Origin of the sequence: Actinomadura flavalba DSM 45200, from assembly GCF_000374305.1 — a bacterium.
GTDB classification, from domain to species: Bacteria; Actinomycetota; Actinomycetes; order Streptosporangiales; family Streptosporangiaceae; genus Spirillospora; species Spirillospora flavalba.
This window is the reverse complement of record NZ_KB894094.1, coordinates 479,077-534,524: the sequence shown is the minus strand read 5'-3', so window position 1 is coordinate 534,524 and position 55,448 is coordinate 479,077. Positions and strand designations below refer to the sequence as shown.

The window sequence follows — 55,448 nt, the reverse complement described above, 5'->3', positions numbered from 1 at the left end:
CGCTGTTCCGGCACGTCACCTGGCCGCTGATGCGGCCCCTGACCACCGTCGTCGTCGGGCTCGCGCTCGTCGCCAGCCTCAAGACGTTCGACATCGTCTGGGTCATGACCCAGGGCGGACCGGGCCGCAACTCCGAGACGCTCGCCGTCACCATGTACCGCGACGTGTTCAACGCCGACCAGTACGGCTACGGCTCGGCCGTCGCGGTCCTGCTGACGACGATCACCGGGCTCGCCTCCTACGCCTATCTGCGCCACCAGGCGAGGAAGGAGACGCACTGATGCGCGCCCGGAACCTGTCGGCGACGCTGCGGCGCGCCGTGCTGGCCGTGCTCGGCCTGCTGTGGCTGGTGCCGACGTACCTGATCCTCGTCAACGCCTTCCGCCCGGCCGAGGACTACCGGCCCGGCGAGGCGCTGAAACCCTCCGGTGAGCTGGGCCTGTTCGCCAACGTCCGCGAGGTGTTCGAGCGGACCGACCTGGCCGCCGGGCTCGCCAACTCGCTGCTGTACAGCCTCGTCTCCCCGCTGCTCGCGGTGCTCGTCGGGGCGCTCGCCGCCTACGCGATCGTCGTGCTGCGCATCAGGTACGGGTTCGCCTGGTTCATGCTGATCTTCGGCGGCACCGTGTTCCCGTTGCAGATGCTGCTGGTGCCGCTGTTCCTCGGCTACAGCCGCATGTCGCTGTACGACGGGCGGCTCGGCATGGTCCTCGTCTACGCGGCGATCAACGTGCCGCTCGCGGCGCTCGTCCTGCGCAACTACTTCGGCGGCATCGCGATCTCGATCTTCGAGGCGGCGCGGATGGACGGCGCGTCCACGTTCCGGATCTTCTGGCGCATCCACCTGCCGCTGTCGTGGACCGCGCTCGCCGCCGTGTTCATCCTTGAGTTCACGTTCGTCTGGAACGACCTGCTGTTCGGCCTCACGCTGACCCAGTCCGAGACCGTCCGGCCCGCGATGACCGAACTGGCGGCGCTCACCACCGACGTCTACGCCGGCACGCCCGTCCCGATCGCGCTCGCCGCCGGGCTCGTCGTGTCGCTCCCCACGGTCGCGCTGTTCCTGCTCACCCAGCGGCTGTTCACGCGCGGCCTCTCGCTGACCCAGATCTGACCCCCTCCCTCCGGAAGGTGTGACCGCGACGATGACCAGTCGCCTGCTCCAGGAAAGCCTCGGTTCCCCCGACTACGACCGCATCCGCGCCGCGTTGCGGGAGGACACCTCCGCCGAGGTCCTCGCCGTGCGCGGGCTCGCCGTCCGCGCCGCCGTGCTGCCGCTGTTCCGCCGCGACGACGCCGGGACGCTGCGCCAGGCCGTGCGGATCACGGTGACCGGCGGCCCCGCGGCGGGCCTGCGGCTGACCCTGCGCGAACCCGGCGGACCGCCGGTGGACGCCGCGAACCCGGACGGCTCGGGCACCGCGACGCTCCTCGTCCCCGAGGTGGACGCGACGCGGCGGCTCACGCTGGAGGTCCACGACGACGCCGGGCTCGTCGGCGCGGCGCCCGTCGACGTCACCCCGCAGCGCAAGTGGACGGTGTTCGTCGTTCACCACTCGCACCTCGACATCGGCTACACCGACCCGCAGGCCACCGTCCTGCGCCACCACCTCGACTACCTCGACGCCGCCGTCCGGCTCAGCCGCGAGACCGCCGACTGGCCCGACGACGCCCGGTTCCGCTGGTCGGTGGAGTCGTCGCTGCCCGCGCTGCGCTGGCTGGCGACCCGCCCGGCCGACGCCGTCGCGGAGTTCGCCGCGTCCGCCCGCGCCGGGCAGATCGAGGTCACCGCGTTCCCGATGCAGCTCCACACCGAGGCGTGCTCGGACGAGGAGCTGTACCGGCAGCTCCGGCACGTCGCCGGGCTGCGGGAGCGGCACGGCATCGACGTCCGCTCCGCGATGCACACCGACATCCCGGGCGCCGTCGTCGGCGTCGTGGACGCGCTCAGCGCCGCCGGGGTCCGGTACCTGTCGGCCGCGCACAATTGGGCGGGCCGCTCGGTGCCGTACGTGACGGGCGGCGACCGGCTCGCCCGGCCGTTCCGGTGGCGGGCGCCGTCCGGCCGGGAACTGCTCGTCTGGTTCACCGACACCCCGCACGGCATGGCGTACATGGAGGGCAACACGGTCGGGCTCGTGGACGGCTACGACCTCACCGAGGACCTGCTGCCCCGCTACCTGCGCGCCCTCTCCGACAGCCCCTACCCCTACGGCCCCGGCACGTTCGGCTGGTACGCCGCGCCCGGCCAGGTCGGCGCGGCCAAGGCGCCCGACGCGCTGGACGCCGTCCACCTGCGGGTGCAGGGCGCGCACGCCGACAACGCCGGGCCGTCGCTGCTGCCCGCGTCGATCGCGCGCCGCTGGAACGAGACGTGGGCGTACCCGCGCGTCCGCACCGCGACGAACTCCGACTTCTTCGAGCACGTCGAGCGCGAGCACGGCGACCGGCTCGACACCCACGAGGGCGACTGGACCGACTGGTGGGCCGACGGGCTCGGCTCGGGCGCGCGCCCGCTCGGCTACGTCCGGCGGGCGCAGAGCCTGCTGCGCACCGCCGAGACGCTGCACGCGTTCGCCGACGCGCGCAGCGGCGAGACCACCGGCGCCGCCGACGCGATCGACGCCGCCTACGACGACGCCGCGATGTTCGACGAGCACACCTGGGGCGCCGCGAACCCGTGGGAGGACGCCGAGGAGGCGGGCGACTCGGGCGGGCTCCAGTGGGGCCACAAGTCCGCCTTCGCCTACCGCGCGCACGACGCCGCGCACGAGCTGGTCAACACCGCCGCGTACCGGTTCGGGGCCACGTTCGCGGCGGGGGAGGGCGCGCCGGCGTCGTTCGTCGTCGTCAACCCCGGGACCGCCGCGCGGACCGACGTCGTGCGGGCGTTCCTGCCGCGCGACGTCGTCGCGGTGGACGTCCCGGTCAGGCTCGTCGACGCGCGGACCGGCGAGGACATCGCGCACCACGAGGTCGAGGTCGACCCCGCCGAGTGGCCGACGCGGCCGATCGGACGGCACCTGTCGGCCGTGCTGGCCGACGTCCCCGGCCACGGGCACGTCCGGGTGGACGTCGTGCGCGCCGACGCGCCCGCGCCGGTCCCGGCCGAGCTGGACGGCACCGTCGTCGAGAACGAGTTCTACCGCGTCGAGTACGACACGCGGCGCGGGCACATCGCGTCGGTGTTCGACAAGCGCGCCGGGCGCGAGCTGGTCGCGGCCGACGCGGCGGGCGGTTTCGGGCAGTACGTCTACGACCGGTACGCCACCGCGCCGCACTTCAACCACCTGTCCGGGCACGTCCTCGTGCACGACACGGCCCTGCTCGGCGACCGCGCCATCGGCGGCGCCGCCACCGTCGTGACGGCCGAGCGGACGCCGGTCGGGGAACGGCTCGTCGTCGAGCAGCACGCCAAGGGCGTCGACTGGATCCGCACGACGATCGAGCTGTACGCGGGCGTCCCGCGCCTCGACCTCACGCACCGGATCGCCAAGCAGCCCACGCCCGCCAAGGAGGCGGTGTTCTTCGCGTTCCCGTTCGCGGTGCCGGACGCCCCCGCCGCCTGGGAGCTGACCGGCGGCGTCGGCGGCACGGCCGTGCCCAGCGTGCCGGGGTCGGCCGAGCACATGCGGCCGATCCGGCACTGGGTCGCGTTCGAGGACCCCGCGCTGACCGTCGCGTGGGCGACGCTGGAGGCGCCGCTCGTCCAGTTCGGGTCGATCCACATGCCGTACGCGCCGTTCCCGCCGACGCTCGGCGAGGAGCCCGGAACGCTGTACTCGTGGGCGCTGAACAACATCTGGGACACCAACTTCCCGTCCCAGCAGCAGGGCGAGACGACGTTCCGGTACGCGGTGGCGTCGGCGGCCCCGCAGGACGCGGGGTCCGGGCGGCGGCTCGGCGCGGTGACGGCGGCCGGGCTCACCGACGCGTTCGTCGCGACGCTCGCGACCGGGCCGGGCACGGCCGAGGCGGACGGCGTCCTGGTGACGGCGGACGACCCGGACGTGCTCGTCACGTCCGTCGGCCGCTCACGGCACGGCCACGACCTGCTGGTCCGGCTGCGGTCGCTGGCGTCCGGGCCGGTGGAGACGACGCTGACCGTCCCCGGCGCCCGCCGCGCGTGGGCCAGTGCGGGCCTGGAGCATGATCCGGACGAGCTGCCGGTCCGCGACGGCGCGGTGACCGTGCGCCTGCCCGGCTGCGGCATCGCCGTGGTCGCCGTCGCCCTGGACGGTGCCGCGTGAGGATCACCGACATCCGCGCCACCACCGTCGCCGTCCCCCTGGAAGCGCCGCTGCTGCACAGCAACGGCGCGCACTGGGGCCGCTTCGTCCGCACCCTCGTGGAAGTCGAGACCGACACCGGCCTGGTCGGTCTCGGTGAGCTGGGCGGCGGCGGTGAGAGCGCCGAGCAGGCCGTCCGGGGACTGCTGCCCTACCTGCGCGGCCACGACCCGTTCGAGCTGGAGAACCTCCGCTTCAAGATCGCCAACCCGACCGCGTCGCTGTACAACAACCGCACGCAGCTCCTGGCGGCCATCGAGTTCGCCTGTATCGACCTCGTCGGCCAGCACCTGGGTGTCCCCGCGCACGACCTGCTGGGCGGACGCGTCCGCGACGAGGTGCCGTTCGCGTCGTACCTGTTCTTCCGGTACGCGTCCGGCGCGCACGGCGAGATCCGCACCCCGGACCAGCTCGTGGAGCACGCCCGCGTGCTCCGGGACCGGCACGGCTTCACCGTCCACAAGCTCAAGGGCGGCGTGTTCCCGCCGTCCCACGAGCTGGACTGCTACCGCGCCCTGGCGGACGCCTTCCCGGGCGACCGCCTGCGCTACGACCCCAACTCGGTGCTGAGCATGGCCGAGGCCGTCCGTTTCGGGAAGGCCATCGAGGATCTGGACAACGACTACTTCGAGGACCCCACCTGGGGGCTGGAGGGCCTGCGCCAGATCCGCGAACGCGTGGCGGTCCCCGTGGCCACCAACACGGTCGTGGTCAACTTCGAGCAGTTGGCGGCGAACGTCCTGCGGCGGGGCGTGGACGTCGTGCTCCTGGACACGACGTTCTGGGGCGGCATCCGCTCCTGTATCAAGGCTGCCGGGGTCTGCGAGACGTTCCAGGTGGACGTCTCGGTCCACTCGTCAGGCGAACTGGGGATCCAGCTCGCCACCATGCTCCACCTGGGCGCGGTGCTGCCCAACCTCACCTACGCCGCCGACGCCCACTACCACCATCTCACCGACGACGTCATCGAGGGCGGCCCCCTGCCCTACCGCGACGGCCGCATCCGCGTGCCGTCCGGCCCGGGCCTCGGCGTCCGCCTCGACCCCGCCAAGGTCGCCCGGTACGCCGACCTCTACCGCGAACTGGGCGACTACCCCTACGACCGCGACCCCGGCCGCGAAGGCTGGTACCCCACCGTCCCCAACACCCGCTGGGCCGACCCCACCGCCCCCCTCTCCGCCCGCGAGTGACCCGCGCTCAGGGGCGGAGCAGGCCGTGCGCGAGCGCCAGCCGGAGCGCCGCGCGGGAGGCGGGCGCCAGCAGGCGGGCGTCCTCGGGCGGGACGTAGCGGAGTTCGGTGATCTCCGCCTGCGGCCGGAGGACGCCCCGGTGCCGGGCCGTCAGGCAGGCCATGCGGACGTGGGAGAACGCGGGCTGGTCGTGGGCCGGTTCGCGGACGGTGCCGAGGAGCCGGATCGTGGACCGGTCGAGCGAGACGTCCAGTTCCTCCCGGACCTCGCGGCTGACGGCGGCGGCGTCGTCCTCGCCCGGTTCGCGTTTGCCGCCGGGCAGGTAGAGCAGGTCGCGGGCGCCGGACCGGACGGCCAGGAGGCGTCCGGCGTCCACGTGGATCCAGGCGACGACGTCGAGGTCAGGCACGGTCGCCAGTATCGTGCACGATCCGCAGCTCGACCCCCGCCACCAGCCCGTACCGCTCCGCCGCCGACCCCTGGTTGACGGCGAGCCCGAGCCGCCCGGACGAGTCCGGCCAGAGCACCGGCACACCCACCGGAACGGCACCGTAGGTCTCGGCGTAGACGAGGTCGAGCGTGCCGCCGCCCCACGACACGGTGACCGGAGTGCCGAAGGGGACGGGAAGGTCGTCCGGCGTCGCGGTGAGGACGGCACTGCCGTAGCGATCGAGGTACAGCACGGACGCGACGAGGGCGCCGTCCGCTCGACGCACCGGCGCGACGTCCAGCGGTAGCGGCGTGATCGCGGGACCGAAGTCGGCCAGCTCGGCGCCGTTCACGAGGTGCGCGGCGGCCGGAGCGAAGATGTCGCGCCCGTGGAACGACGACGAGACGGCGGCCAGGCGGTAAGCGGGCTCGGCCAGTTCGTGCGCGCGGACGGCACCCCCGAGAGCATCGGCGGCGAGCGTCAGCAGCCCGTTGTCGGGCCCGACGAGAACATCACCGCGCGCCGTGGCGATCCCGATCGGCCGCCGCGAGGTCCCCACCCCGGGGTCCACGACGGCGACATGCACCCCTTCCGGCAGATACGGAAGCGCCTGCTCCAGAAGGCAGGCACCTTCCACGACCTGATACGGCGCCACCTCGTCCGACACCACGAGCACCCGCGCCCGAGAAGCGATCCGCAAGATCACCCCCTGGCAGACACCGGTATAACCGGCCCCGAAATCCGTCGTCAAACTGACGAAGCCCATCCCCCCATCCAACCCGAGGTCAGCCTAGGCCGAGGACTATGCCTGTGGTGGCCAGGGTCAGGGTGGCGGCTGTGGTGAGGAGGATGGAGGTCGGGTTGGCTACTCGGGTGTTGGTGGGGAGGGTGCGGACGCGGTGGTGGTGCTGGTGGCGGGTGCGGTGGAACTGGAGAGTTGCGGCGCCGCAGACGGCCAGGGCCGCGAGGGTGGCTTGGAGGGGGGTCGTTGCCAGGCGGACGCAGAGGAGGCCCGCCGCGATCAGGGCGAGGGTTGTGCGGGACCAGGCGAGGGTGGTGCGTTCGGGCTGGGCGCCCGGGTCCCAGAGGGTCACGACGTCGCCAGCAGGGCGGCGAGCAGGACGACGGCGAGGACGGCCAGGCCGTAGGCCATGATCGGCGCGAGGCGGGGGAGCGGCAGCGTCTCGGCGCGGCGCAGGGCCCGTTCGGTCCGGAGCCAGCGCCGGAACGCCAGCGCGGCGGCCAGCGCGCCGCTCGCCGACAGCGCCACGGCGAGGACGACGCGCAGCGGGTCGGCCATGAGGTGCCGCCCGCCGACGGTGACGCCGACGCCGCAGGCGATGAGCGCCAGCGCGGTGCGAATCCACGCCAGGAACGTCCGCTCGTTCGCGAGCGTGAAACGCGGGTCCGGGTCGTCCCCCTCGGCCAGCAGACGGTCGGCCCAGCGGGCACCGCGACGTTCGGGGGAGTCCATGGCGCACATGATAAACGCCCTGGTTAACCCACCTTTGTAGCCGGAATTGTGCGATGGGCGAAAGGTCAGCCGGTGGTCAGGCGGAGGTCGGTGAGGGACGAACCGGCGGCGTACGCGGCGGCGGGACGGTCGAGCGGGACGCGCAGGGTGGTGGAGCGGCCGGGCGCGAGGTTGGCGTACCCCCAGCCCGCGAGGGAGACGTTCGGAGTGCCGGGATCGGCGTAGATCTGGACGATCTCCTTCCCGGGACGGGCACCGGTGTTGCGCAGGGTGACGGTGGCGGTGCCGTCCACGACGTCGAAGTGCTCGTACTCCCAGGTGGTGTAGCCGAGGCCGTGGCCGAACGGGTAGGCGACGTCGGCCGGGGCGTAGTGGCGGTAGCCGATGTTCATGCCCTCGGCGTAGTCGAGGACGCCGCCGGACGGGACGGGGGACAGGGCGGCCCCCTCGCGGGCCGGGAAGGTGGTCGGGAGCCGCCCGCCGGGTTCGACGGCGCCCGTGAGGACGTCCGCGATGGCATCGCCGCCCTCCTGCCCGGGCAGCCACGCCCACAGCACGGCCGCGACCTCGTCGCGCCACGGCAGCAGCACGGGCGCGCCCGCGTTCACCACCACGACCGTGCGGGGATTGACGGCGGCGACCGCGTGCACGAGTTCGTCCTGGCGGCCGGGGAGCGCGAGCGTCGTGCGGTCGAACCCCTCGGACTCCACGTCGTCGTTGGTGCCCACGACGACCACGGCGACGTCGGCGGCGCGCGCCGCCGCGACGGCCGCCGCGAACTCCTCCTCGTCGGGCAGGTGCGGAGGCCGGTAGCCGAGCGCGAGCCGGGGGCCGAGCCGGGACGGGAACCGCAGCAGCCGCAGCTCGACGGCGATCCGCTGCCCGGCGTCGGCCGTGATCTCGACGCGGTGTTCCGGCGGGCGCATGAGCGCGTCGACCGGGTCGCTGTGCGGCGGGACGTCGAGCGTCACCGCGTGGACGGTGCCGTCGACGACCAGCTCGAACGTGCCGACGCCCGCCACCGACAGCGAGTGCGCGCCCGCCTCGGCCACCGTGAGCACGGTGCGGGCGGTGAGCGCGGTGACGCCGGGCGGCAGGCCGAAGAACGTGAAGTCGGACGCCGCGCGGAGTTCGCTCGTCACCACGTCGCCGGAGCCGAGATGGTCGAGGCGCAGGCCCGGCGCGCCGGTCTCCGGGTCGGTCATGAGGCCGAGCGGGACGGGCGCGAGCCGGGCGTGCGCCCGCACGCCGTCCAGGACGGTGATCTCCGCGTCCGGCAGGGCCCGCTCCAGGCCCTCGGCGGGGGTGACGACGTGCGCGGGCGTCACGTGGGCGCTGCCGCCGCCCTGCGCGCTGAACCGGCGCGCGTTCGGGCCGAGCAGGGCGATCCGGCGCGGGGCGGCGAGCGGGAGCGTGCCGTCGTTGGCGAGCAGCACCATGCCGTTCGCGGCGAACATGCGCAGCTTGGCGCGGACGTTGCCGGGGATCTCCTCGCGGCGCGGCGCGGGCAGGCCGTCGAGCGCGCCGACGCGGGCGGCGAGCCGCAGCACGCGCAGCACCTTGTCGTCGATGTCGGCCGCGTCGACGCGCCCCGCCTCGACGGCGTCGCGGAGCGCGTCGCGCCAGCGGGCGTGCGGTGAGCCGGGCATCTCGACGTCGACGCCGGCCGCCGCCGCGTCCACCGACCGCACGGCGAACCAGTCGGACACGACGACGCCGTCGAACTCCCAGGCGTCCTTGAGCAGGCCGGTCAGCAGCGCCCGGTTCTCGGTCATGCGGGAGCCGTTGACGCCGTTGTAGGCGGCCATGACGGCCCACGCGCCGTTCCGCACGGCTTCGCGGAACGGCCGCAGGTACAGGGCGCTGAGCACGTCGGGGGAGACGCGGGCGTCGTAGGAGAGCCGCTGGGTCTCCGAGTCGTTGCCGACGAAGTGCTTGACCGTGGCGGCCACGCCGGTGGACTGGAGGCCGACGACGAACGCGGCGGCCGTGCGGGCGGCCAGCAGCGGGTCTTCGGAGTAGTTCTCGAAGTGCCGCCCGCCGAACGGCGTGCGGTGCAGGTTGACGGCCGGGGCCAGCAGCACGTGCACGCCCTTGGCCTGCGCCTGCACGCCGTTGAGGAACCCGGCGCCGACCGCGACGCCGCGCGACCAGGACGCCGCCAGCGCCGACGGGCACGGGAACAGCAGGCCCGGGTCGCGTTCGTCCCAGGCGCGCCCGCGCACGCCGCTCGGCCCGTCGGACATGACGACCGGGCGCAGCCCGATGCCGGGCAGGGCGGGCAGCGACCACATGTCGGCGCCGGTGAGCAGCGTCACCTTCTCGTGCAGGGTGAGCCGCGCGAGCCGCCGCCGCAGCTCCTCCTCGTCGATCGTCGTCATGCTCGGCAACGTACCCCGGCGGCCACCGTCCCGCGACGTCACCCCGCAGCCTGTGGATAACCGTCCGGCGCGGGGGTTGACGCGAGGTGCAGTAACGTTGTTTCCTGACAATAACGGCGTTACTGGAGGTTCCGGTGTCCACCGCGTACGAACTGGCCGTCCGGCAGGGAGACGACGTGCTCCGCACGACCCTGCTGGACGCGGCGAGCCGGCTGCTCGCCGCCGAGGGGCCGCACGCCCTGACGATGCGGCGGATCTCGCACGAGGTGGGATGCTCCACCACGGTCCTGTACCGGATGTTCGGCGGCAAGGACGGCCTCGCCGAGGCCCTCTACGTCGAGGGGTTCGCGCGGTTCCGCGCGCGGCTCGTCGCCGTGCCCGCCGACCAGGACCCGCGGCTCCGGCTCGCTGCCATGGGCCGGGCCTACCTCGCGAACGCCCGCTCGGAAAGCAACTACTACGGCCTGATGTTCGGCCGTCCCCTCCCCGGTTTCGAGCCCGGACCCGACGCGACCGCGCACGCCCTGGAGACGTTCGACGTCCTGCGGGGCGCCGTGGCCGACTGCGGCGCGGCCGGGCACCTCCCCGAGGACGCCGATCCCGTCCAGGTCGCCGAACTGCTGTGGGCGACCATGCACGGCATCGTCGGACTCGACCTCGCCGGCCTCATCGACGACGCCGGCGGCGTCCTGGAGACGGCGATCGCCGCCCTGGGCCGGGGCCTGCTGTTCACTCCCCTCACGGAATGAGACACCGCGCATGAGCAACATGTTCCTCGAAGGACTGTTCGCCCCCGTCACCGAAGAGATCACCGCGCACGACCTGCCCGTCACCGGGACGATCCCGCCGGAGCTGTCCGGACGGTACCTGCGCATCGGCCCCAACCCGCTCGGCTCCGAGGACGCGAGCACCTACCACTGGTTCGGCGGCGAGGGCATGGTGCACGGCGTCCGGATTCGCGACGGCCGCGCCGAGTGGTACCGCAACCGCTGGGTCCGCTCGCGGGACGTCGCCGCGAAGCTCGGTGAGGAGTGGCCCGGCGGCCCGGCCGTCGAGAACTTCGACCTCGCCCCGAACACCCACGTCCGAGGGCACGCCGGACGCACGTTCGCGCTCGTCGAGGGCGGGTTCCGCCCCTACGAGCTGACCTACGACCTCGACACCGTCGGCGCCTGCGACTTCGACGGCACGCTGCCGGGCGGCTACTCCGCGCACAGCATGCGCGACCCGGCCACCGGCGACCTGCACGCCATCGCCTACTTCTTCGGCTGGGAGTACGTGCAGCACATCGTGCTGAACGCCGCCGGGCGCGTCACGCGCACGGTGAACATCCCGGTCGAGGACGGCCCGATGATCCACGACCTGGCGCTCACCGAGCGGTACGTCGTCATCTACGACCTCCCCGTCACGTTCAGCATGGAGCGGGCCGAGGCCGGGGTGAGCGTCCCCTACGCGTGGAACGACGCCCATCCCGCCCGCGTCGGCCTGCTGCCCCGCAACGGCACCGCCGAGCAGGTGCGCTGGTTCGAGATCGACCCGTGCTGGGTGTTCCACACGCTCAACGCGCACGAGGACGGCGACCGCGTCGTCATCGACCTGGTGAAGTACCCGAAGCTGATGGTCGGCGGCCATCTCGCGGGGCCCACCCCGGTGCTCGACCGGTGGACGCTCGACACCACGTCCGGCAAGGTCCTCCAGGAGACGCTGGACGACACCCCGCAGGAGTTCCCCCGCATCGACGAACGGCTGACCGGGCAGCGGCACCGCTACGGGTACACGGTCACCTCGTCGGACTTCTTCGGCTCCGGCCGCGCCGGGGAGGCCCTGGAGAAGCACGACTACCTCACCGGCCGCCGCGAGCGCCACGACCTGCCCGGCGGCTGCGGCGTCGGCGAGGCCGTGTTCATCCCGACCGCGCCCGACGCCGCCGAGGACGACGGCTACCTCATGGCCTTCGCCCACGACCCCGGCCGGTCGGCCACCGACCTCGTCATCCTGTCCGCCCAGGACTTCACGGCCCGCCCCCTGGCGACCGTGCACCTGCCCGTCCGCGTCCCCATCGGCTTCCACGGAAGCTGGGTGCCCGACACCGTCTGACGCCCGCGCTCAGGTGGCCGTGCGGCGCATCCCCTCGGAGATCTTGTCGGCGGCGGCGACGACGGGACCGGCGTGGATGCGGCCGGGAGAGCGGGTGAGGCGTTCGAGGGGTCCGGAGACCGAGACGGCGGCGATGACGCGGCCGTTGGCCCCCCGGATCGGCGACGAGACCGAGCCGACGCCCTGCTCGCGCTCCCCGACGCTCTGCGCCCAGCCCCGGCGGCGCACCGACGCCAGCGTCGTCGCCTCGAACTTGGCGCCGCGCAGGCCCCGGTGCATCCGGTCCGGCTCCTCCCAGGCCAGCAGGATCTGCGCGGCGGAACCGGCCGTCATCGGCAGGGCGGCGCCGACCGGAATGGTGTCGCGCAGGCCGCTGGTGCGCTCGGCGGACGCGACGCACACCCGCACGTCGCCCTGCCGCCGGAACAGCGACGCGCTCTCGCCGGTCAGGTCGCGGAGCTGGGCGAGGATCGGCTGCGCGATGGCGAGCAGCCGGTCCTCCCCGGCGGCGACGGCGAGTTCGGCCAGCCGCGGGCCGAGGATGAAGCGGCCCTGCGTGTCGCGGTGCACGAGCCGGTGGTGCTCCAGCGCGACGGCGAGGCGGTGCGCCGTCGGACGGGCCAGTCCGGTGGTCGAGACGAGCTGGGCGAGGGACGCCGGACCGGCCTCCAGGGCGTTCAAGACGAGAACCGCTTTGTCAAGTACGCCGACTCCGCTAGAGTTGTCCATGCCTTGATATTGCCGTCTCGTCATATGAGATGCAAGTCGGGGTGACGGAAACCCCCGGCGCACCGGCGCGCCGGGACACGACATCAGGTGAGGTGGAGCGATGGGCCGCACATTGGCCGAGAAGGTGTACGACGCGCACGTCGTGCGACGTGCCGAAGGCGAACCGGATCTGCTCTACATCGACCTGCACCTCGTCCACGAGGTGACGAGCCCCCAGGCGTTCGACGGGCTGCGGCTGAACGACCGGCCCGTCCGCCGCCCCGACCTCACGATCGCCACCGAGGACCACAACGTCCCCACCACCGACCTGCTCAAGCCCATCGCCGACCCCGTGTCGCGCACCCAGGTCGAGACGCTGCGCAAGAACTGCGCCGAGTTCGGCGTCCGGCTGCACCCGATGGGCGACGACGGCCAGGGCATCGTGCACGTCATCGGCCCGCAGCTCGGCCTGACCCAGCCCGGCATGACGGTCGTCTGCGGCGATTCCCACACCTCCACGCACGGCGCGTTCGGCGCCCTCGCGCACGGCATCGGCACCAGCGAGGTCGAGCACGTCCTGGCCACGCAGACGCTGCCGCAGGTCAAGCCGAAGATGATGGCGGTCACCGTCGAGGGCGCGCTGCCGCCCGGCGTCACCGCCAAGGACCTCATCCTCGCCATCATCGCCCGCATCGGCACCGGCGGCGGGCAGGGCCACATCATCGAGTACCGCGGCGAGGCGATCCGCGCGCTGTCGATGGAAGGCCGCATGACGGTCTGCAACATGTCCATCGAGGCCGGTGCCCGCGCCGGGATGATCGCCCCGGACGAGACCACGTTCGCCTACCTCAAGGGCCGCCCCAACGCGCCGCAGGGAGCCGACTGGGACACCGCCGTCGCGTACTGGAAGTCGCTGGTCACCGACGACGACGCCGTCTTCGACAAGGAGGTCGTCATCGACGCGGCCGCCCTGACGCCGTTCGTCACCTGGGGCACCAACCCCGGCCAGGGCCTCCCGCTCGGCGACGCCGTGCCCGACCCCGCGTCCTACGCCGACCCCGACGCCCGGCAGGCCGCCGAACGCGCCCTGGAGTACATGGGGCTCACCGCCGGGACGCCGCTGCGCGAGATCGCCGTGGACACCGTGTTCGTCGGGTCCTGCACCAACGGCCGCATCGAGGACCTGCGCGCCGTCGCCGACGTCCTCTCCGGCCGCCGGGTCGCCGACGGCGTCCGGATGCTGGTCGTGCCCGGCTCGATGAAGGTCAAGCAGCAGGCCGAGCGGGAGGGCCTGCACGAGGTCATCTCCGCCTCCGGCGCCGAGTGGCGCGAGGCCGGCTGCTCGATGTGCCTGGCGATGAACCCCGACAAGCTGACGCCCGGCGAGCGCAGCGCGTCCACGTCGAACCGCAACTTCGAGGGACGGCAGGGCCCCGGCGGCCGCACGCACCTCGTGTCGCCCGCCGTCGCCGCCGCCACCGCCGTCACGGGCCGCCTGTCGGCCCCCGCCGACCTGTAAGGAGACCCGCCATGGAAGCGTTCACCACCTACACCGGGCGGGGCGTCCCGCTGCGCCGCAGCAACGTCGACACCGACCAGATCATCCCGGCGGTGTGGCTCAAGCAGGTCAGCCGCACCGGCTTCGAGAAGGGCCTGTTCTCCGCCTGGCGCGAGGACCCGGAGTTCGTCCTGAACAAGCCCGAGTACGCGGGCGCGGGCGTGCTGCTGGCCGGGCCCGACTTCGGCACCGGATCGTCGCGCGAGCACGCCGTGTGGGCGTTGCAGCAGTACGGGTTCCGCGTCGTCGTCGCGCCCCGGTTCGGCGACATCTTCCGCAACAACGCGACGAAGATGGGGCTGCTGCCGGTCGTCCTGCCCGCCGAGACCGTCGAGGCGCTCCAGACGCGCGCCGAGCGCGACCCGGCGGCGGAGATCACCGTCGACCTGGAGCGCCGCGAGGTCCGCGCGGGCGATCTCACCGTCGCCTTCGACATCGACGACTACACCCGCTGGCGGCTGCTGGAGGGCCTGGACGACATCGGCCTCACGCTGCGCCACGCCGACGACATCGCGGCGTTCGAGCAGGACCGCGCGGGGTGGCTGCCCACCACCGTCTGAGCACCGCCCGGCGCGGAAACCACCCCCGCCCCCGCATGTCTTCCGCTCCACGGGACACAATCGTCGGTGGGAAGGAAGACAGGCAGGGGTGGGGAGTGGCACACGTGAGCACGGTTCCCTGGTCCGGACCGGGCTGGGACGACCCGGAGCTGACCCGCCTCGCGCACCGGCTGCGCGAGGCGCACCGGCTCGTCGCGCCGCTGGCCGCGGCGGACCGGCGCAGGCACATCCGGCACCTGCTGGCGATCACCGACCTGGCCAAACGCGACACCGCGCTGGCCGGTCGGCGCCTGGACGCCTTCCTGGCCGAGTTTCACAGGACGCCCGGTGCCCGATAGCGTGCCGGGTGGCCGGATTCGGTCCGGCGCCCGGGCGAGACGGGGGCGAGGCCGACAAAAACGCCTGCGACACGGAAGGTTCTCGGTGCAGGTGATTGTGTCGCCGCCAAGGCTCCCTTAGTTTCGTTCGGGCAAGGGGGGAACTAGAGGAGTAACCCATGAACAAGCGTGAGCTGGTCGACGCGATCTCTGACCGGCTGGGCAGCAAGAAGGCCGCAGCCGAGGCCGTAGACGCGATCCTGGAGACCATCCAGGCCACCGTCGCCAAGGGCGACAAGGTCGCGATCACGGGGTTCGGTTCGTTCGAGAAGGCCGACCGGCCTGCCCGTACGGCCCGGAACCCCGCAACGGGCAAGACGATCGACGTTCCCGCGACGTCGGTGCCGAAGTTCAAGGCCGGCGCCGACTTCAAGAACCTGGTCGCCGGGAAGAAGTAGGTCATTCCATCAGCGCCCGGTGCCGTCTCACGGCACCGGGCGCTGATGCGTTCCGGCGCGTCGTGCGTCAGGAAGGCAGCGGGAAGGTCCCCAGGGTGACGACCGTGACGGCGCCGGAGGCGTCCACGGCCAGGTTGACGCGCTGGCCCAGGCGCAGGAGGCGCAGGCCGCCCGCGTCGAACGCCGGGGCGGCGAAGGGGAGTTCGGTGCCGTCGTCGAGGAGGACGCTGCCCGAGCGGGTGGCGGGATCGTAGTGACGCACCGTTGCCTGCATGGCGCCGACCTTATCGGGCGGGATCGGGCAGCAGCGCGGCGACGGCCGCCGTGCGGGGGCCGAGGCCGAGGGCGCGCAGGGCGGCCAGGTCGCCGGGGGTGTCCAGGTCGCGGCGGACACTGTCCAGCCCCGGCAGCGTCAGCTCGCGGACGCCGCGCGCGCGGTGCGCCGCGCGGGACGCGCCGCCGAACGCGGGGGAGAACGGCACGCCGGGGCCCGCCGTGTAGAGCGTCGTGCCGATGCCGGGCGCGTCCGCGACGAACGCCTCGGGCACCGTCGCGGCGGCGTCCAGGGCGCGGGCGAGTTCGGCGGGCCGCAGCGCGGGCAGGTCGGCCGACAGGGCGCCGACCGGCGCGTCCGGGGCGGACTCGCGGGCGCGGCGGGCGCCGTGCACGAGGGCCGGGTTCAGCCCGGCGTCCGGTTCGTCCGGGACGATCCGGGCGCCCAGCGCGGCCAGCTCGGCGGCCGGGCGCGGATCGTCGGTGACGACCACGACGGCGCCGACGCGCGGGCAGCGCAGCGCCGCCGCGACGGTGTCGGCCGCGACGGCGAGGGCCAGTTCCTGCCGGTGCGGACCGGCGAGGGCGGACATACGGGTCTTGGCGCGGGCCAGTACCTTGACCGGCACCACGAGCGACCAGGGAGGAGAAGGCGCGCCGCGCTCTGCTGTAGACATGTCAACTCGACACTATGCGCACGTAACCGCGACACTTGGGGGCACCCGCGCCGCCACGCGGGGCCAGCGAGGAGGGACGGGCATGACCGACGGTTATTCGCCGGCCTGGCGAAGGTTCACGATCGTCATCCTGCGCCCGCTGCTCTATGGAGCGCTCAAGCGCGACTGGCGCGGACGCGGCAACGTCCCGCGCGAGGGCGGCCTGATCATCGCGGCCAACCACATCTCCGAGACCGACCCGCTGGCCCTGGCCCACTTCGTCTACGAGGCCGGGCGCTACCCGGTGTACCTGGCCAAGGCGTCGCTGTTCGGCATCCCGGTCCTGCGCCCGATCCTGCGCGGAACGGGGCAGATCCCCGTCTACCGCGACACCAAGGACGCCTCGCTGGCGCTGCGCGACGCCGCCGACGCGCTGCGGCGCGGCGAGTGCCTGATGTTCTATCCGGAGGGGAGCTGCACCCGCGACCCGGAGATGTGGCCGATGACCGGCCAGACCGGCGCGGCGCGCATGGCGCTCACGACGGGCGCCGCCGTGATCCCGGTCGCGTCCTGGGGCGCGCACGAGCTGCTGCCCTACGCCAAGCGTCCCAAGACGGGCCTGGCGGGTTCGCTGAAGAAGGGCTTCCACCCCTTCCCCCGCAAGACGATGCGCGTCGCGGCGGGCCCCCCGGTCGACCTGTCGAAGTACGCCGGCGAGCCGCTCACCCGCGACGTCCTGCGCGCCGCCACCGACGACATCATGCGCGAGATCGCCCGCCTCACTGGCGAGCTGCGCGGCGAGACGCCGCCCGCCGAGCTGTACGACCACCATCGGGTCGTGCGGGAGCGCCGCCGCGAGGCGGGCCTGACCGAGCCCGCCCCGGCCGAGGCCGAGGGCGGCGACGACGAGCGGAAGGGGACACGGTGACGTTCCGGTCGGCCGTCATGGGGAGCGGGTCCTGGGGCACGGTGATCGCCAAGCTGCTCTGCGACGCGGGCGGCGAGGTGACGCTGTGGGCGCGGCGCCCCGAGGTCGTCGAGGCGGTCAACGAGCGGCACGAGAACCCCGACTACCTGCCCGGCATCGGGCTGCCGGCCGGTCTGCGCGCCACGCTCGACCCGGCCGAGGCGATGGCCGGGGCCGACTTCGTCGCGATCGCCGTCCCCGCGCAGACGCTCCGCGCGAACCTCACCGCCTGGGCGCCGCACCTGCCCGCCGACGCGGTGCTCGTCAGCCTGATGAAGGGCGTCGAGCTGGGCACGACGCGCCGCATGTCGGAGGTGATCCAGGAGGTCGCCGACGTCCCCGAGGACCGCATCGCCGTGCTGTGCGGCCCGAACCTGGCCCGGGAGATCGCCTCCGGGCAGCCGGGCGCAGCCGTCGCGGCGTGCGCCGACGAGGACGTCGCGCAGCGGCTCCAGGCCGCGACGATGACGGCGTACTTCCGCGTCTACACCACCACCGACGTCGTCGGCTGCGAGCTGGGCGGCGCCGTCAAGAACATCGTCGCGCTGTGCGTCGGGATGGCGGTCGGGCTCGGGTTCGGGGACAGCACGCAGGCGCTGCTGATGACGCGCGGACTCGCCGAGATCACCCGGCTCGGCATCGCGCTCGGCGCGGACGAGCACACGTTCGCGGGCCTGGCCGGGATGGGCGACCTCATCGGCACGTGCTCGTCGCCGCTGTCGCGGAACCGGACGTTCGGTGAGAACCTGGGCCGGGGCATGACGCTGGACGAGGTCATCGCCGTCACCAAGCAGACCGCCGAGGGCGTCAAGTCGTCGGAGGCGGTGCTGGAGCTGGCCCGCAAGCACAGCGTGGAGATGCCGATCGCGGAGGCCGTCGCGGCCGTGCTGTACCACGGCATGCCGATCAAGGAGGCGGCCGTGTCGCTCATCTCCCGGTCGCCCAAGGCGGAGCGGTACGGCATCTGAGCGGCGCGTCCACCTGCGCGCGGACCGTCGCCGGGGCGGACGATCCCCGGTAGGGTCGGGGATCATGTCCGAGGTATCTCCTAAGATCCGCGTGGCCGTGGTGTTCGGCGGGCGCAGCTCCGAGCACGGCATCTCGTGCGTCACGGCGGGCGCGGTGATGGCCGCGATGGACCGCGACCGCTACGACGTGGTGCCGATCGGCATCGCGCGCGACGGCCGCTGGGTCCTGGTGGAGTCCGCGGCGAGCCTCGCCATCGAGGACGGGCGCCTGCCCGAGGTCGACGGCGCCGGCGCTCCGCTGGCGCTGCCGATGGACGGCGCGAACCGGGGCATGGTCGTGCTGGAGCCGCGCGAGGTGCCGCGCGCGCTGGGCGAGGTTGACGTCGTCGTGCCGCTGCTGCACGGCCCCTACGGCGAGGACGGCACGATCCAGGGCCTGCTGGAGATGGCCGGGGTGCGCTACACCGGCGCGGGGGTGCTGGCCAGCGCCGTCGGCATGGACAAGGGCTTCATGAAGCTCGTGTGGGGCGCGCGGGGCCTGCCCGTCGGGCCGTACGTGCTCGTCGGCGACCGCGAGTGGCGCCGCGAGCGCAAGCGCAAGCTCGACGAGATCAAGGAGCTGGGCCTGCCGGTGTTCGTCAAGCCGGCCCGCGCCGGGTCGAGCATGGGCATCACCCGGGTGACCGCCGAGGCGGAGCTGGAGGCGGCCGTCGAGCACGCCCGCGAGCACGACCCGAAGGTCATCGTGGAGGCGGCCGTGACGGGCCGCGAGATCGAGTGCGGCGTCCTCCAGGGCCTCGCCGACGGACCGGCCGAGGCGAGCCTGCCCGCCGAGGTGCTCGTCGGCGGCGACCACGCCTTCTACGACTTCGAGACCAAGTACCTCGACGGCACGACGACGATGGCGATCCCGCCCGAGCTGCCGCCCGGCGCCGTGGAGGAGATGCAGGCCCTCGCCGTCCGCGCCTTCGACGCCCTCGACTGCGAGGGGCTGGCCCGCGTCGACTTCTTCTACACCGACGACGGCCGCTGGCTGCTCAACGAGATCAACACGATGCCCGGCTGCACGCCGACGTCGGCGTTCCCGCAGATGTGGGCGGCGTCCGGCCTCGACTACCCGTCGCTGGTCGACCGTCTCGTCCAGACGGCGCTGCGGCGCCCGGTCGGGCTGCGGTAGCGCTCCTTACGCAACTTTCAGCTCGGCGAAACAGCTCGGAAACAGGTCTCCCGGCAAGATCGTCCTGACAGCGGAACCCGCCGGAAGGACGCCCTCGTTGCTCTCCTCGCCGACCCTGTACCGTCCGCGCGCCGCCGAGGCGCGCGCCGTCCCCGGGCATGACCGGTGGCATCCCGACATCCCGGGCGCCGCCGAGGTGATCACGGGCGGTTCGGTGCGGCTGGACTGCCAGGGGCGCGAGCCGTGCGCCGACGCGGTGCTGTGCGGGCCGCTCGTGGTCGTGGGCGCCGAGCCGGGCGACGTGATCGTCGTGGACGTCGTCGGGATCGGCCGCGCCGACGGGCGCCCGGTGCGGTCCGGGCATCCGGGCGTGATCGGCTGCGCGCCGGACGCGGCGGCGCTGCACGCCACCGCCCGGACGGACGAACCGGACGCCGCCGCGCCGCTGCTCGGCGGCCTGGCGCCCGGCCTGCCCGGCTACGCGGGCGCGGCGGCGGGCGCCGTCCGCAGCGCGGCGCGCGGCCGGACGATCGGCGGCTGCGTCATCGCGCCGCTGACCCCCGGCTCCCGCATCCTGCTGCCGGTGCAGGTGCCGGGCGCGAAGCTGTCCGTCGGCGATCTGCACTTCCCCGAGCGCGCCGAGCCCGACTGCGCCGTGCCGGGGCTGCCCGGCTGGATCGACCTGCGCGTCAACCTGACCCGTCGCGGGGTCGAGCGCTTCCGCGTCACCGGCCCGATGCTGATGCCGAACCCGGCGCCCACGCTGTAGCGGGCCGCCGCTCTCCACCGCGCCGACGCGGGTGACCAGGCTCACCAGGGGGCCCGGTTGCCGGGTGACGTCCTCGGAGATACGTTCTGGACGCGCCGTCAATAGTCGGTATGCCCTGTTCAATGGGGGAGAGCCATGACCACCCCGAGGCTCCACGAGCCGGACAACCTCGTCCTCCAGGCCCGCGACGTCCACTTCGACTGGTCCGCAGTGCCGCTGCACTGGATTCCCGGCGATCCGGTGGCCACCCACCTCGTCAACGTCCTGCACCTGCTGCTTCCGGCCGGTGAGGAGTGGTTCGTCCGCGTCTTCACCGAGGCGCTGCCGCTCGTGCGCGACGAGCGCCTGCGCGAGGACGTCCTCGGCTTCATCGGCCAGGAGGCGGTACACGCCTCCTCCCACGACGGCGTCCTCGACCACTTCGCCGCGCAGGGCCTGGACGTGCGGCCGTTCGTCCGCCAGGTCGAGTTCATGTTCGAGAGCCTGCTCGGTGACCGAGGCGTGACCGGCGAACGCGGCCGGGCGTGGCTGTACGAGCGGATCTCCCTCATCGCCGCGATCGAGCACTTCACCGGCGTCCTCGGCGACTGGATCCTCAACGCCGAGGCGCTGGACCGGGCCGGGGCCGACCCGACCATGCTCGACCTGCTGCGCTGGCACGGCGCCGAGGAGGTCGAGCACCGGCACGTCGCGCACGACCTCTACATGCATCTTGACGGCCGCTACGTGCCCCGCGTGCGCGCGATGGGCGAGACGGTCACGATGCTGCTGGCGCTGTGGCAGCGCGGGCACCGCTACCTGATGTGGGCCGACCCGCAGGTCGGCGGACGCGTCAAGGGCGGGCTGCACCACTTCCGGCGCACCGGGCCCGCCGGGCTGACGCCGTCGGGGCGGCTGCTGCTGCCGTCCATCCGCCGCTACCTGCGCCGCGACTACAGCCCGCTCGGGGAGGGCTCGACCGAGCAGGCGCTGGCGTACCTGGCGTCGTCCCCGGCGGCGCAGGCGGCGCTGCGGTGACGGCGCCGATCCCGCCGTCGCTCAACGGGCGGCGCGACCGCGACCCGTTCTGGGTCGCGGTGAGCGCCGTGTTCGGCGGCATCCACCGGGTGCGGCGGCTGCGGCAGCCGGTGCTGCCGCCGGTGCGGCCGGTCGAACGCGACCTGGCGATGGTCGTGCGCGAAGTGCGGCGCGAGGCGGCGGACGTCGTCAGCCTGCGCCTGGCCGCCGCCGACGGCCGCGTGCTGCCCGCCTGGCAGCCCGGCTGCCACCTGGACGTGCTGCTGCCGTCCGGGCGGCGCCGTCAGTACTCGCTGTGCGGCGACCCCGCCGACCGCCGCACCTACCGGATCGCGGTGCGCGCGCTGCCCGCCGGGGCGGGCGGCTCGGTGGAGGCGCACGGGCTCGCGGAGGGCGACGCGCTACGGGTCCGGGGACCGCGCAACGCGTTCCCGTTCCTGGCGGGGGAGCGGTACCTGTTCCTGGCGGGCGGCATCGGGATCACCGCGATCCTGCCGATGGTGCACGCCGCCGCACGCGCGGGCGCGGACTGGCGGCTCGTCTACACGGGCCGGTCCCGGACGACGCTGCCGTTCCTGGACGAACTGCCCGCCGAACGCGTCACCGTCCGCACCGACGACGTCGACGGCGTGCCTGACTGCGCCGAGCTGCTGAGCCTCGCCGCGCCCGGCACGGCCGTCTACTGCTGCGGCCCCGCCGCCATGATCGACGGCGTGCGCGCCGCGTTCCCCGCCGGAACGGGCTCCACGCTGCACTTCGAGCGCTTCGCCCCGGCGCCGATCGTGGACGGCAAGCCGTTCGAGATCGAGCTGCGCGGCAGCGGCGTCGTGCTGCCCGTCCCGGCGGACCGCTCCGCGCTGGACGTGCTGCGCGAGGCCGTCCCCGGCGTCGCCTACTCGTGCCGGCAGGGGTTCTGCGGCACGTGCCGCGTCGGCCTGGTCGCCGGGCACGCCGACGAGCGCGCCGTCTCCGACGCCGACGAGTCCGGCCTGCTGGTCTGCGTCTCACGCGCCTCGGGAGGACGCCTGACGCTCGACCTCTAGCGCCCGGCCGCCTCAGTCGTCGCCGTGCTCGTCCGGCTTGAGGGGGTCGTGGCCGAGGTCCATGAGGGAGTGGCGCCACTTCTCGTTGGAGGCGCCGGTGCCGGGCGGGTGGGCCAGCAGGTCGTTGACGCGGTCGACGACCTGGCGCATGGCGTCCAGGTCGTCCTCGGTGAGGTCGACCTTGCGCTTGCGCAGGATGCGGACGACGTGGCGGCCCATCTCGGGGACGCCGAGGTCGGGCTCGGCGGGCATCCCGTCGGTGCCCGACGCGTCGGTCAGCAGCCAGGGCCGCAGTTCCTCCGAGCTCATGTTGACGGCGCGGTGGAACTCGTCCCACAGTTCCTCGGTCTCCGGCGCGACACGGTGGTTCACAGCGGCCTCCCTCTCGGCTTTCCCTTACCCCCTTCCCCGCCGCCGCCCGGTCCACCTCCCGGCGCGTGCCAAGGACTCTTGGTCTCGCGCCGACCCCGGCGCTACGCGGACGGGCGCAGCGCGGCGACGGTCGGCGCGAGGGATGGGTCGGCGGCGGCGTCGTCCAGCGCCTCGGCCAGCGTGGCGCCGTAGGTGGCGCCGGCCGCGGCGTGCCGCTCGCGTCCCGCGTCGGTGAGGACGGCGTAGACGCCGCGCCGGTCGTCGGGGCAGTCGTCGCGGACGGCCAGCCCGGCCGCGACGAGGCGTCCGGCCAGGCGCGTCACCGAACTCTGGTTCAGGCCGATCTTCGCGGCGAGTTCCTGCATCCGCAGCTCGCTGCGTTCCGCCACGGCCAGGTGGCCGAGCGCGCGGTACTCCGACAGGCCGAGGCCGTGGCCGCGCTGGAGCGCCGCCGCGAGCCGCTGTTCGACGTGGGCGTGCAGGGCCACGACGCCGTCCCAGACGGCGGTGTCCGGCGTGCTGTTCATCTCCCGGCCTTTCGCTCGATCCGACTTGACACCAAGGTACATGTACATGCAATGATTTCACCACGCAGTTGCACGTACATGCAAATAAGGAGTGCGGACCCATGGCCTGGATCTACCTGCTCATCGCCGCCGTCTTCGAGGTCGTCTTCGCCCTCGCGACCAACGCCAGCGACGGCTTCACCCAGCTCTGGCCGTCCCTGCTGACGGCGGGCGCCGCCGGGCTCGGGATCTTCTTCCTCAGCCTCGCGCTCAAGACCCTCGACGTCGGCGTCGGCTACACCGTCTGGGTCGGCATCGGCTCGGTCGGCACCGTCGTCTTCGGCACGCTGATCTTCGACGAGCCGATGACGCTCGCCAAGGCGGCCTCGTTCGTCCTCATCATCGGCGGCGTGCTCGGCCTCAAGCTGAGCGACCGCGCCGCCGAGCCCGTGCCGGACGAGCGTCCGCTGCCCGAGCCCGTCTCCGCCTGACCCCCGCCCCACCTCGCGCAAGGAGCCCCACCATGGAATGGATCTTCCTCGGCATCGCCGTCGTCTTCGAGATCGCCTTCGCCCTCGGCACCAACAGCACCCGCGGCTTCACCCGGCTCTGGCCCTCGGTGTTCACGCTGCTCGCGGCGGCCGGCGGCATCTTCACCCTCAGCCTGGCCCTGCGCGAACTCGACGTCGCCGTCGGCTACACGATCTGGACGGGCCTCGGCGCGATCGGCACGGTCGTCTTCGGCGCCGTGCTGTTCAAGGAGCGCATCACCACGTCGAAGCTGCTGTCATTCGCGGCGATCCTCGGCGGAGTGCTCGCGCTCAAGCTGGCCGCGGGCTGAGTGCGGTCACAGCTCGCCCTCGGGACGGGGAGGAACGGTGGAGGTGATGGCGTCGCCGAGCTCGATGAGCACGTCGCCGGGCGGTGCGTACCGCGCGGGGACCGTCACCTCCACATACGCCTGGCGCCCGACGGCCGTCCACGTGACGGGACGGTCGGCGGGCAGCCCGAACCAGTCGAGCCCGTTGATCGTCTGGAGCTGCGACTCCGGCCGCAGCGCCGCCGGGCGCGGCACCCCGCAGCGCAGCGCGATCGCGGGCTTCCCCCACGCGGCGGTCAGCGCCGAATCCGGGTCGGTGTCGCGGCGCTTCTGGCCCGCGACCGACTCGGGCAGCCGCAGCCCCTCGCACAGCCGGGCCGCCGCAGCGTCGGCGGCGGGCGCCGGAACCCGGACGGCGCCCTCGGCGCAGCCCGCGAGCAGGCCGGCGGCCACCAGCACGGCGGCGGACGGCCGCAGCGTTCCCCCGAACATGAAACGGTCCTCAGATGCGCACGATCGGGCAGGTCAGCGTCCGCGTGATGCCCTCGACGGTCTGGATGCGCGCGACCACGAGACGCCCGAGCTCGTCCACGTCGCGCGCCTCGGCGCGGACGATCACGTCGTACGGGCCGGTCACGTCCTCGGCCTTCAGCACGCCCTCGACCGCGGCGATGGTGGCGGCGACGTCGGCGGCCTTGCCGACTTCGGTCTGGATGAGGATGTAGGCGTGCACCATCACGTCCTCCCCGGGCGGAGACTTGGGTCAACAACCGGCCACCGTATCGTGTCACCCGCCACACGGGGTGGCCGGGGTCGCGACGCGGGGCCCCGCGAACGGACGGGCGGGATCGTGCAGAACGTCGGTGACCTGGGGGAGTTCGGGCTGATCGAGCGGCTGACCGCGCGGTTGCCGCGCGGGGAGCACGTCCCGCTCGGCCCCGGCGACGACGCCGCCGTCGTCGCCGCGCCGGACGGCCGCGTCACCGCCACGACCGACCTGCTCGTCGAGGGCCGTCACTTCCGCACCGACTGGTCCGCGCCCGAGGACATCGGGCACAAGGCCGCCGCGCAGAACCTCGCCGACGTCGTCGCGATGGGCGCCCGCCCGACCGCGCTGCTCGTCGGCCTCGCGGTGCCCCCGGAGACGTCCGTGGAGTGGCTGGAGCGGCTGTACGACGGGCTGGCCGACGAGTGCATGGCGGCGGGCGCGGGCGTCGCGGGCGGGGACGTCGTCGGCGCCCCGGCGCTCATGCTGGCGGTCACGGCGCTCGGCGACCTCGGCGGCGGCGCGCCGCTCACCCGGTCGGGAGCGCGCCCCGGCGACGTTGTCGCGGTGCGCGGGCGGCTCGGCCACGCGGCGGCGGGCCTGGACCTGCTGGAGCGCGGCGCCGACGGCCCCGCCGCGTTCCTGGACGCCCACCGCCGCCCCCGGCCGCCGTACGCGGCGGGCGCGGAGGCGCGCGCGGCGGGCGCGACCGCGATGATCGACGTGAGCGACGGGCTCGTCCAGGACCTCGGGCACGTCGCGGCGGCGTCGGGCGTGCGGATCGAGATCGACGCCGCCGCGCTGGAGATTCCCGGCGTACCGGGCGGGGACGGCCTGCGCTTCGCACTGACCGGCGGTGAGGACCACGCGTTCGCCGCCGCGTTCCCCTCCGGTGCCGTACCGTCGTCGTGGCGCGCGATCGGCCGCGTGGCCCGGGGCGACGGCGTCGTCGTGGACGGGCGCGCCGTGACGTCGGGTGGCTGGGATCACTTCCGGCGTTAAGCGCAGGTAAAACGCCCCCTACCGTACGGTTTGGCTTTGCTCATCCGGTAGGCAGTTTTGAGGCCCGTTTGGTATACATCCTCTGATCGAAGAGGAATGGGATGGGACGACACACCAGAACTCCAGAGCCCGGCCACGAGGCCGCGCCGGACGCCGAACCGGCCTCCGGCGACCGCCCGAACCGGCCGCGCATTCCCGTCCCCCTGCTCCCCATCTTCGCGCTCGTGGTCGCGGGCGGCGTCGTCTCCTACGCCTTCAGCACCCAGCAGATCTCGCTCAATTTCGCGGCGCCCGCGCACGAGCCGCTGACCGACACCGCGCAGGGCGGCCGGCTCGCCGAGCGCGACCAGGGGGAACGCGCCAGCCGCGACGCGGGCCGGGGCAGCGGGCTCGTCGTCGCCTTCCGGCTCGCCGAGCGCGGCGCGACCGGGTTCACCGGCACCGCGACGATCACCAACCGGGGCAGCGCGCCGGTGGCGCGCTGGTCGCTCGCGTTCGCCCTCCCGGACGCGACCGTGCGCTCCGCGCAGGGCGGCGAGGTCGTGGAGACCGGACGCCGCGGCTGGGTCCGCAGCCCCGCCGGGGCGCCCGCGCTGGAGCCGGGCCAGTCGGTGAAGATCGTCTTCCGGGCCGCCGGGACGGCGGGCGGACCGCGGACCTGCGTGCTCAACCGCGAGGAGTGCACCCGCGTCTGAGCGGGTCAGACCCCCGTAAACTAGGCGGCATGCCGCAGACCTCCGGGGGCCAGGCCCCGCCGCTCGTGCTCACGATCGCCGGGTCCGACTCCGGCGGAGGCGCCGGAATCCAGGCCGACCTGAAGACCATGCTCGCCCTCGGCACGCACGGGATGAGCGTCGTCGCGGCCGTCACCGCGCAGAACTCGCTGGGCGTCCAGGGCTACTGGGAACTGCCGCCCGAGGCCGTCCGCGCCCAGCTCGACTCGGTCCTGTCCGACATCGGCGCCGACGCGATCAAGACCGGCATGCTCGCCTCCACCGCGCTCGTCGAGACCGTCGCCGAGGCGCTCGCGGACGTCTCCGCGCCCGTCGTCGTCGACCCGGTCGGCGTCTCCAAGCACGGCGACACGCTGCTGGCGCCCGACGCCGTGGACGCCGTCCGCTCCGCCCTGCTGCCCGTCGCGACGCTCGTCACCCCCAACCTGTGGGAGGTCGAGCTGCTGACCGGCGTCAAGGTCGTGGACGAGCGCGGCCTGCGCGGCGCCGCCGAGGCCGTCAAGGCGCTCGGCCCCCGCTGGGTCCTCATCAAGGGCGGCCACCTCCCCGGCGAGCCCGCCGACCTGCTCTTCGACGGCGAGACCGAGCACCGCTTCACCGCGCCCCGCCACGACAACCGCCACACCCACGGCACCGGCTGCACCCTCGCCTCGGCCATCGCGTCCCACCTCGCGCTCGGCGCCGACCTGCCCGCCGCCGTGGCCGCCGCCAAGGACTACGTCACCGGCGCCATCGCCGCGGGCTTCCCCCTCGGCACCGGCATAGGCCCCGTCGACCACGCCTGGCACCTCCGCCCACCCCACTGACCACCACGCCCCACGCTGCCCGCGCTCGGCATTCCGCCGGGTGCCCACCGTGTGGCGGTTGCGGCCGGGTGGCCGCGGCGCCTTCCGGTGGGGGTGCGCCGGGGTCTGCGGGCGGTGCGTTGTCGGGGGCTCACCTGGGTGAGTCGCGGGGGGTGGGAAGGCTGCGTTCGGTGACAAGGATCGTTCCCGGCGCCGTGCGATGATCGGCCACGCCAGGGGAGTCGCCCCTGCGAAAGGGGCGGGCGTGCAGGACATGCTTGCGGTGGTGGACGCCGCCGAGGGCGGTGAGGTCGCCGAGGAGTCGGCGCTGCGCGGTGGCGTGCTGCTCGTCGTCCTGCTGGTCGCCTGTGCGGTGGCGTTCGCCGTGCTCGCGCGCGACGCGGGCGTCGGACGCCCGGACGGCCCCACGCCCGCGCAGGTCACGCCCGGCCCGGCCGACCCGGGGCCCGAGGCGCGGTTCGCCGCCCGCACGGACTGAGCGGACCCCCGGAAACGACAGAACCGGCCCACCGGTGAACCGATGGGCCGGGAAGGTCGCGGGGCGTCAGACGGTCGGCTTGACGATCTTGCCGGCCTTGAGGCACGAGGTGCACACGTTGACGCGCTTGGTGGCACCGTTCACGACGGCGCGCACGCGCTGGATGTTGGGGTTCCAGCGGCGCGGGGTGCGGCGGTGCGAGTGGGAGACGCGCATGCCGAAACCGGGTCCCTTGCCGCAGACGTCGCAGACGGAAGCCACGGGAAACTCCAAGTGGGTGTCGATGCTGTGAGCCGGAGCGCTCCGGTGAGCCGGGCCCGAGGGACGGGGCGGCCGGTGCGCTCGCAGAAGACGCCTCGGGACGAGGCGCAGGGATCAGAGTAGCCGATGGCTCGTCACCGGCGCGAATCGGCGCCGGGCCGTTCCCAAGAGGCCACCGCGCACGGTACAGAGGGATACGCCGGGGTAAGCGGAGGCGGACGGGAAGGGGACACCAGCGTGGCGGAAGTGCTCGACGTCCTGGACGGCCCGGCGGTACGGCGGTGGAGCAGGCTCGCCGCGGACGCGCTCGGCGCCGTCCGCGCCGAGATCGACGCCCTCAACGTCTTCCCCGTGCCCGACGGCGACACCGGGACGAACCTGCACCTCACGCTGCTGACCGCCGCCGACGCCGTCGCCGAGCTGCCGGACGGCGCGGGCGCGTCCCAGGCGTGGCGGGCGTTCGCGCGCGGCGCGCTGCTCGGCGCGCGCGGCAACTCCGGCGTCATCCTCAGCGAGGTGCTGCGCGGCCTCGCCGACCGGCTCGGCCCCGACGGCCCCCCGGCGGGCGGCGACCGGTTCGGCGCCGCGCTGCGCTACGCGTCCGGGCTGGCCCGCCGCTCGGTGGAGCATCCCGTCGAGGGCACGATCCTCAGCGTCCTCCAGGCGGCGGCCGGGTCCGTGCCGGACGGCGCGCCGCTGGCGGACGTGGTGCGGACGGCGGCGGCCGGGGCGCGCGCGGCGCTGCGCGGCACGCCCGGCCAGCTCGGCGTGCTGGCCGAGGCGGGCGTGGTCGACGCGGGCGGCGCGGGGCTGTGCGTCGTGCTGGACGCGCTCGTCGCCGTCGTCACCGACGAGTACCCCGAGCGGTACGTGATCCCGGCCCGCACCGAGGGCTTCGCCCCCGTCCAGCCCCGCGAGGCCGACGGGCCGGGCCCCGGCTACGAGGTGATGTACCTGCTCGACGCCGACGACGCGGCGGTCGCGGGACTGCGCGAACGGCTGGACGCGCTCGGCGACTCGCTCGTGGTCGTCGGCGGCGACGGGCTGTGGAACGTGCACGTGCATGTGGACGACGCGGGCGCCGCGATCGAGGCGGGCCTGTCGGCCGGGCACGCCCACCGCATCCGGGTGACGTACCTGCACGCGCCGTCCGCGCCGGACCAGGCCGCTCCGCACGACGGCCGCGCGGTCGTGGCCGTCACGGCCGCCGAGGGGCTGGCGGCGCTGTTCGAGGGCGTCGGCGCGCGGGTGGTGCGGCGCGAGCCGGGGGCGGTGCCGCCGCTGGCGGTGCTGGCCGAGGCGATCCTGGCGGCGGGGGAGGAGGTCGTGGTGCTGCCGAACGAGCCGGAGGTGCTGGCGCTGGCCGAGGCCGCCGCCGAGCGGGCCCGCGAGACGGGCAGCCGGATCGCGGTCGTTCCGACGAAGGCGTCGGTGCAGGGGCTGGCGGCGCTGGCCGTGCACGACCCGATGCGGCGGTTCGCCGAGGACGTCATCGCGATGACGCGGGCGGCGGGCGCGACCCGGTTCGGGCAGCTCGAAGTGGCCGCGCAGGAGGCCGTCACCTCGGCCGGGATCTGCGCGCCGGGCGACGTCCTCGGCCTCATCGAGGGCGACGTGGCGCTCATCGAGGGCGACCAGATCACGGCGGCGCGCCGCGTCCTGGACCGGATGCTGTCGGGCGGCGGCGAGCTGGTGACGCTCGTCGCGGGTGCGCACGCCGAACCGGGCCTGGCCGGGGCGCTGGAGGAGCACCTGCGCGCCGGGCACCCCGACGTGGAGGTCGGCGTGTACGACGGCGGCCAGGTCCTCTACCCCCTGCTGTTCGGAGTGGAGTGAGGTGTCACCCCGATGGGCTTGAATGGGGTCCGTGGTGAATCTCGCTGAACCGTTGTCCAAGCCGCTGGGCGACAAGACCGCGAAGGTGCTGGCCAAGGGCCTCGACCTGCACACGGTCGGAGACCTGCTGCACCACTATCCGCGCCGCTACGCCCATCGCGGCGAGCTGACGCCGCTGAGCGGGCTGGAGGACGGCGAGCACGTCACCGTCATGGCCGAGGTCGTGAAGGTGCAGGGCCGCACGCTGTCGCGCAGCCCCGGCTACGTCCTGGAGATCACCGTCACCGACGGCACCGGCGAGCTGAAGCTGAGCTTCTTCGGGCGGCGCGGCTCGTACGTGGCCGAGAAGGACCTGTCGCCCGGCACGCGCGGCCTGTTCGCGGGGAAGATCAGCACGTACCGGCCGCGCAGCGGGCGCCCGCAGCGGCAGCTCACCCACCCGCAGTACAAGGTCGTGCCCGACCGGGCGGGCGAGGCGACGGCGGCGGAGTGGGCCAACGAGATCATCCCGATCTATCCGTCCACCAAGGGCCTCGACATCGAGGCGATCACCAAGTCCGTGCAGACCGTCCTGGATCAGGTGGAGTTCGGCGCCGAGCCGCTGCCCGCCGACCTGCTGGCCGCGCGCGGGCTCGTCGGGCAGCGCGAGGCGTACGACGGCATCCACCGGCCGCGCGACTGGGACGAGCTTGACCGCGCGAAGAAGCGCCTGCGGTGGGACGAGGCGTTCGTCGTGCAGATCGCGCTGGCGCAGCGCCGCCGCGCCGCGCGCGCATTGCCCGCCCAGCCGCGCCCGGTGCGCAAGGACGGCCTGCTCGACGCGTTCGACGCCCGGCTCCCGTTCACCCTCACCGACGGCCAGCGCCAGGTGGGGGAGGAGATCGCCGCCGACCTGGCCGCTGAGCATCCGATGCACCGCCTCCTCCAGGGCGACGTCGGCGCGGGCAAGACGGTCGTCGCGCTGCGCGCGATGCTCCAGGTCGTCGACGGGGGAGGGCAGGCGGCGCTGCTCGCCCCCACCGAGGTGCTGGCGCAGCAGCACTACCGCTCGATCGTCGCGCTGCTCGGTGATCTGGCGCAGGCCGGGCAGATCGGCGGCGCCGAGCACGCGACCCGCGTCGCGCTGCTCACCGGCTCGCTCGGCGCCAAGGCGCGCAAGGCGGCGCTGCTGGAGGCCGCGTCCGGCGACGCCGGGATCGTCGTCGGCACGCACGCGCTCCTGCAAGATCGCGTGCAGTTCGCTGAACTCGGCCTGGTCGTGGTGGACGAGCAGCACCGGTTCGGCGTCGAGCAGCGCGACGCGCTGCGCGAGAAGGTCGGCGGCGGGCGCCCGCACGTGCTCGTCATGACGGCGACGCCCATCCCGCGCACGGTCGCGATGACGGTCTTCGGCGACCTGGAGACGTCGGTGCTCGGGCAGCTTCCGGCGGGCCGGGCGGGCATCCAGACGGTCGTCGTCCCGCCGGAGAGGCCCGCGTTCCTGGCCCGCACCTGGGAGCGCATCGGTGAGGAGGCGCGGGCGGGCCGGCAGATCTACATCGTGTGCCCGCGCATCGGGGAGGCCGAGGGCGACGAGGGCGACGTCCCGGTGGACGAGGGCGCCCGCCGCTCGCCGCTCGGCATCGTGGAGCTGCGCCCGCAGCTCGACGAGCTGCTGCCGGGCCTGCGCATCGGCGTGCTGCACGGCCGTCTGGTCCCCGACGAGAAGGACGCGGTGATGCGCCGCTTCACCGACGGCGAGCTGGACGTGCTGCTCGCGACCACGGTGATCGAGGTCGGCGTGGACGTCCCGAACGCGACGGTGATGGTCATCATGGACGCCGACCGCTTCGGCGTCTCCCAGCTCCACCAGCTCCGCGGCCGCGTCGGGCGCGGCGGGCTGCCGGGCCTGTGCCTGCTGGTCACCGACGCCGAGCCGGGGAGCAAGGCGCGCGAGCGGCTCGACGCGGTCGCCTCCACGACGGACGGGTTCGTGCTGTCCCGGCTCGACCTGGAGCAGCGCCGCGAGGGCGACGTGCTGGGCGCGGCGCAGGCGGGGCGGGCGTCGAGCCTGCGGCTGCTGCGGCTCAACCGCGACGAGAAGACGATCCGCGCGGCCCGCGACGCCGCGACCGAGCTGGTCGCCCGCGATCCGGACCTGTCCTCCCATCCCGGGCTGGCCGCCGAGCTGGCGGCGCTGCTGGACGAGGAGCGGGCGGAGTACCTGGAGAAGACGTGATCCTCGCCTCTTCATATTTCCTACTTATTAAGTTGACTTAACCCCTCGGCAGGGTCACGATGGAGTCGTGAACCTGAGCGAACTCCTCACCGCTCGCCGCCACGTCGATCTCCGGCGGCAGGCGAGCGCCCTGTGTCCCCGGCGCCGATCCCGACCCTGACGGAGATCCGACGCGCCGACCGGAGGCCGCCATGACGCTCACCCACGACCACGCCATCACCCGCACCCGCCGTACCCACCGCCGCACCGCGCCGCTCGACCGCGTGCTCGACCTGCACCGGCTCGACGCCCCCACGCCCGACGACGTCCGCGAGCAGCTCTCGGACCCCGAGCCCGAGGTCCGCGCCGCCGCCGTCCGCGCCCTCGGCCGCGCCGCCCGCCACGGCGTCGCCGCCCGCGACACCGGCGACACCATCGCCTGGGCCCTCGCCGACGAGGACGCCGGCATCCGCCGCCTCGCCGCCGGATACCTGCGCGACCTGCCCGAGCTGTACCTGGGGGAGGACGGCGTCAGCGCGCTGCTGCTCGCCGCCCGCCGGGGCCGCGACCGCGCCACCCGCGAGTCCGCCGCCGCGCTGCTGGCCGCCCTCACCTCCGGCGCCGCCGAGCTGTACGCGCAGGGCCTCCAGGACGACGAGCCGCAGGTCCGCGTGCAGGCAGTCCTCGGCCTCATCGCGCTGCGCGCCGGGCCGGAGGTCGCGCAGGCCGCCGACGACCCGTCCCGCGAGGTCCGCGTCGCCGTCGCCGAGGGCCTGGCCCGGTTCGGCACCGCCGCCGGGCACGACGCCCTCGCGCACCTGGTGACCGACCACGACCCCGTCGTGCGCATGGCCGCGCTCGACGCCGCCGCCGACCTCGCCGTCCCGGCGGGGCTGGCCGCCCGCGTCGCCCGCGCGGTGGACGACCCGAGCTGGCAGGTGCGCCGCCGCGCCGCGCTCGCGCTGGCCACCGCCGACCCGGAGACCGCCGTGCCGCCGCTGCTCCGCGCGCTGCGCGACGCGATCGTCGACGTCCGCCGCACCACCGTGCAGTCCCTGGAGCAGTGGGTCGACCGGCCCGAGGTCCTGACGGCCCTCACCGAACTGCTCACCGACCCCGACCCGGGCGTCCGCACGCAGGCCCGCTGGGCGCTCGCCTAGGACGCACCCCCTGGACCCGGCCGCGGCCCTCCCCCGGACTCCCGGGCCGCCGCCGGTCGCCGGCGGGCGGAGCGCCTCGGGGTGGGGACGCTCCGCCCGTCCGGCGAACAGCCGATCTCCGGGATACTGGGCGGCATGAGCAGGGTCATCGCGGGCAGCGCGGGCGGACGGCGGCTCGCCGTCCCGTCCGGCAGGGACACCCGGCCCACCAGCGACCGCGCCCGCGAGGGCCTGTTCTCGACCGTGCAGGCGCTGCTCGGCCCGCTGGACGGGCTGCGCGCCGCCGACCTGTACGCCGGGTCGGGCGCCGTCGGGCTGGAGGCGCTGTCGCGCGGCGCCGCGCACGCGCTGCTGGTCGAGTCGCACCCGCGCGCCGTCAAGGTCGTCCGGCAGAACATCGCGGCGCTCGGCCTGCCCGGCGCCGTCGCCGTGGCCGACCGCGTCGAACGCGTCGTGCGCCGCGCGCCGGACGCCCCCTACGACCTGGTGTTCGCCGACCCGCCCTACGCGCTCGCCGACGACGCCGTCCTCGCCCTGCTGCACGACCTGCGCGACCACGGCTGGCTCGCCGCCGACGCCCTGGTCGCCGTCGAGCGCTCGGTACGCGGCCCCGCACTGGCCTGGCCGGACGGCTACGAGGCCGAACGCGACCGCCGCTACGGCGAGGCCGTGTTCTGGTACGGGCGCGCCACCGGTTGACGGCCCGCCCGCCGGGCAGAAGATGATCGACGGACTGATCATCTCCACGGAGGCGGCCGGGCATGCTCGGGACCGACAAGGCGCTCAGACGGACGTGGCTCGTGACGCTCGTCATGATCCTGGCGCTCCTGGCCAACGTCACCTACGTCCAGGGCTTCCAGGCCGGGGAACTGCGCGACGACGCCCTCAACTCGCGCCAGTACCAGAACCGCAACCGCGTCCAGCGGGGGCCGATCGTCGCGGGCGGCGTCCGGCTGGCGTGGTCGGAGCCCGCCGGGGACGGCCGGTACGTCCGGCGCTACCGCGAGAGCGAGACCTTCGCTCCGGTGACCGGTCACTTCTCGCTGTTCACCCAGACCGCGCTGGAGAACGCCGAGAACCACATTCTGGACGGCAGCGACCCGCGCCTGGTCACCACCAGCCTTCTCGACCGCGTCCTCGGCCGGAAGATCCCCGGCGGCACGGTCGAGACGACCATCCGCCCCGACGCGCAGCGCGCCGCCTACGCCGTGCTGCGCGACAGCGGCGCCCGGCGCGGCGCGGTCGTCGCGCTCGACGCCGCCACCGGCGCGATCGTCGCGATGGCCTCCTATCCCTCCTACGACGCGAACACGGTCGCCACGCTCAGCTCCCGGGACGCCGAGCGCGCCTTCGACCGGCTCAACGCCGCGCCCCGCCGCCCGCTGCTCAACAAGGCGACCGGCGAGCTGTTCCCGCCCGGCTCCACGTTCAAGACGATCAGCGCCGCCGCCGCGCTCGCCGCGGGCGACGACCCGTCCACCCGGGTGCGCGCGGGCCGTTCCTACCGGCCCGCCGGGGCCGGGCAGGCGATCAACAACGACGAGGGCGACATCGGCGGCCTGTGCGACCGCTCGGCCGTCCCGCTGCTCAACGCCTACGCCGAGTCGTGCAACACCACGTTCGCGTACATGGGCGCCGAGCAGCCGGGCAACGCGGCGCTCGTCACCGCGGCCCGCCGCTACGGCTTCTACGAGCGCATCGAGATCGAGCGCGGCATGTCCGCCGCGCCCAGCTCGTTCCCGGACACCGACCAGCCGTCGCTGAGCGCGCTCGGCGCGATCGGCCAGGGCAGCACGGTCGCGACGCCGCTCCAGATGGCGCTGGTCGCCGCCGCGTCCGTCAACGAGGGCGAGGTCATGTCGCCCTACCTGGTCGAACGGCTGCGCGGCGCCGACGGCTCCACCGTCGAGCGCGCGAACCCGCGTCCGCTCACCCGCGCCCTCACCCGGGCGCAGGCCCGGCAGATGAACCGGATGATGCGCGAGGTCGTGCGGACCGGCACCGGCGAACGGCTCCAGGGGAGCGCCGTCGCGGGCGGCAAGACCGGCACCGCCGACATCGACGGCGTCTCCTACAACGACCGCTGGTTCATCGGATTCGGCCCGCCCGACGACCCCAGGTACGCGGTCGCGGTGCTGACCGAGGCCGACGGCTACGGCATCGAGTCCGGCACCGGCGCCGCGCGCGTCCTCGCTGCCCTGGCGGACTGAAACCCGGGTAGGACGTCCGTGATCGCCGTTTGGTACCGTCGCGCCGCAGGGTGCCGACCTGCACGAACGAAGTCCCACCGCGAAAGCGCAGCCAGGATGGAGCCGCCCGTGCGCCGCGCCGTATGTCCCGGATCTTTCGACCCAGTGACCAATGGCCACCTCGACATCATCAGCCGGGCCTCCCGCCTGTTCGACGAGGTCGTCGTCTCGGTCCTCATCAACAAGACGAAGAAGAGCCTGTTCACGATCGACGAGCGCGTCGAGATGCTGACGGAGGTGACCAAGGAGTACGGCAACGTCAGGATCGACACCTGGCACGGCCTCCTGGTCGACTACTGCCGGCAGAACGACATCCCCGTCATCGTCAAGGGGCTGCGCGCCGTCAGCGACTACGAGTACGAGTTGCAGATGGCGCAGATGAACCACCGCATGGCGGGCGTGGAGACGATGTTCATGTCCACCAACCCGCTGTACTCCTACCTCTCCTCCAGCCTCATGAAGGAGATCGTGAAGTACCGCGGCGACGTGTCCGGCCTGATCCCCGAGCTGATCCACGAGCGCCTCGCCGCCCGCCTCCAGGAATCCTGAGAGGTCCCGGCCCTTCCGCGCGAGTTGGGTGCGTGCGGCCAGGTCGGTTACCCTGGTACACCGGCCCCGAACCACGGCCGTCACACCCATGCCTCTTCCTCGCGCTGGAGTTCCCACTGTCACGCCTCGATCCGCACGCGCCCCTCGTGCTCGACACCCGGGCTCTGGGACGGCAGCCGGGCACCTCGCGCCGCGAGACCCCGCGCGTGCCCGCCCCGGAGGACTTCGGCGTCGAGATGGTCGGCGTGCCCGCGGGCGCCGTGATCGAACTCGACCTGCGGCTGGAGGCGGTGCTGGAGGGCGTCCTGGTGACCGGCACGGCGACCGTCCCCCTGGAGGGGGAGTGCGCCCGCTGCCTCGACCCGATCTCCGACACGTTCGAGGCCGACTTCCAGGAACTCTTCGTCTATCCTGACACCCGCTCCGGCGGCAACGCCGAAGACGACGAGTACCGCCTTGAGGACGACCTGATCGACCTCGAACCGGTGCTCCGCGACGCGGTTCTGCTGGCCCTGCCGCTCTCGCCGCTGTGCCGGGACGACTGTCCCGGACTGTGCGCCGAGTGCGGTGTGCGGCTCGCCGACGCCGAGCCGGACCACCACCACGACGTCGCCGACCCCCGGTGGGCGGCGCTGCACGAACTGACCGGCGGCGATGCGGAGTCCGCTCCGTCCGCACCGGCCTCCCCCACCGGGGGGAGCGGGGGCCCTGGCCCTCGCGGAACCGACCGACGAGAACGAAGGCAGGAAGGCTGAGATGGCCGTCCCGAAGCGGAAGAAGTCGCGCAGCAACACGCGGCACCGGCGCTCGCAGTGGAAGACCGCTGCGCCGACCCTGGTCGAGTGCCCCACGTGCCGCGACAAGAAGCTGCCCCACACCGCCTGCGCGACGTGCGGCACCTACGACCGCCGGCAGGTCATCACCCCGTCGGCCTGATCGCACACGCATCCCGGGGGGCGGTCCGCGCGGCGCGCGGCCGCCCCTCCGGACGCACCGGGTACGGGCCGCGCCGCGCGGCCCGCACCGGACCATCCACCGGCGGGTGACGCCGGAGCCGCGGCCGTACCGTCCGGGAGCCGCCCGGAGCCGTGGTGCACGCCGGGAAGTCATTCCCGACCGGCGCGCACCTCGCCTTCGTGGACCTTCCGGAGTTCCGTCCGCCGCCACGCCGTCACGCGCATCACCGGCGTCCGCGTCCCGTGGGCGCCCCGGTCTCCTCAAGGAGGGCCACGTGAGCGGCAAGAAGCCCGGTCACGCCACCGACAGCGCGGCGCTGGCCCGCGCGCTGGGCGTCGAGATCGAACCCGCCCTGCTGGACCGCGCGCTCACGCACCGGTCCTACGCCTACGAGAACGGCGGGCTGCCCACCAACGAGCGGCTGGAGTTCCTCGGCGACTCCGTGCTCGGCCTCGTCGTCACCGACACGCTGTTCCGCGGCCACCCCGACCTGCCCGAGGGACAGCTCGCCAAGCTGCGCGCCGCCGTCGTCAACATGCGGGCGCTGGCCGGGGTCGCGCGGGCGCTCGGCGTCGGCGCGCACATCCGGCTCGGCCGCGGCGAGGAGGGCACCGGCGGGCGCGACAAGTCGTCGATCCTCGCCGACACGCTGGAGGCGCTGATCGGCGCCGTCTACCTCGACCGGGGCCTGGACGAGGCCGCCGCGCTCGTGCACCGGCTGTTCGACGCGCTCATCACCCGCTCGGCGGGCCTGGGCGCCGGGCTCGACTGGAAGACCTCGCTCCAGGAACTGACGGCGGTGGAGGAACTCGGCGTCCCCGAGTACCACGTCGCCGAGAGCGGCCCCGACCACCAGAAGACGTTCCGCGCCTCGGTGCGCGTCGGCGGCGCCACCTACGGGTCGGGCGAGGGCCGCAGCAAGAAGGAGGCCGAGCAGCACGCCGCCGAGGCCGCCTGGAACGCCATCCGGGAGGAGGCGGTGCGGCGGCACGAGAGCGCCGCCGCGCAGGCGCCGGACGCCGCCGGTGCCTGAGCTGCCGGAGGTCGAGGTCGTCCGCGCCGGGCTGGAGCGGTGGACCACCGGCCGCACGGTGGCGTCCGCGCGGGTGCTGCATCCGCGCGCGGTGCGCCGCCAGCCCGGCGGGCCGGACGAGTTCGCCGGGCGCCTCGCGGGCGCGACGCTCGCCGCGCCGCAGCGGCGCGGCAAGTACCTGTGGCTGCCGGTGGACGGCCGCGACGAGGCCGTCCTGGCCCATCTGGGCATGAGCGGTCAGCTCCTGGTGGCCGACCCCGGGCGCGAACCGGAGAAGCACCTGCGAGTTCGCGTCGCGTTCGCCGACGGCGGCCAGGAGCTGCGGTTCGTCGACCAGCGCACCTTCGGCCACCTGCTCGTGACCGACCTCGTGGACGGCCCGCTCGGCCGCGTCCCGGAGCCGGTCGCGCACATCGCCGCCGACCCGCTGGAGGACGCCTTCGACGAGGACGCCTTCCACCGCGCCCTGCGCCGCCGCCGCACCGGCGTCAAGCGGGCCCTGCTCGACCAGTCGCTCATCAGCGGCGTCGGCAACATCTACGCCGACGAGGCGCTGTGGCGGGCGAAGCTGCACTGGGCCCGCCCGACCGAGACGCTGACGCGCCCGGAGGTCGCCCGCATCGTGGACGGCGTCCGCGCGGTGATGGCGGCGGCCCTGGCCGCCGGCGGCACCTCCTTCGACAGCCTGTACGTCAACGTGAACGGCGAGAGCGGCTACTTCGACCGCTCCCTGGACGCCTACGGCCGCCGCGACGAGCCGTGCCGCCGGTGCGGCGCGCCGATCCGGCGGGACGTGTTCATGAACCGGTCGTCCTACAGTTGCCCGGTGTGCCAGCCGATGCCGCGCCGCGCGCGGCTCTAGGGGAGTTCGATGGACCAGGGCGCGCCGGACGGCGCCGTGCGGATGACCGCGTGGGTGCGCGGACGCGTGCAGGGCGTGGGCTTCCGCTGGTGGGCGCGGTCGCGGGCGCTGGAGCTGGGGCTGACCGGCTCGGCGAGCAACCTGCGCGACGGCCGGGTCGAGGTCGTGGCCGAGGGGGAGCGGCGTTCGTGTGATCTGCTTCTCACCGCGCTGGAGGCCGCCGACGTTCCCGGGCGACCCGGGCAGGTCACGGGCGTGGCGGTCCGCTGGGACGCCCCGCGCGGGGGGCTGCGCGGTTTCGAGGAGAGGTGACCGGGTAGGGGAAGCCGGTTGGCAGATGCTAAACTGGATACGACAGGTTGTTACCGGCCCGTGATGTCCATCTTGACCCGGGCGCACGCCGGTGCGACTCTAGATGCAACGCGCACCGACTGATCTCTGTTCCTCGGGCGCGATTCCTGCTGGTGACTCAGCGTGGAGGACCCTTAGTCATGGCGAAGGCTCTACTCGGCCACGTCGGCGGTCCCGACCCCCGGATGGTCGCGGAGATGCGGCGCCTTCAGCGGCGCGTACGTGAGCTCGAATCCGAACTCTCTCGGCTTCAGGATGAGAACGACGCGCTCGCGACGGCGGCCGGCGACGACGTGCTGTCGCTCGCAGTGAAGGATCGTGAACCGGCGCTGACCTGATCGGCGCCCACAACTCGCAGTGAACAAGGGGACGCTTTCATCGGCGTCCCTTCTGTGTGCCCGCCCTCGGCGGTTCCGTGCCGAGATGACGGTCCGCGAGGTGCGGCGCCGGTAGGGTTTCGACCCTGGCCGGTGCCACACCACGGGGAGGACGGCGGGGCACGTGTATCTCAAGACCCTGACGCTGCGCGGCTTCAAGTCGTTCGCGTCCTCGACGACGCTGCGGTTCGAGCCCGGCATCACCGCCGTCGTCGGACCCAACGGCTCCGGCAAGTCCAACGTCGTGGACGCGCTCGCGTGGGTCATGGGGGAGCAGGGCGCCAAGTCGCTGCGCGGCGGCAAGATGGAGGACGTCATCTTCGCCGGGACGGCGAACCGCGCGCCGCTGGGCCGCGCCGAGGTCGTCCTGACGATCGACAACTCCGACGGCGCGCTGCCGATCGACTACACCGAGGTGACGATCAGCCGGCTGATGTTCCGGTCGGGGTCCAGCGAGTACGCGATCAACGGCGACTCGTGCCGGTTGCTCGACATCCAGGAACTCCTGTCGGACTCGGGCATCGGCCGCGAGATGCACGTCATCATCGGGCAGGGCCAGCTCGACCGCGTCCTGCACGCCGGGGCCGAGGGCCGCCGCGCGGTCATCGAGGAGGCGGCGGGCGTCCTCAAGCACCGCAAGCGCAAGGAGAAGGCTCTCCGCAAGCTCGACGCGATGCAGGCGAACCTCAACCGCGTCCAGGACCTCACCGGCGAGCTGCGCCGCCAGCTCAAGCCGCTCGGCCGCCAGGCCGAGATCGCGCGCCGCGCCGCCGTCATCCAGGCCGACCTGCGCGACGCCAAGGCCCGCCTCCTCGCCGACGACCTCGTCACGCTGCGCACCAAGCTCGACCAGGAGGCCGCCGACGAGGCCGCGATCCGCGAGCGCCGCACCGCCACCGAACGGTCGCTGGCCGAGGCGCAGGAGCGCGAGGCGCTGCTGGAGGCCGACGAGGCCGCCGCGGCGCCGCTGCTCACCCAGGCGCAGGACACCTGGTTCCAGCTGTCGGCGCTGAAGGAGCGGCTGCGCGGCGTCGCCGACCTGGCGGCCGAGCGCCGCAACAACGCCGCGCAGGCGGGGGAGGAGCGGCGCGGCCGCGACCCCGGCGACATGGAGCGCGAGGCCGCCGAGATCCGCGAGCAGGAGGCCATGCTGCGCGAGGCCCTGGAACTCGCGCAGGAGGGCCGCGACGACGCCGTCCGGGAACGGTCCGCCGCCGAAGAGGCGCTGGCCGCCGAGGAACGCCGGTTGCAGGCCGCCGCCCGCGCCGCCGCCGACCGCCGCGACCAGCTCGCCCGGCTGCGGACCCGGGTGGAGTCGCTGCGCAGCCGCGCCCAGGCGGGCGCGGCCGAGCTGGGCCGCCTCGGGGAGGCCCGCGCCGAGGCCGAGCGGCGCGCCGAATCCGCCGCCGCCGAGCACGCGGCGTTCGAGTCCGGCATCGTCGCCGATCCGGAGCTGGCCGCCGAGCACGAGGCCGCGCAGGAGGCCCTGCACACCGCCAGGGACGCCGCCGAGGACGCGCGCGCCGCCGTCGACGGCCCCCGGCAGGCCCTCAAGGACGCCCGCGCCGCCGTCGCCGCCGCCCGCTCGGCCGACCAGGCCGCGCAGAAGCGCGTCACCGCGTTGCAGGCGCGGATCGAGGCGCTGAACCTGACGCTGGCCAGCGCCGCCGACGGCGGGGAGACGCTGCTGACGGCGGGGTCCGACGGGTCGCTGCCCGGGGTGCTCGGCACGGTCGCGTCGCTGCTGACCGTCCGGCCCGGGTACGAGGCGGCCGTCGCCGCCGCGCTCGGCAACGCGGCCGAGGCCGTCGCGGTCGGGTCGCTGGACACGGCCGAAGCGGCGCTGGCGCTGCTGCGCGCCCGCGACGCGGGACGCGCGGGGCTGCTCGTCGGCGGCGCGCCCGGCGGCGCGGCGCGCCCGGCCGGGGTGGAGCCGCTCGTGGACGCGGTGACCGTGCCCGACGCCGTCCGTCCCGCGCTGGACCACCTGCTCGGTGACGTCGCCGTCGCCGGCGACGTCGCGTCCGCCGCCGCGCTGGTGCGGTCCCGTCCGGAGCTGCGCGCGGTCACCCGCGACGGCGACCTGGTCGGCGCGCACTGGGCGCAGGGCGGCGCCGCCGGGGGAGCGCACGGCCTCCTGGAGATGCGCGCCACCCTCGACGAGGCCATCGCCGGTCTGGCCGCCGCCGAGACCGCCGCCGAGACCGCCGCCGTCGCGCTGGACGAGGCCGCCGCCGCCGAGCAGGCCGCGCAGGCCGCGCTGGACGCCGGGCAGGCCGCCGCGCAGCAGGCGCAGAGCGGCGTCGACCGGGCGCAGGCCGCGCTGGACCGCGTCCGCTCCCGCGTCCGCGAGGCCGACGCGGCCGTCGCGGAGGAGGCACGCCGCGCCGCCCGGCTGGAGGCCGACGCGCGCGCCGCGCGCGGCGAGGTCGAACGGCTCACCAAGTCGCTGGACGCCGCGTCGTCGGCGCTGGAGGCCGACACCGAGGCCGCCGAAGACCTGGCGATGCGGCTCGAAGAGGCGGAGGAGGCGGCCGAGGTCGCTGACGACGCGGGCGACGACACCGCCGCCCGCGACGAGCTGAACGCCCGCTGCCAGGAGCTGCGCTCGGCCGAGATGGAGGCGCGGCTGTCCGTCCGCACCGCCGAGGAACGCGTGCAGGCCATCGCGGGCCGCGCCGACGCCCTGGAGCGCGGCGCCCGCCGCGAACGCGAGGAGCGCGCGCAGGCCGCCGCCCGCCGCGCCCGCCGCGAGGAGCAGGCCAGGGTCGCGGCGGCCGTGCACCGGGGCGCCCGCACCGCCCTGGACCGCATCGAACGGTCGCTGGAGCAGGCGGTCGCGCGGCGCGAGGCCGCCGAGCAGGCCCGCGAGGCGCGCACCGCCGAGCTGCGGGTGGTGCGCGGCCAGGTCCGGGAGCTGTCGACGACGCTGGAACGGCTCGTCAACGTCGCGCACGGCAGCGAGGTCGCCCGCGCCGAGCAGCGGCTGCGGCTGGAGCAGTACGAGCAGCGCGCGCTGGAGGAGTTCGGCCTGGAGGTCGCCGCGCTCGTCGCCGAGTACGGCCCGGACCAGCCCGTCCCGCCCGGCCCCGAGGCCGCCGAGGACGCCGCGCCCGCCCCCTACGACCGCGCCGCGCAGGAGAAGCGCGCCAAGACCGCCGAACGGCAGCTCACCCAGCTCGGCAAGGTCAACCCGCTGGCGCTGGAGGAGTTCGCGGCGCTGGAGGAACGGCACGCGTTCCTCACCACGCAGCTCGAAGACCTCAAGAAGACGCGCCGCGAGCTGGAGGGCATCGTCAAGGAGGTCGACGAGCGCGTGCAGCAGGTGTTCGCGTCCGCCTACGCCGACACCGAGCGCGAGTTCGAGCGCATCTTCGCCCGCCTGTTCCCCGGCGGCGAGGGCAGCCTGTCGCTGACCGAGCCCGACGACATGCTCGCCACCGGCGTCGAGGTCTCGGCCCGGCCGCCGGGCAAGAAGGTCAAGCGGCTGTCGCTGCTGTCGGGCGGTGAACGCTCGCTGGTCGCGATCGCGTTCCTCGTCGCGGTGTTCAAGGCCCGCCCCTCGCCGTTCTACGTGCTGGACGAGGTCGAGGCCGCGCTGGACGACACCAACACCCAGCGCCTCATCACCGTCTTCGAGGAGCTGCGCGAGTCGTCCCAGCTCATCGTCATCACCCACCAGAAGCGCACGATGGAGGGCGCCGACGCCCTCTACGGCGTCTCCATGCGCGGCGACGGCGTCACCCAGGTCATCAGCCAGCGGCTCCGCGAACCCGAGCCCGCCTGATCCCTTTCGTGCCACTATGCGGTGGTGACGAGCGGGCGGAAACGGTATCTGGCGGGCGCTCGGTGGTTCGCCGCGGCGCTGGTGGTGCTCGCGCTCGCGACGGCCTCGCTGCTGTACGCGGCGCGCGACATGCGGGCCGCGGAGCGGGCCCGGCAGGGGGACGGAACCCACGGTTCGTTCCGCGTCGAGGGCTGGAAGTGCCGCAACGACCGCTGTACCGCGACCGGGGTCTTCGTCGCGGACGACGGGGCGCGGCGGCGGGTGCGGCTCGAACGGTACGACGGGCCGCTGGCGAGGGGCCGGACGATCCCCGCCTGGGACGTCGGTGAGCGCACCTACGTCGTCGCCGCGGACGTCGCGGGAGCCGGGGCCACGATCGGCTGGTTCGTCATCGGCGGGCTGCTGGCGGTCACGGCGCCGGCGCCGGTCGTCGTCGGCGTCCGGCGGACGCGCGACCGGGGCCGGTCCTGAGCGGATGGCCTGACCGGCCGCGCCGTTGTTGCCGGGTCGAGGCCGGACCGTGGTCGGCGCAGGGTGAGGCGTCTGGAAAACTGGTCGGGTTATGGAATATGTGATCCTGATCGCCGCGCTCGCCGTCCTCCTGCTGGTCGCCGGCGGTGTCATGTTCCTGCGGCCCGGCCGCCGCAAGGCCGCTCCACCGGCCGAACCGCAGGAGCAGGCCGAGCAGCGGCCCGGCGGCACCGCCACCGTCGTCGACGACGCCACCGCCACCGCGCCGCCCGCGCAGCGCGGCCCGCCCTCGACGGCCGAGCCCGTCGTCCCGCCCGTCGAGATCGAGACGCCGCCGCCCGGCGCGGGCCGTCTCGTCCGGTTGCGCGCCCGGCTGGCCCGCTCGCAGAGCACGTTCGGCAAGACCCTGCTCGGCCTGCTGTCCCGCGACACGCTCGACGACGACGCGTGGGAGGAGATCGAGGACACGCTCATCGGCGCCGACATGGGCGTCACCGTGGCCCGCCAGATCACCGACGACCTGCGCACCCGCGTCCAGGTGCTCGGCACCCGCACGCCGCAGGAGGTCCGCGCGCTCCTCAAGGAGGAGCTGGTCAAGCAGATCGGCCCCGACCTGGACCGTTCGCTGCACACCGCGCCGCACGGCACCCGGCCGTCGGTCGTGATGGTCGTCGGCGTCAACGGCACCGGCAAGACCACCACGTGCGGCAAGCTCGCCCGCGTCCTGGTCGGCGACGGCGGCACCGTGCTGCTCGGCGCCGCCGACACCTTCCGCGCCGCCGCCGCCGACCAGCTCGAAACGTGGGGTTCGCGCGTCGGCGCCCCCGTCGTCCGCAAGGGCGAGGGCGCCGACCCGGCCAGCGTCGCGTTCGACGCCGTCAAGCAGGGCGTCGACGGCGGCTACGACACCGTCATCGTCGACACCGCCGGCCGCCTGCACACCAAGACCGGCCTGATGGACGAGCTCGGCAAGGTCAAGCGCGTCATCGAGAAGCAGTCCCAGGTGGACGAGATCCTGCTCGTCCTCGACGCCACCACCGGCCAGAACGGCATGCAGCAGGCCCGCGTGTTCGGTGAGGTCGTCAATGTGACCGGCGTCGTCCTGACGAAACTCGACGGCACCGCCAAGGGCGGCATCGTCGTCCAGGTCCAGCGCGAGCTGGGCGTCCCGGTCAAGCTCGTGGGCCTCGGGGAGGGCCCCGACGACCTGGCGCCCTTCGAGCCGGGCGCTTTCGTGGACGCGATCCTCGGCGACTAGCGGCGTTTTCGGTCCCGCAGACGTTCCCTCCGCCCTCGGCGGGGGGAACGTCTTTTTGTCAGGAGTGCACGAGTAGTTCGTGACTTTTCCGTGACCGAAACACCAACCGGAACCCCCTTCCCGGGCACCGGTGAGCGGACCGAAACACCGACGAAACACTTCCCGGTGTGGTTTCACACCACCGAAACATCCTCGCCCTTCCCGCGAAACGGCCAGGCCAGAGTCTCGGAGCAATCCAATCCCGTGGCCGAGGAGGGAAAGCCCCCGAGATGAATATCGACAGCGGCAACACTGCCTGGATCTTGGCGAGCACAGCGCTCGTCCTGCTCATGACGCCTGGGCTCGCGTTCTTCTACGGGGGCATGACCCGCGCCAAGAGCGTGCTCAACATGATGATGATGAGCTTCGTGAGCATCGCGGTCGTGGGCATGGTGTGGGTGGTCTACGGTTACTCCCTCGCCTTCAGCGACGGCGGCGCACTCGGCTCCTTCATCGGGGGACTCGGCGACTGGGGACTCGTCGGGCTGGAGAAGACCGCCACCGCCGACGACGGCTCGGGCATCCCGAGCCTGGTGTTCGTGACGTTCCAGGCGACCTTCGCCATCATCACCGTCGCGCTGATCAGCGGCGCCATCGCGGACCGTGCCAAGTTCGGCGCCTGGGTGCTGTTCACCCTCGTCTGGGTCACGCTCGTCTACCTGCCGATCGCCCACTGGGTCTGGGGCCCGGAGGGCTGGCTGCTGGAGCTCGGCGCGCTGGACTTCGCGGGCGGCACGGTCGTCCACATCAACGCCGGTGTCGCCGCCCTCGCCCTCGCGCTGGTGCTCGGCAAGCGGCGCGGCTGGCCCAAGGACCCGATGCGCCCGCACAACCTGCCGTTCGTCCTGCTCGGCGCCGGTCTGCTGTGGTTCGGCTGGTTCGGGTTCAACGGCGGGTCGGCGCTCGCGGCCAACGAGGTCGCGGCCGTCGCGCTCATCAACACCCTCGTCGCCACCTGCGCCGCCGCGTTCGCCTGGATCATCGTGGAGAAGCTGCGCGACGGCGCCTCCACCACCCTCGGCATCGCGTCCGGCGTCGTCGCCGGCCTCGTCGCCATCACGCCCGCCGCCGCGTTCGTCACCCCGCTCGGCGCCATCGCCCTCGGCCTCATCGCCGGCGCGGTCTGCGCCTTCGCGGTCAGCCTGAAGTACAAGCTCGGCTACGACGACTCCCTCGACGTGGTCGGCGTCCACATGGTCGGCGGCATCATCGGCGCCCTGCTCATCGGCTTCATCGCCACCACGGCCGTCAACGACGCCGGCGCCGACGGGCTGCTGGCGGGCGGCGGCATCGGCCTCCTCGGCAAGCAGGCCGCGGGCGTCGGCGCCACGATCCTCTACTCCTTCGTCGCCACCTTCATCATCGCCAAGATCATCGACCTGGTGATGGGCTTCCGCGTCGACGCCGAGGACGAGATCAGCGGCATCGACAGCGCCGCCCACGCGGAGACGGCGTACGACTTCGGTAGCGTCCACGCCGGCGCGGGCGCTTCCACCGGCTCCCTCGCGAGCACCACGACCACCGAGCAGAAGAAGGTAGAGGCGGAAGCGTGAAGCTGATCACGGCGGTCATCAAGCCGTTCAAGCTGGACGAGGTCAAGGCGGCCCTGGAGACCTTCGGGGTCAAGGGACTCACCGTCAGCGAGGCCAGCGGCTACGGCCGGCAGAAGGGCCACACCGAGGTCTACCGGGGCGCCGAGTACAAGGTCGACCTGGTGCCCAAGCTCCGGATCGAGGTCCTGGTCGACACCGAGGACGCCGACGACATCATCGACGTCATCGTCAAGGCCGCCCGCACCGAGAAGATCGGTGACGGCAAGGTCTGGGCCACCCCGGTGGACGCCGTCGTGCGCGTCCGCACCGGTGAGACCGGCCCCGACGCCCTCTAGGTAAGGAGACGAGTGGTCCTCGCCCACGGAACGGCCGGGGAGCGGTCCCCGGCCGCCCCGGCCGGATCGGTCGACGCGGCCCGCGCAGCCCTCGTGGCGGCGCGGGCCGCGCGCACGGCCGAACTCGACGGCTGGCTCGCCGGGCTCCTCGGCTCGGGAACGCCCGGCACCGGCCCGTCCGTCCCGCCCGGGGTGGCGCTGCTCGCGGTCGGCAGCCACGGCCGCCGCGAGCTGACGCCCGGCGGCGACCTCGACCTCGTCCTGCTGCACCGCGGCGACGACGGCGTCGCCGCCCTCGCCGACCGCGTCTGGTACCCCGTCTGGGACTCCGGCCTGCGCCTGGACCACTCCGTCCGCACGCTCGCCGAGGCTCGCGAGGTCGCCCGCACCGACATGAAGGCCGCCCTCGGGCTGCTGTCGGCGCGCCGCGTCGCCGGAGAACACGCCCTCGTCGACGAGCTGCGCGCCGCCGTCCTGGCCGACTGGCGGGCCGACGCCCGCACCCGCCTGGCCGAACTCGCCGCGATGTCCCGCGACCGCTGGGACGCCCACGGCGAACTGGCGTTCCTGCTCGAACCCGACCTCAAGGAGGCGCGCGGCGGGCTGCGCGACGTCCACGTCATGCGGGCCGTCGCCGCGTCCTGGGTCGCGTCCGCGCCCGACGCCCGCGTCGGCGCCGCCCACGACCTCCTGCTCGACGTCCGGCACGCCCTGCACGAGCACACCGGGCGCAGCGCCGACCGGCTCGTCCTCCAGGAACAGCAGCCGGTCGCCGCCGCGCTCGGCCTGCTGGACGCCGACCAGCTCCTGCGCACCACCGCCGAGGCCGCCCGCACCATCGCCCACGCGGGCGACCACCTGTGGCACCGCGTCGAACGCTTCCTCGCCCCGCGCCGCGCCGGGAACCGCGCCGTCGAACGCCGTCCCGTCGGCGACGGCGCCGTCGAGCAGGACGGCGAGGTCGTGCTGGCGCGCGGCGCCGACCTCACCGACCCCGCGCTCGTCCTGCGCGTCGCCGCCGCCGCGGCGCACGCCGGGCTGCCCCTCGCGCCCGCCACCGTCGAACGGCTCGCCCGGCACGCCGCCCTGCCGTCGCCGCCGTGGCCCGAGGCCGCCCGCGACGCGCTCGTCGCGCTGCTCGGCGCCGGGCCCGCCGCCATCGGCGTCTGGGAGACCCTCGACCAGGCCGGGCTGATCGTCCGGCTCGTCCCCGACTGGGAACGCGTCCGCAACCGCCCGCAGCGCAACCCGTTCCACCGCTTCACCGTCGACCGGCACCTCGTCGAGGCCGCCGCCGGCGCCGCCGCGCTCACCCGCGACGTCTCCCGGCCCGACCTGCTGCTCATCGGCGCCCTGCTGCACGACATCGGCAAGGGCTGGCCCGGCGACCACTCGGTCTCCGGCGCCGTCGTCGCCCGCGACCTCGGCGCCCGCCTGGGCCTGCCCGCCGATGACGTCCGCGTGCTGGAGGCGCTGGTCCGGTACCACCTGCTGCTGCCCGACACCGCCACCCGCCGCGACCTGGACGACCCCGCCACCGTCGAGACCGTCACCGCCGCCGTGTCCACGGTGCCCGGCCGCGAACGCGAGATCATCGACCTGCTCGCCGCCCTCGCCGTCGCCGACGCGCAGGCCACCGGCCCCTCGGCGTGGAGCGCGTGGAAGGCGTCGGCCGTCGCCGAACTGGCCCGCCGCGCCGCCGCCACCCTCGCGGGCGGCACCCTGCCGCCGCCCGACCTGCCCGAACCCGGACGGCTCGCGCTCGCCCGCTACGACGGCGCCGCCGTGCGCGTCGCCGGGTCGCGCGTCACGATCGCCGCCCCCGACCGGCCCGGCCTGCTGTGGAAGGCCGCCGGGGTGCTGGCGCTGCACCGGCTCGTCGTCCGCACCGCGCGGATCGTCTCGGCGCCCGAGCACGGCACGGCCGTCCTGGACTTCACCGCCGTCCCCGAGTTCGGCGCCCCGCCCGAGCCCGCCGCGCTCGAAGCCGACCTGCGCCGATTGCTCGCCGACCGGCTCGACGTCGCCGGACGCCTCGAACGCCGCGCCCGGTCCGTCCGGGTCCGGCCCGGTGTGCCGGTCGCGCCGCCGCGCGTCACCGTCCTGGAGGAGGCGTCCGCGTCCGCGACCGTGCTGGAGGTCCGCGCGCACGACCGGCCCGGGCTGCTGTGGCGCGTCGGGCAGGCCATCGGCTCGGCCGGGCTCCAGGTCCGCGCCGCCCGCGTGGACACCCTCGGCGCCGACGCCGTGGACGTCTTCTACGTGGTCGACGGCTCGGGCGCCGCCCCGTCCGAGCCCGCCGTGCTGTCCGACGTGCGGCAGCGCGTCCTCGCGGCCCTGCGCTGAGAGGCGGGCGGCACCCGGCGATTCACCCGATAGTCTGATGGGTGATCCCAGCAGCTTTCCAAGGACGGGTCCAGACACGTGTTCGAGACGCTCTCCGACCGCTTGACGACGGTTTTCTCGTCGCTGCGCAGCAAGGGCCGGCTCTCCGAGGCCGACATCAACGCGACGGCCCGCGAGATCCGCATCGCGCTGCTCGAAGCCGACGTGGCGCTGCCCGTCGTCAAGGATTTCATCGCCCGGGTCAAGGAGCGCGCCGGCGGCGCCGAGGTCTCCCAGGCGCTCAACCCGGCCCAGCAGGTCGTCAAGATCGTCAACGAGGAGCTCGTCGCGATCCTCGGCGGCGACACCCGGCGCATCCGGTTCGCCAAGACCCCGCCCACCGTGATCATGCTCGCGGGCCTCCAGGGCGCGGGCAAGACCACCCTCGCGGGCAAGCTCGCCCGGCACCTCAAGGCCGAGGGGCACACCCCGCTGCTCGTCGCCGCCGACCTCCAGCGGCCCAACGCCGTCCAGCAGCTCCAGGTCGTCGGTGAGCGCGCGGGCGTCCCGGTCTTCGCGCCCGAGCCCGGCAGCGGCGTCGGCGACCCCGTCGCCGTCTCCCGGCGGTCCATCGAGCAGGCCCGGCAGGCCCAGCACGACGTCGTCATCGTCGACACCGCCGGCCGCCTCGGCGTCGACGCCGAGATGATGCAGCAGGCCATCGACATCCGCGACGCCGTCTCGCCCGACGAGGTCCTGTTCGTCGTCGACGCCATGGTCGGCCAGGACGCCGTCAACACCGCGCAGGCGTTCATGGACGGCGTCGGCTTCGACGGCGTCGTCCTGACCAAGCTCGACGGCGACGCGCGCGGCGGCGCGGCGCTCTCGGTCCGGCACATCACCGGCCGGCCGATCATGTTCGCGTCCACCGGCGAGAAGCTGGAAGACTTCAGCGTCTTCCACCCCGACCGCATGGCCGGGCGCATCCTCGACATGGGCGACATCCTCACCCTGATCGAGCAGGCCGAGCAGGCGTTCGACACCGCTCAGGCCGAGAAGATGTCGACGAAGTTCGTCTCCGGGGAGAATTTCACCCTTGAGGACTTCCTCGAACAGATGATGATGATCCGCAAGCTCGGCCCCATCGGCAACCTGCTCGGGATGATGCCCGGCATGGGCCAGGTCCGCGACCAGATCAGCAACATCGACGACAAGGACCTCGACCGCGTCGCCGCGATCATCCGCTCGATGACGCCCGGCGAGCGCGAGAACCCCAAGATCATCAACGGTTCGCGGCGCGCCCGCATCGCCAAGGGCTCGGGCGTCTCGGTCGGCGAGGTCAGCAGCCTCGTCACCCGCTTCTACGACGCGCAGAAGATGGTCAAGCAGATGGCGGGCGGCATGGGCCTGCCCGGCACGCCCGCCCGCCGCAAGGCCAAGCAGGCGCAGAAGGCCGCCAAGAAGAAGGGCAAGCAGCGCTCGGGCGACCCGCGCAAGCGCGCCGTCGGCCAGCGCGCCGCCGACGCGCCCGAGCAGGACGGCGCCCCGCAGGGCCTGCCCCCCGGCCTCGCCGGCGGCCAGCTTCCCCCCGGCCTCGCCGGCCAGCTTCCGCCCGGCTTCCAGATGCCCGACCTCGGCAAGCTCGAAAGCCGCAAGAAGAAGTAGCGCGACCGCGCGGGGGCGCCCTCGACGCCCCCGCGCCACGCGTGCCGCGCGTCACCGCACGATTGCACTTTCACGCCGAACGTCTGGCAGAATGGCAGGCTGGAAACCCCGGATCGGCAAGGCGCCCTCTCTCGTCCTGTGCGACCGGGAATCCCTTGCCCGGCCGGCACCGGTGTTTCCCCACCTGGTCCGGACCGGACACCCTGTATCAAGTCTGGAGAACACCACACCCGTGGCAGTCAAGATCAAGCTCAAGCGTCTGGGGAAGATCCGGAGCCCGCAGTACCGGATCGTCGTCGCCGATGCCCGCACCAAGCGTGACGGCCGGGCCATCGAGGAGATCGGGGTCTACCAGCCCAAGCAGGAGCCCTCGCTCATCCAGATCGACTCCGAGCGCGCGCAGTACTGGCTCGGCGTCGGCGCGCAGCCGACCGAGCCCGTCGTCCGCCTGCTCAAGGTCACCGGCGACTGGCAGAAGTTCAAGGGCGAGCCCGGTGCCGAGGGCACGCTCAAGGTCGCCGAGCCCAAGGCCGACAAGAAGGCCGTCTTCGAGGCCGCCGTCAAGGAGTCGCTGGGCGACACCGCCGGCGAGGCCCCGGCCACCAAGGCCAAGTCCAAGAAGGCCGAGCCGAAGAAGGCCGAGGCCGCCGACGAGAACACCGAAGTCAAGAGCGAGGGCTGACGTGCTCGAAGAAGCGCTCGAGCACCTGGTACGCGGGATCGTCGAGAACCCGGACGACGTCCGGGTCCGCGCCCGTCGTCTCAGGGGCGGCCGGGTCCTGGAGGTGCGCGTGCACCCCGACGACCTGGGCAAGGTCATCGGCCGCAGCGGTCGCACCGCCAAGGCCCTGCGCACCGTGATCACCGCCCTCTCGGGCGGCCGGTACGTGCGCGTCGACCTGCTCGACGTCAACGAGGTCCGCTAGCCGTGGCACCCCGGTTCCCGCGGCGTCCGCGCCGCGGGCCGCGCCCGGCGCCGCCGTCCGCCCTCCGGCGGGCGGCGGGCCTCAGCACCCCCGACGGCACGGCATGACCGAGCAGCCGCTCGTCATCGGCCGTGTCGGACGGCCGCACGGCGTCCGCGGTGAGATCACGATCGACGTCCGAACCGACGACCCGGACCTCCGGTTCGCCCCCGGCACCGAGATCCTCACCGACCCCGCCACGGCCGGTCCCCTCACCGTGGACCGTGCCCGCTGGCACTCCGGACGCCTGCTCGTGCGCTTCTCGGGTCACGACGACCGCACCGCCGCCGAAGGGCTGCGCGGTACCTGGCTCGTCGTCGGACCCGACGACGTCCTCGTCTCCGACGATCCCGACGACTTCCACGACCAGGACCTGGTCGGGCTGTCCGTCGTGACCGTCGGCGGCGAGGACGTCGGCACCGTCACCGACGTCCTGCACCTCGGTCAGGACGTCCTCGTCGTCGGCCGCCCCCCGGCCGGCGACGCGCTCATCCCCTTCGTGGCGGCCCTCGTCCCGTCCGTCGACCTGGACGCGGGCCGTCTCGTGGTGGACCCCCCACCCGGTCTGCTGGACGAGCAGTGAAACTCGACATCGTCTCGATCTTCCCCGACTACTTCGCCCCGCTGGACGTCTCGCTGCTCGGCAAGGCGCGCCGCACCGGGCTGCTCGACGTCCGCGTCCACGACCTCCGTGACTGGACGCACGACCGGCACCGCACCGTGGACGACACCCCCTACGGCGGCGGTCCCGGCATGGTGATGAAACCCGAACCCTGGGGTGAGGCGATCGACGCCATCGCGCCCGGGCCGGAGCTGCCGCGGCTCATCGTCCCCACGCCCAGCGGGCGGCCCTTCACCCAGGCGACCGCCGCCGAGCTGGCCGCCGAACCCTGGCTGCTGTTCGCCTGCGGACGCTACGAGGGCATCGACTCGCGCGTCGTCGCCGAGTACTCCACGCGGCTGCGCGTCGACGAGGTCTCCCTCGGCGACTTCGTGCTCGCCGGCGGCGAGGTCGCCGTGCTCGTCATGGTCGAGGCCATCGGACGGCTCGTCCCCGGCGTGCTCGGCAACGCCGATTCCGTCGCCGACGACTCGTTCGCCGCCGGATCCATGGAGTCGCTGCTGGAGGGGCCCGTCTTCACCAAGCCGCCCGTCTGGCGCGACCGCGGCGTCCCGGAGATCCTCATGTCGGGGCACCACGGCGCCATCGCGCGCTGGCGCCGCGACGAGGCGCTGCGGCGCACCGCCCGGCACCGTCCCGAACTGCTGGCGCGGCTCGATCCGGCCGCGCTCGACCGGCATGACCTGGCCACTCTCGCCGACGCCGGTTTTCCGGTGCACGGCGAAGATATGGCACACTGAACTGTCCCGTGTGCGCGCACACGCGGCCACAGACGCAACCGAAGTACCGAGCGATTCACCTCGCGCGGCGCGACGCCCCCACCGCAGTCCCACCGGGGCCTCTCGACGTCCGCGCATCAGCGATGAGGAAACCATGCACACCCTGATCCAGGAGATCGAGCAGGCCGCGCTGCGGACCGACCGTCCGGACTTCCGTCCCGGCGACACCGTGCGCGTCCACGCGCGCATCACCGAGGGCAAGGTCACCCGTATCCAGCCCTTCGAGGGTGTCGTCATCCGCCGCCAGAACGGCGGCGCCCGGGAGACGTTCACCGTCCGCAAGATCAGCAAGGGCGGCTACGGCGTCGAGCGCACCTGGCCGCTCAACAGCCCGCACATCGAGAAGCTCGAAGTGCTGATCCGCGGTGACGTCCGCCGCGCCAAGCTGTACTACCTGCGCAACCTGCGCGGCAAGGCCGCGCGCATCAAGGAGAAGCGCGACTTCTAGGGCATCCCTCGCCCTCCGCGCACGCCCCGGGAACCCTCTGCGGTCCCGGGGCGTTGCCGTTTCGGCGGCGACACGGCAACGCGCGCCGCTCCGTGCGGTCGTCGCCGCTAGGCTTGGCGGTCTGATGACAGACGAGGACGATCGGAGAAACGTGCGATCCGAGGCCGAGGGCGCGGTGCCCGAAGAGCAGGAAACCGTTCCCCCCGCTGAAGATTCCGACTCTTCGGAGAAAAAGGGCAAGCGGAAGAAGGACGAGAAGAAGAAGCAGGGCTCGTTCTGGAAGGAGCTGCCGATCCTCATCGGGGTCGCGCTGGTCCTCGCCCTGGTCATCAAGGCGTTCGCGGTGCAGCCGTTCTTCATCCCCTCGGGGTCGATGGAGAACACGCTCCAGGTGGGCGACCGCGTCCTCGTCAACAAGATCGTCTACCACACGCGCGACATCACCCGGGGCGACATCGTCGTCTTCAACGGCCTCGACTCCTGGGACCAGGAGACCGAGGTCCCCAAGCCGTCCAACCCGGTCGGCAAGGCGCTGCGCTGGGTGGGGTCGGCGTTCGGCGTCGCGTCCAACGAGAAGGACTACATCAAGCGCGTCATCGGCATCCCCGGCGACCGCGTCAAGTGCTGTGACGCGCAGGGCCGCGTGACGGTGAACGGCGTCCCGCTCGACGAGCGGTCGTACCTGTTCACCGACCGGGCCACCGGCGAACGCAACGACCCGTCGGAGATGAACTTCGACGTCACCGTCGGCAAGGGCCAGCTCTGGGTCATGGGCGACCACCGCGAGTACTCGTTCGACTCGCGGCACCACCGCAGCGACCCGGGCGGCGGCACCATCCCGATCGACCGCGTCATCGGCCGCGCCTTCGTCATCGTCTGGCCCGTCGGCAACGCCGGCGTCCTCTCGATCCCGAAGACCTTCGACCAGCCGGCCCTGAAGTCCGCCGCCGCCGCGGCGACCCCGGCCACGCCGATAGCCCTCGGCCTGATAGGCGCCCTCCCCGTCACCCTCCTCAACCGCCACCGCCGCAACCGTCGCCACCGCCACTGAGACCGGCAGGCGGCGGACGAAGGTCAGCGGTCCTGGCCGCCGCCGACACCGCCGCTGAGACCCCGTGAGCCCCGGCCAAAGCCGGGGCTCACGCACTTCACCCAAACCCCGTCACGGCCCACCACCGAGCCCCGGCGCCCCCACAGAACCGCCCAGCGACCCACTCCCCATCGCACGGCCCGGCGACCCAACTCCCCACCTGACATCACCACGACCACCAGCCCTCGCCCACGAACACCAGCCAAGAACCCCACCCCCACCGAGGCCCCAGACCGGCACCATCCTCGTCACGGCGCTCGCGGCGCTCGCGGCGCTCACGGCGCTCACGGCGCTCACGGGCGCTCACGGCGGTCGCGGTGCTCACGGTGGTCGCGGCGGTCACAGCCGGGTGCAGCGGGCTACGGGCGGGCGCAGCGGGCGCTGCGTGTCGGGCGGCGCTGCGTGTCGGGCGGCGCTGCGTGTCGGGCGGCGCTGCGTGTCGGGCGGCGCTGCGTGTCGGGCG

General features: G+C 73.9%; 61 protein-coding genes (1 of these 61 running past the window's edge). 48 read left to right on the top strand and 13 right to left on the bottom strand.

Features of this window, described 5'->3' with window-relative positions; translation table 11 throughout:
- The 4 genes in view from C229_RS0112020 to C229_RS0112005 are tightly spaced (at most 31 nt apart) and all read left to right on the top strand, a layout consistent with a single transcriptional unit that may run on beyond the window.
- A protein-coding gene (locus C229_RS0112020) for a carbohydrate ABC transporter permease (protein WP_018655331.1) crosses the window boundary here: on the top strand, positions 1 to 281 show its 3' end. It extends 640 nt beyond the left edge of the window; 281 of the gene's 921 nt are visible here — the last part of the coding sequence; its start codon lies off the left edge, out of view; its stop codon occupies positions 279 to 281.
- Positions 281 to 1,114, top strand: coding sequence for a carbohydrate ABC transporter permease (locus C229_RS0112015; RefSeq protein WP_018655330.1), 834 nt, complete (start codon positions 281 to 283; stop codon positions 1,112 to 1,114). The genes C229_RS0112020 and C229_RS0112015 overlap by 1 nt, the downstream gene beginning before the upstream one ends.
- A 31-nt stretch (positions 1,115 to 1,145) precedes the next feature.
- Complete coding sequence (locus C229_RS0112010) at positions 1,146 to 4,250, top strand: glycoside hydrolase family 38 N-terminal domain-containing protein (RefSeq protein WP_033424316.1); 3,105 nt, start codon at positions 1,146 to 1,148, stop codon at positions 4,248 to 4,250.
- Entirely contained in the window at positions 4,247 to 5,479 is a 1,233-nt protein-coding gene (locus tag C229_RS0112005; protein WP_018655328.1) for an enolase C-terminal domain-like protein, read from the top strand. The genes C229_RS0112010 and C229_RS0112005 overlap by 4 nt, the downstream gene beginning before the upstream one ends.
- 7 nt (positions 5,480 to 5,486) lie before the next feature.
- On the opposite strand, the gene C229_RS0112000 is transcribed toward C229_RS0112005, so the two are convergent.
- From C229_RS0112000 to C229_RS30300, 5 genes are all read right to left on the bottom strand, one after another.
- Positions 5,487 to 5,888, bottom strand: coding sequence for an NUDIX hydrolase (locus C229_RS0112000; protein WP_018655327.1), 402 nt, complete (start codon positions 5,886 to 5,888; stop codon positions 5,487 to 5,489).
- Positions 5,881 to 6,675 carry an SAM hydrolase/SAM-dependent halogenase family protein gene (locus C229_RS0111995; protein ID WP_033424236.1) on the bottom strand — a complete coding sequence of 265 codons (795 nt, stop codon included), beginning with the start codon at positions 6,673 to 6,675 and terminating at the stop codon, positions 5,881 to 5,883. The genes C229_RS0112000 and C229_RS0111995 overlap by 8 nt, the downstream gene beginning before the upstream one ends.
- A 19-nt stretch (positions 6,676 to 6,694) precedes the next feature.
- Entirely contained in the window at positions 6,695 to 7,003 is a 309-nt protein-coding gene (locus C229_RS0111990; RefSeq protein WP_018655325.1) for a DUF202 domain-containing protein, read from the bottom strand.
- Positions 7,000 to 7,383, bottom strand: a complete 384-nt coding sequence (locus tag C229_RS0111985) for a YidH family protein (RefSeq protein WP_018655324.1) — start codon at positions 7,381 to 7,383, stop codon at positions 7,000 to 7,002. Before C229_RS0111985 ends, C229_RS0111990 begins: the two co-directional genes overlap by 4 nt.
- A 65-nt stretch (positions 7,384 to 7,448) precedes the next feature.
- Entirely contained in the window at positions 7,449 to 9,764 is a 2,316-nt protein-coding gene (locus C229_RS30300; RefSeq protein WP_018655323.1) for a glycoside hydrolase family 3 protein, read from the bottom strand.
- A 134-nt stretch (positions 9,765 to 9,898) separates the two neighbouring features.
- On the opposite strand from C229_RS30300, the gene C229_RS30295 reads away from it, so the two are divergent.
- The gene (locus C229_RS30295) at positions 9,899 to 10,513 is read left to right on the top strand and encodes a TetR/AcrR family transcriptional regulator (protein ID WP_018655322.1); all 615 of its coding nucleotides are present in this window, start codon (positions 9,899 to 9,901) and stop codon (positions 10,511 to 10,513) included.
- Between the two features lie 10 nt (positions 10,514 to 10,523).
- Positions 10,524 to 11,861 carry a carotenoid oxygenase family protein gene (locus tag C229_RS0111970; protein WP_018655321.1) on the top strand — a complete coding sequence of 446 codons (1,338 nt, stop codon included), beginning with the start codon at positions 10,524 to 10,526 and terminating at the stop codon, positions 11,859 to 11,861.
- A 9-nt stretch (positions 11,862 to 11,870) separates the two neighbouring features.
- On the opposite strand, the gene C229_RS0111965 is transcribed toward C229_RS0111970, so the two are convergent.
- Complete coding sequence (locus C229_RS0111965; protein ID WP_026313690.1) at positions 11,871 to 12,590, bottom strand: IclR family transcriptional regulator; 720 nt, start codon at positions 12,588 to 12,590, stop codon at positions 11,871 to 11,873.
- Between the two features lie 100 nt (positions 12,591 to 12,690).
- On the opposite strand from C229_RS0111965, the gene leuC reads away from it, so the two are divergent.
- The 4 genes from leuC (at position 12,691) to C229_RS0111945 (ending at position 15,462) form a co-directional block, all read left to right on the top strand.
- Entirely contained in the window at positions 12,691 to 14,088 is a 1,398-nt protein-coding gene (gene leuC, locus C229_RS0111960; RefSeq protein ID WP_026313689.1) for a 3-isopropylmalate dehydratase large subunit, read from the top strand.
- 11 nt (positions 14,089 to 14,099) lie between these two features.
- Entirely contained in the window at positions 14,100 to 14,687 is a 588-nt protein-coding gene (gene leuD / locus C229_RS0111955; protein ID WP_018655318.1) for a 3-isopropylmalate dehydratase small subunit, read from the top strand.
- Positions 14,688 to 14,791: 104 nt separating this feature from the next.
- On the top strand, positions 14,792 to 15,025 hold the full coding sequence (locus C229_RS0111950; RefSeq protein WP_018655317.1) for an SCO5555 family protein: 234 nt from the start codon (positions 14,792 to 14,794) through the stop codon (positions 15,023 to 15,025).
- A 158-nt stretch (positions 15,026 to 15,183) separates the two neighbouring features.
- Positions 15,184 to 15,462 (top strand): HU family DNA-binding protein, encoded by a 279-nt coding sequence (locus tag C229_RS0111945; protein ID WP_018655316.1) that lies wholly within the window; start codon positions 15,184 to 15,186, stop codon positions 15,460 to 15,462.
- A gap of 67 nt (positions 15,463 to 15,529) precedes the next feature.
- Here C229_RS0111945 and C229_RS0111940 read toward each other — a convergent pair whose 3' ends face one another.
- On the bottom strand, positions 15,530 to 15,736 hold the full coding sequence (locus tag C229_RS0111940) for a hypothetical protein (protein WP_018655315.1): 207 nt from the start codon (positions 15,734 to 15,736) through the stop codon (positions 15,530 to 15,532).
- A 10-nt stretch (positions 15,737 to 15,746) separates the two neighbouring features.
- Entirely contained in the window at positions 15,747 to 16,412 is a 666-nt protein-coding gene (cofC, locus tag C229_RS0111935; RefSeq protein WP_051108941.1) for a 2-phospho-L-lactate guanylyltransferase, read from the bottom strand.
- Positions 16,413 to 16,494: 82 nt separating this feature from the next.
- Here cofC and C229_RS0111930 point away from each other — a divergent pair, with 82 nt between their 5' ends.
- The 6 genes from C229_RS0111930 (at position 16,495) to C229_RS0111905 (ending at position 22,332) form a co-directional block, all read left to right on the top strand.
- The gene (locus C229_RS0111930) at positions 16,495 to 17,319 is read left to right on the top strand and encodes a lysophospholipid acyltransferase family protein (protein ID WP_018655313.1); all 825 of its coding nucleotides are present in this window, start codon (positions 16,495 to 16,497) and stop codon (positions 17,317 to 17,319) included.
- Between the two features lie 17 nt (positions 17,320 to 17,336).
- Entirely contained in the window at positions 17,337 to 18,326 is a 990-nt protein-coding gene (locus tag C229_RS0111925; protein ID WP_033424312.1) for an NAD(P)H-dependent glycerol-3-phosphate dehydrogenase, read from the top strand.
- Between the two features lie 64 nt (positions 18,327 to 18,390).
- Entirely contained in the window at positions 18,391 to 19,503 is a 1,113-nt protein-coding gene (locus tag C229_RS0111920; protein ID WP_026313687.1) for a D-alanine--D-alanine ligase family protein, read from the top strand.
- Positions 19,504 to 19,600: 97 nt separating this feature from the next.
- Positions 19,601 to 20,272, top strand: coding sequence for an acetamidase/formamidase family protein (locus C229_RS0111915; RefSeq protein ID WP_018655310.1), 672 nt, complete (start codon positions 19,601 to 19,603; stop codon positions 20,270 to 20,272).
- Positions 20,273 to 20,407: 135 nt separating this feature from the next.
- On the top strand, positions 20,408 to 21,289 hold the full coding sequence (locus C229_RS0111910) for a metal-dependent hydrolase (protein WP_018655309.1): 882 nt from the start codon (positions 20,408 to 20,410) through the stop codon (positions 21,287 to 21,289).
- Positions 21,286 to 22,332: a PDR/VanB family oxidoreductase gene (locus C229_RS0111905; RefSeq protein WP_018655308.1), complete on the top strand. Its 1,047-nt coding sequence runs from the start codon at positions 21,286 to 21,288 to the stop codon at positions 22,330 to 22,332. Before C229_RS0111910 ends, C229_RS0111905 begins: the two co-directional genes overlap by 4 nt.
- Positions 22,333 to 22,344: 12 nt before the next feature.
- Here the strand turns inward: C229_RS0111905 and C229_RS0111900 are convergent, their stop codons facing one another.
- Both C229_RS0111900 and C229_RS0111895 read right to left on the bottom strand, forming a co-directional pair.
- Complete coding sequence (locus C229_RS0111900) at positions 22,345 to 22,704, bottom strand: DUF3140 domain-containing protein (protein ID WP_018655307.1); 360 nt, start codon at positions 22,702 to 22,704, stop codon at positions 22,345 to 22,347.
- 101 nt (positions 22,705 to 22,805) lie between these two features.
- Positions 22,806 to 23,231: a MarR family winged helix-turn-helix transcriptional regulator gene (locus tag C229_RS0111895; RefSeq protein ID WP_018655306.1), complete on the bottom strand. Its 426-nt coding sequence runs from the start codon at positions 23,229 to 23,231 to the stop codon at positions 22,806 to 22,808.
- Between the two features lie 101 nt (positions 23,232 to 23,332).
- On the opposite strand from C229_RS0111895, the gene C229_RS0111890 reads away from it, so the two are divergent.
- The gene (locus tag C229_RS0111890) at positions 23,333 to 23,701 is read left to right on the top strand and encodes a DMT family transporter (protein WP_018655305.1); all 369 of its coding nucleotides are present in this window, start codon (positions 23,333 to 23,335) and stop codon (positions 23,699 to 23,701) included.
- 32 nt (positions 23,702 to 23,733) lie between these two features.
- Positions 23,734 to 24,051, top strand: a complete 318-nt coding sequence (locus C229_RS0111885) for a DMT family transporter (protein WP_018655304.1) — start codon at positions 23,734 to 23,736, stop codon at positions 24,049 to 24,051.
- A gap of 6 nt (positions 24,052 to 24,057) precedes the next feature.
- Here C229_RS0111885 and C229_RS0111880 read toward each other — a convergent pair whose 3' ends face one another.
- Both C229_RS0111880 and C229_RS0111875 read right to left on the bottom strand, forming a co-directional pair.
- Positions 24,058 to 24,522, bottom strand: coding sequence for a DUF3515 domain-containing protein (locus tag C229_RS0111880; protein WP_018655303.1), 465 nt, complete (start codon positions 24,520 to 24,522; stop codon positions 24,058 to 24,060).
- 10 nt (positions 24,523 to 24,532) lie between these two features.
- Positions 24,533 to 24,766 carry an Lrp/AsnC ligand binding domain-containing protein gene (locus tag C229_RS0111875; RefSeq protein WP_018655302.1) on the bottom strand — a complete coding sequence of 78 codons (234 nt, stop codon included), beginning with the start codon at positions 24,764 to 24,766 and terminating at the stop codon, positions 24,533 to 24,535.
- A 114-nt stretch (positions 24,767 to 24,880) separates the two neighbouring features.
- On the opposite strand from C229_RS0111875, the gene C229_RS0111870 reads away from it, so the two are divergent.
- From C229_RS0111870 to C229_RS0111855, 4 genes are all read left to right on the top strand, one after another.
- Positions 24,881 to 25,798: a thiamine-phosphate kinase gene (locus tag C229_RS0111870; RefSeq protein ID WP_018655301.1), complete on the top strand. Its 918-nt coding sequence runs from the start codon at positions 24,881 to 24,883 to the stop codon at positions 25,796 to 25,798.
- 101 nt (positions 25,799 to 25,899) lie between these two features.
- Positions 25,900 to 26,493: a cellulose binding domain-containing protein gene (locus C229_RS0111865; RefSeq protein WP_018655300.1), complete on the top strand. Its 594-nt coding sequence runs from the start codon at positions 25,900 to 25,902 to the stop codon at positions 26,491 to 26,493.
- A 29-nt stretch (positions 26,494 to 26,522) separates the two neighbouring features.
- Entirely contained in the window at positions 26,523 to 27,338 is an 816-nt protein-coding gene (gene thiD, locus C229_RS0111860; protein ID WP_018655299.1) for a bifunctional hydroxymethylpyrimidine kinase/phosphomethylpyrimidine kinase, read from the top strand.
- 244 nt (positions 27,339 to 27,582) lie between these two features.
- A complete protein-coding gene (locus tag C229_RS0111855; RefSeq protein ID WP_155884768.1) occupies positions 27,583 to 27,816 on the top strand; it encodes a hypothetical protein in 234 nt (77 codons plus the stop codon).
- A gap of 66 nt (positions 27,817 to 27,882) precedes the next feature.
- Here the strand turns inward: C229_RS0111855 and rpmB are convergent, their stop codons facing one another.
- Positions 27,883 to 28,077 carry a 50S ribosomal protein L28 gene (gene rpmB, locus C229_RS0111850; RefSeq protein WP_018655297.1) on the bottom strand — a complete coding sequence of 65 codons (195 nt, stop codon included), beginning with the start codon at positions 28,075 to 28,077 and terminating at the stop codon, positions 27,883 to 27,885.
- 237 nt (positions 28,078 to 28,314) lie between these two features.
- Between rpmB and C229_RS0111845 the strand changes: the two genes are divergently transcribed.
- The 26 genes from C229_RS0111845 to lepB all read left to right on the top strand — a co-directional run bounded on the left by C229_RS0111845 (position 28,315) and on the right by lepB (position 54,946).
- Entirely contained in the window at positions 28,315 to 29,913 is a 1,599-nt protein-coding gene (locus C229_RS0111845) for a DAK2 domain-containing protein (protein WP_018655296.1), read from the top strand.
- A 22-nt stretch (positions 29,914 to 29,935) separates the two neighbouring features.
- A complete protein-coding gene (recG, locus tag C229_RS0111840; RefSeq protein ID WP_018655295.1) occupies positions 29,936 to 32,131 on the top strand; it encodes an ATP-dependent DNA helicase RecG in 2,196 nt (731 codons plus the stop codon).
- Positions 32,132 to 32,198: 67 nt separating this feature from the next.
- A complete protein-coding gene (locus tag C229_RS36070) occupies positions 32,199 to 32,291 on the top strand; it encodes a putative leader peptide (protein ID WP_169513828.1) in 93 nt (30 codons plus the stop codon).
- A 31-nt stretch (positions 32,292 to 32,322) separates the two neighbouring features.
- Positions 32,323 to 33,270, top strand: a complete 948-nt coding sequence (locus tag C229_RS0111835) for a HEAT repeat domain-containing protein (RefSeq protein ID WP_018655294.1) — start codon at positions 32,323 to 32,325, stop codon at positions 33,268 to 33,270.
- Between the two features lie 135 nt (positions 33,271 to 33,405).
- The gene (rsmD, locus tag C229_RS0111830; protein WP_026313684.1) at positions 33,406 to 33,969 is read left to right on the top strand and encodes a 16S rRNA (guanine(966)-N(2))-methyltransferase RsmD; all 564 of its coding nucleotides are present in this window, start codon (positions 33,406 to 33,408) and stop codon (positions 33,967 to 33,969) included.
- Between the two features lie 62 nt (positions 33,970 to 34,031).
- On the top strand, positions 34,032 to 35,480 hold the full coding sequence (locus C229_RS0111825; protein ID WP_018655292.1) for a penicillin-binding transpeptidase domain-containing protein: 1,449 nt from the start codon (positions 34,032 to 34,034) through the stop codon (positions 35,478 to 35,480).
- Between the two features lie 108 nt (positions 35,481 to 35,588).
- Entirely contained in the window at positions 35,589 to 36,068 is a 480-nt protein-coding gene (gene coaD, locus C229_RS0111820; RefSeq protein ID WP_026313683.1) for a pantetheine-phosphate adenylyltransferase, read from the top strand.
- Positions 36,069 to 36,214: 146 nt separating this feature from the next.
- Entirely contained in the window at positions 36,215 to 36,823 is a 609-nt protein-coding gene (locus C229_RS0111815; protein ID WP_018655290.1) for a YceD family protein, read from the top strand.
- A 1-nt stretch (position 36,824) separates the two neighbouring features.
- Complete coding sequence (rpmF, locus tag C229_RS0111810) at positions 36,825 to 37,004, top strand: 50S ribosomal protein L32 (protein ID WP_018655289.1); 180 nt, start codon at positions 36,825 to 36,827, stop codon at positions 37,002 to 37,004.
- A 295-nt stretch (positions 37,005 to 37,299) separates the two neighbouring features.
- Positions 37,300 to 38,058 (top strand): ribonuclease III, encoded by a 759-nt coding sequence (gene rnc / locus C229_RS0111805; RefSeq protein WP_018655288.1) that lies wholly within the window; start codon positions 37,300 to 37,302, stop codon positions 38,056 to 38,058.
- Positions 38,051 to 38,920, top strand: a complete 870-nt coding sequence (mutM, locus tag C229_RS0111800; protein ID WP_018655287.1) for a bifunctional DNA-formamidopyrimidine glycosylase/DNA-(apurinic or apyrimidinic site) lyase — start codon at positions 38,051 to 38,053, stop codon at positions 38,918 to 38,920. Before rnc ends, mutM begins: the two co-directional genes overlap by 8 nt.
- A gap of 9 nt (positions 38,921 to 38,929) precedes the next feature.
- On the top strand, positions 38,930 to 39,232 hold the full coding sequence (locus C229_RS0111795) for an acylphosphatase (RefSeq protein WP_018655286.1): 303 nt from the start codon (positions 38,930 to 38,932) through the stop codon (positions 39,230 to 39,232).
- Positions 39,233 to 39,411: 179 nt separating this feature from the next.
- Positions 39,412 to 39,609, top strand: a complete 198-nt coding sequence (locus tag C229_RS0111790; protein WP_018655285.1) for a hypothetical protein — start codon at positions 39,412 to 39,414, stop codon at positions 39,607 to 39,609.
- A gap of 163 nt (positions 39,610 to 39,772) precedes the next feature.
- Positions 39,773 to 43,435 (top strand): chromosome segregation protein SMC, encoded by a 3,663-nt coding sequence (gene smc, locus C229_RS0111785; protein WP_018655284.1) that lies wholly within the window; start codon positions 39,773 to 39,775, stop codon positions 43,433 to 43,435.
- Positions 43,436 to 43,459: 24 nt separating this feature from the next.
- Positions 43,460 to 43,906 (top strand): hypothetical protein, encoded by a 447-nt coding sequence (locus C229_RS0111780; RefSeq protein WP_155884767.1) that lies wholly within the window; start codon positions 43,460 to 43,462, stop codon positions 43,904 to 43,906.
- A 91-nt stretch (positions 43,907 to 43,997) separates the two neighbouring features.
- Positions 43,998 to 45,164, top strand: a complete 1,167-nt coding sequence (gene ftsY / locus C229_RS0111775; protein ID WP_026313682.1) for a signal recognition particle-docking protein FtsY — start codon at positions 43,998 to 44,000, stop codon at positions 45,162 to 45,164.
- A 269-nt stretch (positions 45,165 to 45,433) separates the two neighbouring features.
- Positions 45,434 to 46,756, top strand: a complete 1,323-nt coding sequence (locus tag C229_RS0111770) for an ammonium transporter (protein ID WP_026313681.1) — start codon at positions 45,434 to 45,436, stop codon at positions 46,754 to 46,756.
- Complete coding sequence (locus C229_RS0111765; protein ID WP_018655280.1) at positions 46,753 to 47,091, top strand: P-II family nitrogen regulator; 339 nt, start codon at positions 46,753 to 46,755, stop codon at positions 47,089 to 47,091. Before C229_RS0111770 ends, C229_RS0111765 begins: the two co-directional genes overlap by 4 nt.
- A 12-nt stretch (positions 47,092 to 47,103) precedes the next feature.
- Positions 47,104 to 49,437, top strand: a complete 2,334-nt coding sequence (locus tag C229_RS0111760) for a [protein-PII] uridylyltransferase (RefSeq protein WP_018655279.1) — start codon at positions 47,104 to 47,106, stop codon at positions 49,435 to 49,437.
- Between the two features lie 78 nt (positions 49,438 to 49,515).
- A complete protein-coding gene (ffh, locus tag C229_RS0111755; protein WP_018655278.1) occupies positions 49,516 to 51,081 on the top strand; it encodes a signal recognition particle protein in 1,566 nt (521 codons plus the stop codon).
- A 232-nt stretch (positions 51,082 to 51,313) separates the two neighbouring features.
- Entirely contained in the window at positions 51,314 to 51,763 is a 450-nt protein-coding gene (gene rpsP, locus C229_RS0111750; RefSeq protein ID WP_018655277.1) for a 30S ribosomal protein S16, read from the top strand.
- A 1-nt stretch (position 51,764) separates the two neighbouring features.
- Complete coding sequence (locus C229_RS0111745) at positions 51,765 to 52,007, top strand: RNA-binding protein (protein WP_018655276.1); 243 nt, start codon at positions 51,765 to 51,767, stop codon at positions 52,005 to 52,007.
- 103 nt (positions 52,008 to 52,110) lie between these two features.
- Entirely contained in the window at positions 52,111 to 52,629 is a 519-nt protein-coding gene (rimM, locus tag C229_RS0111740; RefSeq protein ID WP_018655275.1) for a ribosome maturation factor RimM, read from the top strand.
- Entirely contained in the window at positions 52,626 to 53,408 is a 783-nt protein-coding gene (gene trmD / locus C229_RS0111735; RefSeq protein WP_018655274.1) for a tRNA (guanosine(37)-N1)-methyltransferase TrmD, read from the top strand. Before rimM ends, trmD begins: the two co-directional genes overlap by 4 nt.
- A gap of 133 nt (positions 53,409 to 53,541) precedes the next feature.
- Complete coding sequence (gene rplS, locus C229_RS0111730) at positions 53,542 to 53,895, top strand: 50S ribosomal protein L19 (RefSeq protein WP_018655273.1); 354 nt, start codon at positions 53,542 to 53,544, stop codon at positions 53,893 to 53,895.
- A 151-nt stretch (positions 53,896 to 54,046) separates the two neighbouring features.
- Positions 54,047 to 54,946 (top strand): signal peptidase I, encoded by a 900-nt coding sequence (lepB, locus tag C229_RS0111725; protein ID WP_018655272.1) that lies wholly within the window; start codon positions 54,047 to 54,049, stop codon positions 54,944 to 54,946.
- Positions 54,947 to 55,448: the final 502 nt, after the last annotated feature.

What these genes read in the sequence shown, in the direction of transcription:
- C229_RS0112015 (WP_018655330.1), top strand. Translation starts at nt 281, where the DNA reads ATGCGCGCCCGGAACCTGTCGGCGACGCTGCGGCGCGCCGTGCTGGCC.
- C229_RS0112010 (WP_033424316.1), top strand. Translation starts at nt 1,146, where the DNA reads ATGACCAGTCGCCTGCTCCAGGAAAGCCTCGGTTCCCCCGACTACGAC.
- C229_RS0111995 (WP_033424236.1), bottom strand. Translation starts at nt 6,675, where the DNA reads ATGGGCTTCGTCAGTTTGACGACGGATTTCGGGGCCGGTTATACCGGT.
- C229_RS0111985 (WP_018655324.1), bottom strand. Translation starts at nt 7,383, where the DNA reads ATGGACTCCCCCGAACGTCGCGGTGCCCGCTGGGCCGACCGTCTGCTG.
- C229_RS30300 (WP_018655323.1), bottom strand. Translation starts at nt 9,764, where the DNA reads ATGACGACGATCGACGAGGAGGAGCTGCGGCGGCGGCTCGCGCGGCTC.
- C229_RS0111970 (WP_018655321.1), top strand. Translation starts at nt 10,524, where the DNA reads ATGAGCAACATGTTCCTCGAAGGACTGTTCGCCCCCGTCACCGAAGAG.
- C229_RS0111965 (WP_026313690.1), bottom strand. Translation starts at nt 12,590, where the DNA reads ATGGACAACTCTAGCGGAGTCGGCGTACTTGACAAAGCGGTTCTCGTC.
- leuC (WP_026313689.1), top strand. Translation starts at nt 12,691, where the DNA reads ATGGGCCGCACATTGGCCGAGAAGGTGTACGACGCGCACGTCGTGCGA.
- leuD (WP_018655318.1), top strand. Translation starts at nt 14,100, where the DNA reads ATGGAAGCGTTCACCACCTACACCGGGCGGGGCGTCCCGCTGCGCCGC.
- C229_RS0111945 (WP_018655316.1), top strand. Translation starts at nt 15,184, where the DNA reads ATGAACAAGCGTGAGCTGGTCGACGCGATCTCTGACCGGCTGGGCAGC.
- C229_RS0111940 (WP_018655315.1), bottom strand. Translation starts at nt 15,736, where the DNA reads ATGCAGGCAACGGTGCGTCACTACGATCCCGCCACCCGCTCGGGCAGC.
- cofC (WP_051108941.1), bottom strand. Translation starts at nt 16,412, where the DNA reads ATGTCTACAGCAGAGCGCGGCGCGCCTTCTCCTCCCTGGTCGCTCGTG.
- C229_RS0111930 (WP_018655313.1), top strand. Translation starts at nt 16,495, where the DNA reads ATGACCGACGGTTATTCGCCGGCCTGGCGAAGGTTCACGATCGTCATC.
- C229_RS0111925 (WP_033424312.1), top strand. Translation starts at nt 17,337, where the DNA reads ATGGGGAGCGGGTCCTGGGGCACGGTGATCGCCAAGCTGCTCTGCGAC.
- C229_RS0111920 (WP_026313687.1), top strand. Translation starts at nt 18,391, where the DNA reads ATGTCCGAGGTATCTCCTAAGATCCGCGTGGCCGTGGTGTTCGGCGGG.
- C229_RS0111910 (WP_018655309.1), top strand. Translation starts at nt 20,408, where the DNA reads ATGACCACCCCGAGGCTCCACGAGCCGGACAACCTCGTCCTCCAGGCC.
- C229_RS0111895 (WP_018655306.1), bottom strand. Translation starts at nt 23,231, where the DNA reads ATGAACAGCACGCCGGACACCGCCGTCTGGGACGGCGTCGTGGCCCTG.
- C229_RS0111890 (WP_018655305.1), top strand. Translation starts at nt 23,333, where the DNA reads ATGGCCTGGATCTACCTGCTCATCGCCGCCGTCTTCGAGGTCGTCTTC.
- C229_RS0111885 (WP_018655304.1), top strand. Translation starts at nt 23,734, where the DNA reads ATGGAATGGATCTTCCTCGGCATCGCCGTCGTCTTCGAGATCGCCTTC.
- C229_RS0111880 (WP_018655303.1), bottom strand. Translation starts at nt 24,522, where the DNA reads ATGTTCGGGGGAACGCTGCGGCCGTCCGCCGCCGTGCTGGTGGCCGCC.
- C229_RS0111875 (WP_018655302.1), bottom strand. Translation starts at nt 24,766, where the DNA reads ATGGTGCACGCCTACATCCTCATCCAGACCGAAGTCGGCAAGGCCGCC.
- C229_RS0111865 (WP_018655300.1), top strand. Translation starts at nt 25,900, where the DNA reads ATGGGACGACACACCAGAACTCCAGAGCCCGGCCACGAGGCCGCGCCG.
- thiD (WP_018655299.1), top strand. Translation starts at nt 26,523, where the DNA reads ATGCCGCAGACCTCCGGGGGCCAGGCCCCGCCGCTCGTGCTCACGATC.
- recG (WP_018655295.1), top strand. Translation starts at nt 29,936, where the DNA reads ATGGGGTCCGTGGTGAATCTCGCTGAACCGTTGTCCAAGCCGCTGGGC.
- C229_RS0111835 (WP_018655294.1), top strand. Translation starts at nt 32,323, where the DNA reads ATGACGCTCACCCACGACCACGCCATCACCCGCACCCGCCGTACCCAC.
- rsmD (WP_026313684.1), top strand. Translation starts at nt 33,406, where the DNA reads ATGAGCAGGGTCATCGCGGGCAGCGCGGGCGGACGGCGGCTCGCCGTC.
- C229_RS0111825 (WP_018655292.1), top strand. Translation starts at nt 34,032, where the DNA reads ATGCTCGGGACCGACAAGGCGCTCAGACGGACGTGGCTCGTGACGCTC.
- rpmF (WP_018655289.1), top strand. Translation starts at nt 36,825, where the DNA reads ATGGCCGTCCCGAAGCGGAAGAAGTCGCGCAGCAACACGCGGCACCGG.
- C229_RS0111795 (WP_018655286.1), top strand. Translation starts at nt 38,930, where the DNA reads ATGGACCAGGGCGCGCCGGACGGCGCCGTGCGGATGACCGCGTGGGTG.
- C229_RS0111790 (WP_018655285.1), top strand. Translation starts at nt 39,412, where the DNA reads ATGGCGAAGGCTCTACTCGGCCACGTCGGCGGTCCCGACCCCCGGATG.
- ftsY (WP_026313682.1), top strand. Translation starts at nt 43,998, where the DNA reads ATGGAATATGTGATCCTGATCGCCGCGCTCGCCGTCCTCCTGCTGGTC.
- C229_RS0111770 (WP_026313681.1), top strand. Translation starts at nt 45,434, where the DNA reads ATGAATATCGACAGCGGCAACACTGCCTGGATCTTGGCGAGCACAGCG.
- rimM (WP_018655275.1), top strand. Translation starts at nt 52,111, where the DNA reads ATGACCGAGCAGCCGCTCGTCATCGGCCGTGTCGGACGGCCGCACGGC.
- rplS (WP_018655273.1), top strand. Translation starts at nt 53,542, where the DNA reads ATGCACACCCTGATCCAGGAGATCGAGCAGGCCGCGCTGCGGACCGAC.